This is a genomic window from Amycolatopsis orientalis DSM 40040 = KCTC 9412, from assembly GCF_000478275.1.
Lineage (GTDB): Bacteria > Actinomycetota > Actinomycetes > Mycobacteriales > Pseudonocardiaceae > Amycolatopsis > Amycolatopsis orientalis.
On sequence record NZ_ASJB01000085.1, the window covers coordinates 55149 to 110261 of the forward strand.

At 69.1% G+C, this 55113-nt stretch carries 57 protein-coding genes, 3 tRNA genes and 2 pseudogenes (1 of these 62 cut by a window edge); 30 read left to right on the plus strand and 32 right to left on the minus strand.

Features of this window, described 5'->3' with window-relative positions; genetic code table 11:
• On the minus strand, window positions 1-454 hold the 5' portion of the coding sequence (locus L324_RS35115; protein ID WP_152547098.1) for a response regulator. The gene continues 206 nt to the left of window position 1, outside the view; the window shows 454 of its 660 coding nt (coding positions 1-454); its start codon is at window positions 452-454; its stop codon lies off the left edge, out of view.
• Complete coding sequence (locus tag L324_RS35120; RefSeq protein WP_051174272.1) at window positions 451-1692, minus strand: sensor histidine kinase; 1242 nt, start codon at window positions 1690-1692, stop codon at window positions 451-453. The genes L324_RS35115 and L324_RS35120 overlap by 4 nt, the downstream gene beginning before the upstream one ends.
• Window positions 1693-1834: 142 nt before the next feature.
• Between L324_RS35120 and L324_RS35125 the strand changes: the two genes are divergently transcribed.
• The 8 genes from L324_RS35125 to L324_RS35155 all read left to right on the plus strand — a co-directional run bounded on the left by L324_RS35125 (window position 1835) and on the right by L324_RS35155 (window position 9258).
• Window positions 1835-2533, plus strand: coding sequence for a hypothetical protein (locus L324_RS35125; protein ID WP_051174274.1), 699 nt, complete (start codon window positions 1835-1837; stop codon window positions 2531-2533).
• A gap of 78 nt (window positions 2534-2611) precedes the next feature.
• A complete protein-coding gene (locus tag L324_RS35130) occupies window positions 2612-3493 on the plus strand; it encodes a diacylglycerol kinase family protein (protein WP_051174275.1) in 882 nt (293 codons plus the stop codon).
• A gap of 71 nt (window positions 3494-3564) precedes the next feature.
• On the plus strand, window positions 3565-4824 hold the full coding sequence (locus L324_RS35135; protein ID WP_037319154.1) for a GAF domain-containing protein: 1260 nt from the start codon (window positions 3565-3567) through the stop codon (window positions 4822-4824).
• 66 nt (window positions 4825-4890) lie between these two features.
• Window positions 4891-5013, plus strand: a complete 123-nt coding sequence (locus L324_RS43930; RefSeq protein ID WP_268871967.1) for a hypothetical protein — start codon at window positions 4891-4893, stop codon at window positions 5011-5013.
• Between the two features lie 8 nt (window positions 5014-5021).
• Window positions 5022-6149, plus strand: a complete 1128-nt coding sequence (locus tag L324_RS35140; RefSeq protein ID WP_037319156.1) for a sensor histidine kinase — start codon at window positions 5022-5024, stop codon at window positions 6147-6149.
• Window positions 6146-6784 carry a response regulator gene (locus L324_RS35145; protein WP_037319159.1) on the plus strand — a complete coding sequence of 213 codons (639 nt, stop codon included), beginning with the start codon at window positions 6146-6148 and terminating at the stop codon, window positions 6782-6784. The genes L324_RS35140 and L324_RS35145 overlap by 4 nt, the downstream gene beginning before the upstream one ends.
• A 105-nt stretch (window positions 6785-6889) precedes the next feature.
• Entirely contained in the window at window positions 6890-8293 is a 1404-nt protein-coding gene (locus tag L324_RS35150; RefSeq protein WP_037319161.1) for a GlnX family signal transduction membrane protein, read from the plus strand.
• Window positions 8293-9258 (plus strand): glutamate ABC transporter substrate-binding protein, encoded by a 966-nt coding sequence (locus L324_RS35155; RefSeq protein ID WP_037319164.1) that lies wholly within the window; start codon window positions 8293-8295, stop codon window positions 9256-9258. The genes L324_RS35150 and L324_RS35155 overlap by 1 nt, the downstream gene beginning before the upstream one ends.
• Window positions 9259-9301: 43 nt before the next feature.
• On the opposite strand, the gene L324_RS35160 is transcribed toward L324_RS35155, so the two are convergent.
• The 5 genes from L324_RS35160 to L324_RS35170 all read right to left on the minus strand — a co-directional run bounded on the left by L324_RS35160 (window position 9302) and on the right by L324_RS35170 (window position 13170).
• On the minus strand, window positions 9302-10789 hold the full coding sequence (locus tag L324_RS35160) for a PPE domain-containing protein (protein WP_037319166.1): 1488 nt from the start codon (window positions 10787-10789) through the stop codon (window positions 9302-9304).
• 17 nt (window positions 10790-10806) lie between these two features.
• Window positions 10807-11343 (minus strand): DUF3558 family protein, encoded by a 537-nt coding sequence (locus L324_RS41900; protein ID WP_081736568.1) that lies wholly within the window; start codon window positions 11341-11343, stop codon window positions 10807-10809.
• Complete coding sequence (locus L324_RS41905) at window positions 11343-11894, minus strand: DUF3558 family protein (protein ID WP_081736569.1); 552 nt, start codon at window positions 11892-11894, stop codon at window positions 11343-11345. The genes L324_RS41900 and L324_RS41905 overlap by 1 nt, the downstream gene beginning before the upstream one ends.
• A 12-nt stretch (window positions 11895-11906) precedes the next feature.
• Window positions 11907-12323 (minus strand): hypothetical protein, encoded by a 417-nt coding sequence (locus L324_RS35165; RefSeq protein ID WP_037319169.1) that lies wholly within the window; start codon window positions 12321-12323, stop codon window positions 11907-11909.
• A gap of 94 nt (window positions 12324-12417) precedes the next feature.
• A complete protein-coding gene (locus L324_RS35170; RefSeq protein WP_235783739.1) occupies window positions 12418-13170 on the minus strand; it encodes an ESX secretion-associated protein EspG in 753 nt (250 codons plus the stop codon).
• Window positions 13171-13306: 136 nt separating this feature from the next.
• Here L324_RS35170 and L324_RS35175 point away from each other — a divergent pair, with 136 nt between their 5' ends.
• On the plus strand, window positions 13307-15988 hold the full coding sequence (locus L324_RS35175) for a tetratricopeptide repeat protein (RefSeq protein WP_037319175.1): 2682 nt from the start codon (window positions 13307-13309) through the stop codon (window positions 15986-15988).
• An 81-nt stretch (window positions 15989-16069) separates the two neighbouring features.
• On the opposite strand, the gene L324_RS35180 is transcribed toward L324_RS35175, so the two are convergent.
• The 6 genes from L324_RS35180 to L324_RS35205 form a co-directional block, all read right to left on the minus strand.
• Window positions 16070-16654, minus strand: coding sequence for a PaaI family thioesterase (locus L324_RS35180; RefSeq protein ID WP_020633063.1), 585 nt, complete (start codon window positions 16652-16654; stop codon window positions 16070-16072).
• A gap of 9 nt (window positions 16655-16663) precedes the next feature.
• Window positions 16664-18079 (minus strand): MFS transporter, encoded by a 1416-nt coding sequence (locus L324_RS35185; RefSeq protein WP_037319178.1) that lies wholly within the window; start codon window positions 18077-18079, stop codon window positions 16664-16666.
• Between the two features lie 212 nt (window positions 18080-18291).
• The gene (locus L324_RS35190; RefSeq protein WP_235783740.1) at window positions 18292-18747 is read right to left on the minus strand and encodes a hypothetical protein; all 456 of its coding nucleotides are present in this window, start codon (window positions 18745-18747) and stop codon (window positions 18292-18294) included.
• A 4-nt stretch (window positions 18748-18751) separates the two neighbouring features.
• Window positions 18752-19309: a SigE family RNA polymerase sigma factor gene (locus tag L324_RS35195; RefSeq protein WP_037319182.1), complete on the minus strand. Its 558-nt coding sequence runs from the start codon at window positions 19307-19309 to the stop codon at window positions 18752-18754.
• The gene (locus tag L324_RS35200) at window positions 19310-19630 is read right to left on the minus strand and encodes a hypothetical protein (protein WP_438938474.1); all 321 of its coding nucleotides are present in this window, start codon (window positions 19628-19630) and stop codon (window positions 19310-19312) included.
• 160 nt (window positions 19631-19790) lie between these two features.
• The gene (locus L324_RS35205) at window positions 19791-21029 is read right to left on the minus strand and encodes a L,D-transpeptidase (RefSeq protein ID WP_037319376.1); all 1239 of its coding nucleotides are present in this window, start codon (window positions 21027-21029) and stop codon (window positions 19791-19793) included.
• A gap of 421 nt (window positions 21030-21450) precedes the next feature.
• Between L324_RS35205 and L324_RS35210 the strand changes: the two genes are divergently transcribed.
• Entirely contained in the window at window positions 21451-21654 is a 204-nt protein-coding gene (locus L324_RS35210) for a cold-shock protein (RefSeq protein ID WP_003097368.1), read from the plus strand.
• A 115-nt stretch (window positions 21655-21769) separates the two neighbouring features.
• Here the strand turns inward: L324_RS35210 and L324_RS35215 are convergent, their stop codons facing one another.
• The gene (locus tag L324_RS35215; RefSeq protein ID WP_037319189.1) at window positions 21770-22189 is read right to left on the minus strand and encodes a hypothetical protein; all 420 of its coding nucleotides are present in this window, start codon (window positions 22187-22189) and stop codon (window positions 21770-21772) included.
• A gap of 619 nt (window positions 22190-22808) precedes the next feature.
• Between L324_RS35215 and L324_RS35220 the strand changes: the two genes are divergently transcribed.
• From L324_RS35220 to L324_RS35265, 10 genes and pseudogenes are all read left to right on the plus strand, one after another.
• Entirely contained in the window at window positions 22809-23063 is a 255-nt protein-coding gene (locus tag L324_RS35220; protein ID WP_037319192.1) for a hypothetical protein, read from the plus strand.
• A 125-nt stretch (window positions 23064-23188) separates the two neighbouring features.
• Window positions 23189-23968 carry an SCO6745 family protein gene (locus L324_RS35225; RefSeq protein WP_037319195.1) on the plus strand — a complete coding sequence of 260 codons (780 nt, stop codon included), beginning with the start codon at window positions 23189-23191 and terminating at the stop codon, window positions 23966-23968.
• Window positions 23969-24113: 145 nt separating this feature from the next.
• Window positions 24114-24186, plus strand: a tRNA-Glu gene (locus L324_RS35230).
• Between the two features lie 28 nt (window positions 24187-24214).
• Window positions 24215-24288, plus strand: a tRNA-Asp gene (locus L324_RS35235).
• 31 nt (window positions 24289-24319) lie between these two features.
• Window positions 24320-24393: transfer RNA gene (locus L324_RS35240), tRNA-Phe, on the plus strand.
• 155 nt (window positions 24394-24548) lie between these two features.
• A pseudogene (locus L324_RS35245) lies at window positions 24549-25757 on the plus strand (efflux RND transporter periplasmic adaptor subunit).
• A complete protein-coding gene (locus L324_RS35250; protein ID WP_037319198.1) occupies window positions 25754-26458 on the plus strand; it encodes an ABC transporter ATP-binding protein in 705 nt (234 codons plus the stop codon). The pseudogene L324_RS35245 and the gene L324_RS35250 overlap by 4 nt, the downstream one beginning before the upstream one ends.
• A complete protein-coding gene (locus L324_RS35255; protein WP_037319201.1) occupies window positions 26455-27657 on the plus strand; it encodes an ABC transporter permease in 1203 nt (400 codons plus the stop codon). The genes L324_RS35250 and L324_RS35255 overlap by 4 nt, the downstream gene beginning before the upstream one ends.
• Window positions 27658-27665: 8 nt before the next feature.
• Window positions 27666-27899, plus strand: a complete 234-nt coding sequence (locus L324_RS35260; RefSeq protein WP_235783741.1) for a hypothetical protein — start codon at window positions 27666-27668, stop codon at window positions 27897-27899.
• Window positions 27900-27938: 39 nt separating this feature from the next.
• Complete coding sequence (locus L324_RS35265) at window positions 27939-28760, plus strand: arylamine N-acetyltransferase family protein (RefSeq protein WP_037319204.1); 822 nt, start codon at window positions 27939-27941, stop codon at window positions 28758-28760.
• Between the two features lie 4 nt (window positions 28761-28764).
• Here the strand turns inward: L324_RS35265 and L324_RS35270 are convergent, their stop codons facing one another.
• The 4 genes from L324_RS35270 to L324_RS35285 all read right to left on the minus strand — a co-directional run bounded on the left by L324_RS35270 (window position 28765) and on the right by L324_RS35285 (window position 33976).
• Window positions 28765-29064 carry a GNAT family N-acetyltransferase gene (locus tag L324_RS35270; RefSeq protein ID WP_037319207.1) on the minus strand — a complete coding sequence of 100 codons (300 nt, stop codon included), beginning with the start codon at window positions 29062-29064 and terminating at the stop codon, window positions 28765-28767.
• On the minus strand, window positions 29061-31838 hold the full coding sequence (locus tag L324_RS35275) for a sensor domain-containing protein (RefSeq protein WP_037319209.1): 2778 nt from the start codon (window positions 31836-31838) through the stop codon (window positions 29061-29063). The genes L324_RS35270 and L324_RS35275 overlap by 4 nt, the downstream gene beginning before the upstream one ends.
• Window positions 31839-32139: 301 nt before the next feature.
• The gene (locus tag L324_RS42930; RefSeq protein WP_037319210.1) at window positions 32140-32580 is read right to left on the minus strand and encodes a hypothetical protein; all 441 of its coding nucleotides are present in this window, start codon (window positions 32578-32580) and stop codon (window positions 32140-32142) included.
• 40 nt (window positions 32581-32620) lie between these two features.
• Window positions 32621-33976 (minus strand): nucleobase:cation symporter-2 family protein, encoded by a 1356-nt coding sequence (locus L324_RS35285; RefSeq protein WP_037319212.1) that lies wholly within the window; start codon window positions 33974-33976, stop codon window positions 32621-32623.
• 155 nt (window positions 33977-34131) lie between these two features.
• Between L324_RS35285 and L324_RS35290 the strand changes: the two genes are divergently transcribed.
• Window positions 34132-35346, plus strand: coding sequence for an NAD(P)/FAD-dependent oxidoreductase (locus tag L324_RS35290; RefSeq protein WP_037319214.1), 1215 nt, complete (start codon window positions 34132-34134; stop codon window positions 35344-35346).
• Window positions 35347-35378: 32 nt separating this feature from the next.
• Window positions 35379-36101 (plus strand): Clp protease N-terminal domain-containing protein, encoded by a 723-nt coding sequence (locus L324_RS35295; RefSeq protein ID WP_037319216.1) that lies wholly within the window; start codon window positions 35379-35381, stop codon window positions 36099-36101.
• 79 nt (window positions 36102-36180) lie between these two features.
• Here the strand turns inward: L324_RS35295 and gnd are convergent, their stop codons facing one another.
• Window positions 36181-37620, minus strand: a complete 1440-nt coding sequence (gene gnd, locus L324_RS35300; RefSeq protein WP_037319217.1) for an NADP-dependent phosphogluconate dehydrogenase — start codon at window positions 37618-37620, stop codon at window positions 36181-36183.
• Between the two features lie 291 nt (window positions 37621-37911).
• Window positions 37912-38820 carry an MBL fold metallo-hydrolase gene (locus tag L324_RS35305; RefSeq protein ID WP_037319220.1) on the minus strand — a complete coding sequence of 303 codons (909 nt, stop codon included), beginning with the start codon at window positions 38818-38820 and terminating at the stop codon, window positions 37912-37914.
• 219 nt (window positions 38821-39039) lie between these two features.
• On the opposite strand from L324_RS35305, the gene L324_RS35310 reads away from it, so the two are divergent.
• The 3 genes from L324_RS35310 to L324_RS35320 all read left to right on the plus strand — a co-directional run bounded on the left by L324_RS35310 (window position 39040) and on the right by L324_RS35320 (window position 41642).
• Window positions 39040-39897, plus strand: coding sequence for a helix-turn-helix domain-containing protein (locus tag L324_RS35310; RefSeq protein WP_005163455.1), 858 nt, complete (start codon window positions 39040-39042; stop codon window positions 39895-39897).
• Between the two features lie 66 nt (window positions 39898-39963).
• A complete protein-coding gene (locus L324_RS35315) occupies window positions 39964-40779 on the plus strand; it encodes an SAM-dependent methyltransferase (protein WP_037319222.1) in 816 nt (271 codons plus the stop codon).
• Between the two features lie 14 nt (window positions 40780-40793).
• Window positions 40794-41642 carry an SAM-dependent methyltransferase gene (locus L324_RS35320; RefSeq protein WP_037319225.1) on the plus strand — a complete coding sequence of 283 codons (849 nt, stop codon included), beginning with the start codon at window positions 40794-40796 and terminating at the stop codon, window positions 41640-41642.
• Window positions 41643-41661: 19 nt separating this feature from the next.
• On the opposite strand, the gene L324_RS35325 is transcribed toward L324_RS35320, so the two are convergent.
• Together L324_RS35325 and L324_RS35330 are read right to left on the minus strand one after the other, a co-directional pair.
• Window positions 41662-41928 (minus strand): hypothetical protein, encoded by a 267-nt coding sequence (locus L324_RS35325; RefSeq protein WP_037319229.1) that lies wholly within the window; start codon window positions 41926-41928, stop codon window positions 41662-41664.
• 4 nt (window positions 41929-41932) lie between these two features.
• Window positions 41933-42205 carry a hypothetical protein gene (locus tag L324_RS35330; protein ID WP_037319232.1) on the minus strand — a complete coding sequence of 91 codons (273 nt, stop codon included), beginning with the start codon at window positions 42203-42205 and terminating at the stop codon, window positions 41933-41935.
• 351 nt (window positions 42206-42556) lie between these two features.
• Here L324_RS35330 and L324_RS35335 point away from each other — a divergent pair, with 351 nt between their 5' ends.
• Window positions 42557-42811 carry a DUF397 domain-containing protein gene (locus L324_RS35335; protein WP_037319235.1) on the plus strand — a complete coding sequence of 85 codons (255 nt, stop codon included), beginning with the start codon at window positions 42557-42559 and terminating at the stop codon, window positions 42809-42811.
• Window positions 42812-42870: 59 nt separating this feature from the next.
• Here L324_RS35335 and L324_RS35340 read toward each other — a convergent pair whose 3' ends face one another.
• The 7 genes from L324_RS35340 to L324_RS35370 all read right to left on the minus strand — a co-directional run bounded on the left by L324_RS35340 (window position 42871) and on the right by L324_RS35370 (window position 49400).
• A complete protein-coding gene (locus tag L324_RS35340) occupies window positions 42871-43419 on the minus strand; it encodes a hypothetical protein (protein ID WP_037319237.1) in 549 nt (182 codons plus the stop codon).
• The gene (locus L324_RS35345; RefSeq protein ID WP_037319240.1) at window positions 43412-44542 is read right to left on the minus strand and encodes a hypothetical protein; all 1131 of its coding nucleotides are present in this window, start codon (window positions 44540-44542) and stop codon (window positions 43412-43414) included. The genes L324_RS35340 and L324_RS35345 overlap by 8 nt, the downstream gene beginning before the upstream one ends.
• 17 nt (window positions 44543-44559) lie before the next feature.
• The gene (locus L324_RS35350; RefSeq protein ID WP_037319243.1) at window positions 44560-44964 is read right to left on the minus strand and encodes a FixH family protein; all 405 of its coding nucleotides are present in this window, start codon (window positions 44962-44964) and stop codon (window positions 44560-44562) included.
• Window positions 44965-44993: 29 nt separating this feature from the next.
• Window positions 44994-46442, minus strand: a complete 1449-nt coding sequence (locus L324_RS35355; protein ID WP_051174277.1) for a DUF8832 domain-containing protein — start codon at window positions 46440-46442, stop codon at window positions 44994-44996.
• Window positions 46443-46594: 152 nt separating this feature from the next.
• Window positions 46595-47476 (minus strand): oxygenase MpaB family protein, encoded by an 882-nt coding sequence (locus tag L324_RS35360; protein ID WP_037319246.1) that lies wholly within the window; start codon window positions 47474-47476, stop codon window positions 46595-46597.
• The gene (locus tag L324_RS35365; RefSeq protein WP_161780904.1) at window positions 47473-48021 is read right to left on the minus strand and encodes a TetR/AcrR family transcriptional regulator; all 549 of its coding nucleotides are present in this window, start codon (window positions 48019-48021) and stop codon (window positions 47473-47475) included. Before L324_RS35365 ends, L324_RS35360 begins: the two co-directional genes overlap by 4 nt.
• A complete protein-coding gene (locus L324_RS35370) occupies window positions 48018-49400 on the minus strand; it encodes an amidase (RefSeq protein WP_037319251.1) in 1383 nt (460 codons plus the stop codon). The genes L324_RS35365 and L324_RS35370 overlap by 4 nt, the downstream gene beginning before the upstream one ends.
• Window positions 49401-49474: 74 nt before the next feature.
• Between L324_RS35370 and L324_RS35375 the strand changes: the two genes are divergently transcribed.
• Complete coding sequence (locus L324_RS35375; protein WP_037319384.1) at window positions 49475-50479, plus strand: D-cysteine desulfhydrase family protein; 1005 nt, start codon at window positions 49475-49477, stop codon at window positions 50477-50479.
• Window positions 50480-50557: 78 nt separating this feature from the next.
• Here the strand turns inward: L324_RS35375 and L324_RS41915 are convergent.
• Window positions 50558-51109 (minus strand): annotated as a pseudogene (locus tag L324_RS41915) (DUF998 domain-containing protein); the annotation flags it as partial.
• A 53-nt stretch (window positions 51110-51162) separates the two neighbouring features.
• Window positions 51163-51936 carry a protein phosphatase 2C domain-containing protein gene (locus L324_RS35385; protein WP_037319253.1) on the minus strand — a complete coding sequence of 258 codons (774 nt, stop codon included), beginning with the start codon at window positions 51934-51936 and terminating at the stop codon, window positions 51163-51165.
• A 61-nt stretch (window positions 51937-51997) separates the two neighbouring features.
• Here L324_RS35385 and L324_RS35390 point away from each other — a divergent pair, with 61 nt between their 5' ends.
• Window positions 51998-52207 carry a sigma factor-like helix-turn-helix DNA-binding protein gene (locus tag L324_RS35390; protein ID WP_004559389.1) on the plus strand — a complete coding sequence of 70 codons (210 nt, stop codon included), beginning with the start codon at window positions 51998-52000 and terminating at the stop codon, window positions 52205-52207.
• A complete protein-coding gene (locus tag L324_RS35395; RefSeq protein WP_037319255.1) occupies window positions 52207-52731 on the plus strand; it encodes a Clp protease N-terminal domain-containing protein in 525 nt (174 codons plus the stop codon). The genes L324_RS35390 and L324_RS35395 overlap by 1 nt, the downstream gene beginning before the upstream one ends.
• 9 nt (window positions 52732-52740) lie before the next feature.
• On the opposite strand, the gene yczE is transcribed toward L324_RS35395, so the two are convergent.
• Window positions 52741-53367, minus strand: coding sequence for a membrane protein YczE (gene yczE, locus L324_RS35400; RefSeq protein WP_037319258.1), 627 nt, complete (start codon window positions 53365-53367; stop codon window positions 52741-52743).
• A gap of 61 nt (window positions 53368-53428) precedes the next feature.
• Between yczE and yczR the strand changes: the two genes are divergently transcribed.
• Complete coding sequence (gene yczR, locus L324_RS35405; RefSeq protein WP_037319261.1) at window positions 53429-54883, plus strand: MocR-like transcription factor YczR; 1455 nt, start codon at window positions 53429-53431, stop codon at window positions 54881-54883.
• Window positions 54884-55113: the final 230 nt, after the last annotated feature.

Consider the following 55113-nt stretch of genomic DNA (forward strand, 5'->3'; position numbering starts at 1 on the left):
CGGGCGAGGGCCGCGGATTCGGTGCGACGGCGACGAAGTTCGCGATGAGCCGCTTCGTGACGGCGGGGGAGAGCAGCGCGTCCCCGGCGGCGACCACGCCGATGGCGCCGATCAGTTCGGCCGACGGCGCGTCCTTCAACAGGAACCCGCTCGCGCCCGCCCGCAGGGCCTCGTAGACGTAGTCGTCCAAATGGAACGTGGTCAGGACGATCACCTTCGGCTTCTCGCCGTCGCCTTCGAGCAGCCGCCGGGTCGCTTCGAGCCCGTCCATCACCGGCATCCGGATGTCCATCAGGACGACGTCGGGTGCGGTGGTCAGCGCGGCGATGCCGTCCAGTGCCGCCAGTCCGTCACCGGCCTGGCCGACGACGTCCAGTCCGGGCTGCGCGTCCAGCAGGCTCGCGAAACTCTCCCGCACCATGGCCTGGTCGTCGACGATGAAAACGGTGGTCACGCTTCCCCCGTGAGTTTCAGCGTGACGGCCACCCGGAATCCGCCGTCCGCCCGCGGCCCGGTCTCGCACGAGCCGCCGATCAGCGTAACGCGTTCGGCGATCCCCGCCAGGCCGGTGCCGTCCCCGGCCGAAGGGGCCGGAACCCGGTCGGGTGGCCCGTTCTCGACCAGGATCGTGAGCGCTTCCGGCTCCCGTCGCACCTCGACGTCCACCCCCGAACCCGGGCTGTGCCGTGCCGCGTTGCTCAACGCCTCCTGCAGGATCCGGTACGCGGCGAGGCCGATCGTGCCGGGGACGTCGTCGCCGCCGGTGATCCGGGAGCGCACCTCGACGCCGGACGCCCGGCAGCCGTCGAGCAGCCCGGGGACCTCGGCGAGGCCCGGCTGCGGCTCGTGTTCCGGTTCGGTGTCGTCGTCCCGCAGCACGCCGACCAGCCGCCTGGCCTCGTCCAGCGCTTCCCTCGCCGCGACGCCGAGTGCGCGGAACTCCTCCGCGATGCTCTCGTTGACGTCCGGGAGCCGGTAGCGCGCGCTGTCGGTGCGCAGGGCGATGAGCGAGAGGTGGTGGCCGATGATGTCGTGCAGTTCCCGCGCGACCAGCGCGCGCTTCTGCAACGCGGTCCGCTTCGCCCGCTCTTCGACCGCCGTGCGCTCGGCCGTGTCGGCCTGCGCCAGTGCCCGCCTGCGTTGCTGCATGCCGTAGCCGGCGACGACGGTCACGGCCACCACGAGCAGGGCCAACACCAGGGTTTTCGTGCCCGTGCGAGGGATCTGGGCGAGCCCGACCGCGACGGCGAGCAGCACCGCGATGATCGAGATCCCGGTGCCCTGCTTGGGTTTCGTCCGGGCGAGGGTCATCGCCAGCACCGGCAGGTACGGCAGGACGTGGGTCTGCAACGGCCATTCGCTCAGCCTCGCGTGGAACGGTGGTTCGGGTGCGGGGAAGAGGACGGCGATGGTCGCGGTGACCATCCCGACCGCCGCCACGCGGACCGCGGTCAGCGGGAAGCGCACGACCAGCAGCGGCGGCGCGACCTGCAGGAGCAGCAGGAACGAGACCAGCGGCAGGCTTTCGGGACCGAGGTAGTGCCCCCAGGCGCCGAAGGTCACGCTCGCCAGTACGGCGAGTATCGAGACTGCGAGGACCCCTTTGAGCCAGCCCGGCACGTGCCACCAGGCCGAAGCCGGTTCGAGATCGGCGTCGCGCCCGGTCAGGAGTGCCCACCCCAGCGAATCCATGGCCCGACGCTAACGACGCGGCGGTCCGGGCACATCCCCGCGTGGGGGACAGCCGGTGTCCCCCAGGGGTGACGAAAGTCGAGGTCTCCGCCTGACTTTCGAGCGCTGCCCAGGACCGCCGTGACCGGCGACGATCCACACCATGAACGGGAAGATCGGCGGAGTGGCCTTGGTCCTCGCACCGCTCGTGTGGTTCGCGGGCCTGTTGTCGCGGCATCTGGTGCTGAAGGACTTCACACCGGAGCAAGTGGCGTGGTTCGACCAACAGCCCTTCGCCGCGCCCGGGCAATTGGCCGCGTACGCCGCGAATCCCGGCTTCGTCACGGCCGCGTACTCGCTCTTCCTGCTCGGCATGGTCCTGTCCTTCGTGGCGTTCCTGGCGCTGGCGAAGCTCGTCGCGGCGAAAGCACCCGCCCTCGCCGCCTGGGGCCTGATCCTGCTCGTCTTCGGCCTGTTCGCGCGGCTCTACTTCGCGGGCATCGATCTGACGGCCTTCCGGCTCGTCGACACGCTCGGGGTGGACCAGGCGACCAAGATCGTGATGGACGGCTACGTGGACCTTTCCTACGGGTTCTGGCGGATCCCGGTCACCGCTTCCGTCGGCCAGTTCGCCGGGGGACTGGTGCTGGCCATCGGGACCTATCGGGCGGGGATCTTCGGCACCGGACGTGCCCTGATGTTCCTCTGGCCTTGCACCATGTGGGTGGGAGTTCTCAAGGAGAGCGACCTCTACGGGGTGCTCGGAGCGGGTGCCGCCTGCCTGGTCCTGGTGCCGCTCGGCGTGCGGATACTGCGGAATCGGCCGCCCTCGGACCGGGTGCCGCGACCCCTCTCCTGGTGATGCAACCTTCTGCAACTCTTTCTTTCGCGGCCCCGGCGTCGTTTCCTTGTAGGGACTTGGCGCGGCAGCGGAGGACATGTGGGCGAAGCGGTTGCGGGGATCGTGGCGAACCCCGCTTCGGAGCGTGACATCCAGAGCCTGCGTTCGGCACTCCGCGTGGCCGGCGTCGGCCGCGTGATGGTGTGGACCGAGGCCGGGAAGATCATCGGCACCGTCCGCCGGATGGTGGACGCCGGCGCGGGTGTGGTCATCTGCGCGGGCGGGGAGGGCATGATGCGGGCCGCCGCGGCCGCCTGCGGCGACGTACCGCTGCTCATGCTGCCGTCCGGGAGGGCCGCCGCGCTCCCCGAACCCACCGTCGCCGGGCTCGCCGCCGGACTGCTGGCCACCCATCAGGTGGACATCGACCTGGTCACGAACCGGGCGACCGTCCTCGAGGTCGTCACGAAGGCGCGCCGGGAGATCGCGCTGACCGACGTCAGCGTGTCGGCGGAGCAGCGGTGGGATCCCGCTTCGCTGACCGAGCTGTACTGCACCTTCGCGGTGCCGGACGGGATCGGCCTGTCCAGTATCCCCGGCAGGCTGTGCCCCAGTCCGAAGTCCACTGTGGACGGTGTCGCGGTCTCCCTCGGGCCGGTCGACGAGACGCCCTACGTCGTGCAGGCGCCGATCGCGCCCGGCGAGGTCCGGGCGGTCGGGGTGCGGGGCTGGAGCGTGCTGCACCCGGGGGTCCGGGTCGACCTCGCCGCCGCGGGCGGCTCCATCGCGCTCGACGGCGAGCCGCATTTCGTGCTGAAGCGGGGAGAGAGCGCTTTCGTCGAGCTGAAGCCCGAAGGCCCGTGGTGCGTCGACGTCCGCGCGGTGATGGCCGAGGCCACCAGGAAAGGCCTGCTCCTCGGCCGGAAACCGGTGGGCAGCTTCCCCGTGTCCCACCTGGTGGATGCGCCCTTCACCGGGTAAGCCCGCCCAGGTCACAGAGGCCTTCCGATCGCCGGTCCCGCCGGGCACACTGGTCGAAACGGACCAAAGGAGTGGGCCAGGTGCAGCTGGAGGCCGCGGTGCCGGTCGGCGCGGATCCTCGCCGTCACGCGCGCGTCCTCGCCCAAGTGCACGAAGCCGCCCTCTCCGGCGAAGCGCTTCCGAGTCACCCGCGTGCCGTCATCGGCGCGTCCTGGCAGCGCATGCGCCGTCTCGGCCTCGACCCGGACCGCGGCGCGCCGGTTCCCCTCCTCGTCCCGGAACAGCTGGAGGCGCGCCGTCGCGAGAGCGGGCTCGCCCCTGTCCTGCCCGCCCTGCGCGGTGCCCTGATCGGCCTCGCCGAACAGGCCGCGCACATCATGGTGGTCTCCGACGCCGAGGGCCGCGTCCTCTGGCGCGACGGGAGTGCCGCGGTCCGCCGCCGCGCCGACGGGCTCGGCTTCGTCGAGGGGGTCGACTGGCGGGAGGAGTCCGTCGGGACCAACGCCATCGGCACCGCGCTGGTCGCCGGGCATCCGGTCCAGGTCTACTCCGCCGAGCACTACGTCCGCAGCCAGCACGACTGGACCTGCGCCGCCGCGCCGCTGCGCGATCCGAGGGACGGCAGGCTGCTCGGCGCCGTCGACCTCTCCGGCCCCGCCTCGACCGTGCACCCGACGACGCTGGCCCTGGTCGACGCCGTCGCGAAGCTCGCCGAAGCGCAGCTGCGCACAACGCACCTCTCCGAACTCGAACGGCTGCGTGGCCTCGCTTCGCCGTTGCTCGCCAAGGTGCAGGGCCGGGCGGTGATCGCCGACCCGCACGGCTGGATCGCGGCGTCGGCAGGCATCGTCCCGATCGGGCGGATCGCCCTGCCGAGCGACGCGACCGCGGGCCGGACCTGGCTGCCCACCTTCGGCGACTGCCTGCTGGAGCCGCTGCCCGGCGGCTGGCTCGTCCGGCTGACCGACGAGGAGGACGCGCCGCCGACCCGGCTCGTGCTCGACCTGAGGTCGTCGCGGGAGAGCACGCTGCGCGTCTCGGGTGCGGCGGGGACCTGGTCACATCGGCTGAGCCCCCGGCACGCGGAGATGCTGTACGTCCTCGCGCGCCATCGGGAGGGCCGGTCGGCGTCGGAACTCTCGCTCGACCTCTTCGGCGACGCCGGCCGCACCGTCACCGTCCGCGCGGAGATGTCCAGGATGCGGCGGCATTTCGGCGGGATCCTGCTGGCCAGGCCGTACCGGTTCGCCGACGACGTCGAGGTCGTCGTCGAGCGGCCCGCCGACGGCGAAGTCCTCCCGCACTCCCTCGCGCCCGCCGTCCGCGCCTGATCTCCACCCCCGGTTCAACCCGGCGATGGTCCCGGTCCACCCACCGGGGTGCCTACCGTCCGGCGCATGGGAAACATGAACGGAAAGGCCCTGCTGGGCATCGTCGCGATCGGTATCGTCGTGCTCCTCGGATTCCTGGCCTACCGGCTGATCCTGGTGGAGCTGATCACGCGCCTGAGCGATCACTGAGGAGTGAAATGGGGAAGCGCGAACGACCGCTGCTCCCCGACACGATCGCGCCGAGCTGGCTGGTCGTCCAGCTGCTCGGCACGGCCGCGGTCGTGGTGGTGCTGCTGACCGTGCGCGAGTCCCAGGGGTGGATCTGGGTGGCGTACGGCGTTTGCGGCGTCTGCTGGCTGGGTTTCGTGGTGGCGGCACCGTTGTCGCCACGGCTGGCGACGCTGTTGCTCGCGGTGGCGACCGTCCCGCCGTCGCTCACCCTCGGCTGGGCGGAGGATTCCTCCGCCATCGTGCTCGCCGTGGTCACGGTCAGCCGGTTCGCCACCCTGACCGGACCGTCGGTGGCCGCCATTGTCGGGGTGGTGGGCCTCGACGTCGCCCTCGCGGCGTTCCCCGGTCTGCTCGTGGGTTCCTCGTTGGTGGTGGTGTTCGGCAACGTCGGCGTGCTGCTCGTCCTGATGCTGCTGGGGCTGAACCGGCGGCAGTACGAGGTGCAGGCGGATCAGGCGGCCGCCCTGCTGGAGCAGACCAAGCTGGCGCAGAGCGAACACGCGCGGGCCGCCGCGCTCGACGAACGGACGCGGATCGCCAGGGAGATCCACGACGTCCTCGCGCATTCCTTGGGGGCGCTGGGGGTTCATCTGGAGGTCGCCGAGGCGCTGCTGGCCGAGAAGTCCGATGTGGACGGTGCGCTCGGCAGGGTCCGGCTGTCCCGGCGGTTGGCCGCCGACGGCCTGGCCGAGGCGCGTGACGCCGTCGCGGCTCTGCGCAGCGACGTCCCGTCGCTCGCCGAAGCCCTGCGGCTGCTGGTGGAAGCGCATCACGACGGAGTGACCTTCGAGGTCTCGGGGGAGCAGCGGCCGCTGCCGTCCGCCGTGGTGGTCTCGCTCGTGGCCGTCGCGCGGGAGGCGTTGACCAACGCGGCCAGGCACGCCCCCGGCCGTCCGGTGTCGCTCCGGCTGCGGTTCACCCCGGCGGAGGTCCGCTTGCGGGTGCGCAACGAACTCGGCGACCCCGCCCGATCGGAGGACACCGGCGGCTTCGGTCTCACCGGGATGCGGGAGCGGCTCGCGCTCGCGGGTGGCACGCTGACCGCGGGCCCGGACGACGGGCACTGGACGGTGGAGGCGGTGGTGGGCGCGTGATCCGGGTGGTCGTCGTCGATGACCAGCAGGTGATGCGCGAAGGGCTCGTCGCGCTGCTCGGGCTGATCGACGGCGTCGACGTCGTCGGCTCCGCGGGGGACGGACGGCAGGCACTCGACCTGCTCCGCGGGACCGCGGCCGACGTCGTGCTGATGGACCTGCGCATGCCCGTCCTGGACGGGGTGGCGACGACCAGACTGCTCAAACGCGATCACCCGGAGGTCGCGGTCGTGGTCCTGACGACCTACGCCGACGACGCTTCGATCGCCGACGCGCTGCGCGCCGGAGCCCGCGGCTACCTGACCAAGGACGCCGGCCGCGCCGAGATCGGGGCGGCCGTCCGCTCCGCCGCGAACGGGCAGGCGATCTTCGCCGCCGAGGTCTCCGACAGACTCGTCGCCGCGCTGGAGGCCAGAACGGTCACCCGGGCCAAGTCCGAGTTCCCGGACGGCCTCACCGCACGCGAAGCCGAAGTGCTCGGCCTCATCGCGCGGGGGCTGTCCAATCCGGAAATCGCCGCCGAGCTGTACATCGGCGAGGCCACCGTGAAAAGTCACATCAACCACGTCTTCGCCAAGATCGGTGTGCGCAATCGTGCGGAGGCCGTGCGCTACGCCCTGGAAAAGGGCCTCTGACGCGGTCGGCAGATCACGTGCCGATGACACACGCCGGTGTCACTGGCTGCGCTGATCCCGACTCGGATACCTTCTTGCGGGTAGAGCCAATGGGGAGGATCGGCGATGACGAGCACTGTGACCCGGCCGGGGCCGCCGGGGAGCCCCGCCGCACCGGCGCCGCCCCCTGCGCCCGAAGGCCGCAGCGGGATCGCCGGACTGCTCGAGCTGCCGGGGAACGGGATCCGCGCGATCGTCCGGTCCGCGGCGACCACCCCGGGCAGGCTGTCGGTGATCGCGATCGGGCTCGTCCTGCTGTCGCTGGTCGCGGGCCTGTTCGGCACGCTGGCCGCGCAGGACAAGAAGGACACGATCAACGGCCTGATCGACCACCGCGAACCGCTGGCCGCCGCCGCGCAACAGGTCTACCGCGCGCTTTCCGACGCCGACGCGACCGCCGCCAGTTCGTTCCTCTCGATCGGCACCGAGCCGCTCCCGATGCGTCAGCGGTACGAACGCGACATCGCGGAAGCCGGTGCGGCGCTGGCGAAGGCGGCGTCGGACTCGTCGGGCGTCGACGAGGCGGCCGAGCAGATCAACACCCTCGGCCGCGAGCTTCCCGTCTACACAGGACTGATCGAGACCGCGCGTACCTACAACCGGCAGGGTTATCCCGTCGGCGCGTCCTATCTGCGTGAGGCGTCCGAGCTGATGCGGGCGAAAATCCTTCCCGCGGCCCAGGATCTGTACCGCATCGACACCGACCGGCTCGCCGCCGAACAGGACGACGCGACCGGATTCCCTTGGCTGGCAACGGCTTTGGTGCTCGCCCTGCTCGCCGCGCTGATCGTCACCCAGGTGCACCTGACCCGGAAGACCAACCGGCTGCTGAACGTCGGGCTCGTCGTCGCGACCGTGTCGGTGGTGGTCGCCCTGCTGTGGGGCGCGGTCGCGCTGATCGTGCAGAGCACCCTCGTCGGCAGCGGTGAAGAAGACGGCTCGCACCAGGTGGACGTCCTCGTCCGGGCTCGGATCGCGGCGCTGCAGGCGCGAGCCGACGAAACGCTGACCCTCGTCGCCCGCGGCGACGGCGCGGCGTACGAAAAGGACTTCCGCGATCTCGCCGGGCAACTCGGCGGGTCGGACGGCCAAGGCGGCCTGCTGGGCGAGGCCCGCGGCCTCGCGGCGGGCGGCGCGGCCGCGGACAAGGTGGACGCGGCCATCCAGGCGGCGTCGGCGTGGTTCAAGGCGCACGCCGAGGTGCGGCGCCAGGACGACGACGGCTTCTATCAGGACGCCGTCGCCACGGCCATCCGCGACGACAAGAAGGACGGCGCGGCCGGGGCGTTCCTGCGGCTCGACGAGAACCTGGTGGCCGCGATCAACGTGGGACGGCAGGAGTTCCTCGACGACACCCGCGGCGCCGAACGCGCGCTGACCGTGCTCGCGCCGGGAATCGCGGTGCTGGCGCTGATCGCGGCGGCGGGGTCGGCGCTGGGAATCCGTGAACGGCTGAGGGAGTACCGGTGATGCGGAACGGTCTGCGAGGGGCCGTGCTCGGCGCGGTCCTGGTGCTGGCGACGGCTTGTGGCAGCGCGGGGGCGCCGGTCGACCCGGCTCCGGTCGGCGACGTCGCCCCGCCGTTGCCCGCGAACGTCGGCGGGGCGGACAACGCCGGTGGCGGCGGGACGGCCGACACGAGCTGCAATCCGCTGGCGAGCCTGCGGCCGATCAACGGCACGCAGATCAGCAGCGGCTCGACGATGGCGAAGATCAAGGAGAACGGCAAACTGATCGCCGGCGTCGACCAGACGACGTTCCTGTTCGGTTTCCGGAATCCGACTTCTGGTCAGCTCGAAGGCTTCGACATCGACATGGTCAACGAGATCGCCAAGGCGATCTTCGGCAGCGCGGAAGGGCGTGTGCAGTTCCGGGCCATTCCGTCGAAACTGCGGGAAGAAGTGCTCGAGAAGAAGCAGGTCGACATCGTGGTGCGGACCTACAGCATCACCTGCAGCAGGCTGAAGAAGGTCAACTTCTCGACGGCGTACTACCAGGCGGGACAACGGATCCTGGTCGAGTCGGGCTCGAAGGTCACCCAGCTCTCGGACCTCGCCGGGCGGCGGGTGTGCGCGACCAAGACGTCGACCTCGCTGACGAAGATCGCGTCGGACCCCTCGAAGCCGGTGCCGGTCTCGGTGGACAACTGGTCGGACTGCCTGGTGATGTTGCAGCAGAAACAGGTCGAGGCCGTGTCGACGGACGACGTCATCCTCGCCGGGATGCTCGCTCAGGACCCGACGCTGAAGATCGTCGGGGACCGGTTCACCGAGGAGAACTACGGCATCGGTGTGCCGAAGGAGAACGAGGACATGGTGCGGTATGTGAACGCCGTGCTGGAGAACGTGCGAGGCGGGGCGTGGCAAGCGATCTACGCGAAGTGGATCGGGAACAAACTCGAAGGCGGGACGCCGCCCTCACCCCAGTACAAGTGAGAACGGGCCGTTCGGGATCGCTCCCGAACGGCCCGTTTCGCGCCTAGGGGGACTTCTCGCCGATCACCGGCGGTACCGGCTTCGTTTCGCCGTCGTAGCCGCCGAACAAGACGTCGGCGTCCTCTTCCTGCAGGTAGTTCGGGGCCTTCTTTTCCTTGTCCTCTTCCTTCTGCCCCTTGCCACCGGGACCGCCGGCGCCCATCGCGCCCGGACCGCCGCTCTTGCCCGCCGCGGCCGCGCCGCCCCGGGTGACCCGCTCCTCGGGCAGCTTGCCCGACCCGGACCCGCCGCCCTTGCCTGCCAGCCTCTCGGCCTCCCCGGCCGAAACCTTCCCGCCCGAAAGCCGCTCCGCGACGTTGCCCGATCCGCCGTTCCGCCCGAACCCGCCGCCGCTCTTGCCGCCGCCACCGGTCAACCGGCTCGCCGCACTGCCACCCGGCCCGCTCGGCGTCCGGCCGGGCTTGCCGCGGTACTGCTCGCTGCCCAGCCGCCCGAGCCCGGTGGGCCCAGGACTGTTGAGCGCGGCCAGCCCCGGCGCCGGCCCAGGCCGGAACGACCCCGGCGGCCCGCCGAACGTCTGGCCCGGCCCCGGCGTCCCGGTGTGCCCGCCGCCCGTGGTGATCCCCGGCCCCGGCGTCGGCCCGCTCGGCCCACCCGGCCCGGGCGTTCCAGGCCCAGGACCGCTACTCGGCCCCGGCCCGCCACTGAACCCCTTGACGTCACTGCCCCCGGAGAACCCGGACGCCGTCGTCGAATCGCCCATTTCCGGCGGCGGGGCGAAGGTGGGCTGTTTGGAATTGACGTCGAAGAGCGACTGGTCGTAGGTGTGCATCACCTGCGCGGCCTGCTGATGCGCCTGGAACGACTGCTCCTGCTTGGCCGAGATGTTGCCGACCGTGTCCACCGCGCCCGCGAAGTTCCCCGACGCGAACTGCTGTATGGCGGTCTTGTATTCGGCGTTGCGATCGAAGGGGATCTCTTCGGGCATGGAGTTCTTCGCGGTGGTCGCCGCGGCGGCCGACTGGGAGAAGCGGTTGGAAGCGAGGTACGCGCCGTCGCCCGCAGTGTCGGCCCACTTGCTGATGTTGGAAAAGAAGCTGGTGACCGCCTGCGCGCCATCTCCCTGCCAGTGCTCGCCCTCTTTGCTGATCGCGGCGCGGACGGCGTTGCTGAAGGTATTCAGTGAGTTGCCCTGGTTGTTCCAGAGTTCCCCTTTTTCGTCGATGTCACGAGGGTCGAGGTCCTGCGTGACCATGTTCTTCAACTCGCCGTGCGGGACGGCTTCGTAACGCTGTTCCGAAGGGTTGAGGCCGGTCCGGAACTGTTGACCTTGGGACAGCGCCGCGGCCTGCTCGCCGGAGTACTGCCCCGCTTTCGCCTCAGCCGTCAGCTTCGCGGTCAGGGAGTTTCCGCCGGGACCGGCATTGGTCTCGTTGTACGTGTCCGAGTAGCGCTTGGCCTCGTAATCGCGATTGGCCTTGCCGGTCACGGAGAACGTGCTGTTGAAGTCGTCTTGCCCGACGTTGACCATGGTCCCTCCCCGTTCCGTCAGTTCCCTCTTGGCAGTTTCGGCTCAGCGGCTGTCGCGATTTCCCTGGACAGGGCGCAGGCTTCCTCGTTGGTTCCCTTGTTCAAGGATGTCGATGCCGTGAGCCGGGAACCCGCTGTCACGGCGATCGCGACCGTGCATGCCTGTTTCCCCGCATCACCGGGAATTTCGACGGCCTCCCGGCTGCCGACTTTCGTGGGAATCTTGGTTCCCTGCCCTGGTGACAGCTGGTCGATGCCGGCCTCCGGAACGATATAAATGCTTACGGAGCCGTATCCTTGCTTTCTTGCCGCACAGCCGTTGTCACTTTCGTAGGTCTCTTCTTTGGGAGACTCGAATCCCTTGGCCGTGGTTGTCGGCTCTAGCAAGTCGCAGGCATTGAGGTTCCTGAATACATCGGCCGACCGAGTGCTGGACTTGATCGCCGCGGCCTGAGGCACGGCGCTACCCGGAAGCTCGGACGAACAAGCACTGGCCGCAACCGCGAGTACCGCGACAGGAGCGACCGGAGAACCGGGACCTGAGTGAAGGGCCATCAGCCCACCCTGGGAAGTTTGGGCTCAGCGGCGACGGCCAGTTCCCTGGCAAGGGCACACGCTTCTTCGTTCGTGCCCTCGTTGAGGGACGTAGATGCCGTCATTCGGGCGTTGGGCGTGACGGCGATCGCCACCGTGCAGGCTTCCGTACCGGAGTCCCCCGGAATTTCCACTGCCTCGCGGCCACCGACCTTTGTCGGGATCTTGGTTCCTTGCCCGGCCGACAGTTGGTCTATCCCGGCCTCGGGTACGAGATAGATACTGACGGAGGCGTATCGACGTTTCTGTGCGGCGCATCCGTTGTCGCTCTCCGCTGTCTCGACGACTGGCGGATCGAAGCCCTTTGGCGTCGTGATCGGCTCAAGAAGGTCGCAAGCCTTCAGATCACCGAATACGTTCGCAGTCCCATTTCCCTGGGTGGACGGCGGCGGCGTTGGGTTCGTCGCTGTCATGGCGTTGCCGGGTTTTTCGGACGAACAGGCGGAGAGCGTGAGCGCAAGGGCGGCAGGTACCAGCGCGGCGAGAACCCAAAGCTTTGATTTGGTGGTCATATCAGTAATCTGTCAGTCCTGTCGCAGGGAGTTCAGCTGGTCAGCGTTGCCTGAGTCTCGCTGGTGATATCGAACCTTGGCCAGATCGATCGCTTCTTTGGCACGGTTGAGCACGTTCTGCAGCGCGTCCAACTGCCTCTTGGCGGACAGTTCGTCGCCGTCTGCCACCAACGAGGCGTGATGGCCAACTTGCTGAGCGAACGGGCCAGTGCCTAGTTTCGGTTTCTCGGCAAGGCGGTGGAAGTGCCGTTGGTTGTTCGTCCAGTCATCGACGTAGTCGTCGATCGCCGTCTTCAACGCCTCGCCGGCCTCTTCGCTGACCGCGAACTTTCCTTCCTTCGCCGCCTTGACCATCGCGTCGGCCTGCGCCGAGAAATCGCCCAGCATCGCCGAGAAGTCGCCCGGCGGTCCGCCGGTGCCGTCCGTCATGGTCTCTCCCCTGTACCAAGTCCCGGTTACTCGTAGCGCTCGTCAGATCACGATATCAGCGGAAACGACCCCGAAGGCCGCCTTCCGGCGAGGATCACGCGCTGCCGACGCGGGCGGCTTCGACCAGGTCGTGGATCCATCGTGCCAGGTGAGAGCCGTTGGTCGGGGTGAAAGTGCGCCGGACCTCGCCGTCGGGGAAGCGGTCGGTGGTGAGCATGAAGCGGCCCTGGACGCTGTCGAACCACTGGACGCTCTTCTGCTGCGGTTTACCCCGGTCGTCGCGCAGGGTGATGCCGATCGTGCCGAGCCGCGCGAGGGGGTACTCGAAGAACCGGCCCGCGGCGCCCAGGCGGAGATTGTCGGGATCTTCGTCGAACGGGTCGTCCGGTCGTTTGGACGGGGGAAGGGTGCTGGACGTCGTCACTCGTCCGGGGAAGGGCTGCAGTGACGGAAGGTTGTCGAGGAGGACGGCGACGACCTGTTCGGGGTAAACCGGTTCGAAGAGGATGTCGAATCCGCGTTGTTGGCTCACGACGCCCAGACGCCGGTCCCAGGTCCCCCGATAGAGGTATTCGGCGTCCTGTTCGACTTCGTGCGCTTCCAGGGTGACGACGAAGTCCGCTGTGGCCCAGAGCCGGAGCGTCGCTTCGTAGTCCGGCAGGAGTTCGCGGCCGCGCGCGAAGCCGCGGTCGGCCAGTTCGGCCCAGACCTCGTCGCAGTGTCGCTCGCGTTCGGTGTTGGTGGTGCCGACGGTCGGCATTTCGAAGGGCAGCACGAATCTGCCGAGCCCGAGTTCTTCGAGTACGACGTCGAGCTGGGCCATCGACATCGAAAATGACGCAGGCACTCCGGTCCTCCCCCTCATCACCTGCTGAATCGGTTCTCTCCCGCACCGTAGCGGGTTCGACCCGGCACGGGCACGACCTGCCTGGCCACGACTAGGATCAGGGACGACGTCGTCGCGGGGATTTCGGGAGGTACCAGTGTCGGAGGAGCCGCGCCGTCCTCGGCACGCAGCGCCGGATGGCCCCACGCCGGACAACGAGGCGGAGCCCGCCTCTTGGACGCCGCCCGCCCCGGTCCGCTGGGAGACGCCGGAACCCTCCATTTCCGGCAGGCTCGATCTCTCCGAACCGCCGAAGCCGAACCCCGCTCCGCAGCCGGAGAACGACGCCGAGCGCACGATCTATCACGCGCCGGTCCAGCGCCCGCAGACTCCGCCGCGCGGTCAGCAGCGGCCGATCCCCGGCGCCGACGACCCGACGCGTCCGCCGGGCGACATGGCGCCGGTGACACCGCAGACCCAGGTGGTCCGCCCCGAGTGGCAGGTTCCCGCCGACGCGCCGCAGCCGACCAGTGTGCTCTCCTCGCCGACCCCCGAGACGCAGAGCATCATGCCGCCGTCGCCGCGGGTCGACCACGGACCAGGACCGCTGCCGGACCCGGGCACGGAAAGCGTGCTCCCCGAGCGGTCCAGCGAAAGCCGGGGGACGGGCACCGGCACGGGAACGGGCACCGGATCGGGCAGCCGGGGGACAGGCACCGGAACCGGTTCGTTCCCCGGAACCGCCCGCCGGACGTCGTCGCGCACCTCTCGCCGCGGCCGTCTCGGCGCCGGGCTCGTCGACGTCCCGCAGGTGCCGTATCGCGACCCGGCCTCCGCTGTCCTCGAGAACCCGATGGTGTCGGAGGAGAAACGCTTCTGCGGCAGCTGCGGCGCCAAGGTCGGCCGGGGCAAGAACGGTGAACCCGGTGCCCCGGAAGGCGAATGCGAGAAGTGCGGGAACCCGTTCTCCTTCGTCCCGAAGCTGCGGCCGAACGAGATCCTCGGCGGCCAGTACGAGGTGCTCGGCGCGCTCGCGTACGGCGGGCTCGGCTGGATCTACCTCGCGCAGGACCACAACGTCAGCGACCGCTGGGTGGTGCTCAAGGGCCTGATCGACACCGGTGACGCCACCGCGATGGCGGCCGCGGCCAACGAGCAGCGGTTCCTCGCCGAGGTCGAGCATCCGAACATCGTCAAGATCCACAACTTCGTGCAGCATCCCGACGGCGACACCGGCAACTCCGTCGGCTACATCGTCATGGAGTACGTCGGCGGCCAGTCGCTGCGCCAGCTCGCGCTCGCGCACCATCGCGAGACGAAGCGCCCGGAGCCACTGCCGATCGGCCAGGTGATCGCCTACGGGCTCGAGATCCTGCCCGCCATGGGCTACCTGCACAGCCAGAACCTGCTGTACTGCGACCTCAAGCCCGACAACGTCATCCAGACGCACGAACAGCTCAAGCTGATCGACCTCGGCGCCGTCCGCCGCATCGACGACTACGAGAGCCCGCTGTTCTTCACGACCGGTTACAGCGCACCCGAACTGGCGACCCACGGCGCTTCGGTGGCGTCGGACCTGTACACGGTCGGCCGCACGCTCGCCGTCCTCAGCTTCGAATTCTCCGGTTACACCAGCAAGTACAAGACGACCTTGCCCGGACCGGACGTCGTCCCGCTGTTCGCGCTTTTCGGTTCGTACTACCGCTTCCTGAAGCGCGCGACGCACACCGACCCGGACCGCCGGTTCATCGCGGCCGAGGAGATGGCCGACCAGCTGACCGGTGTACTGCGCGAGATCATGGCGCTGGGCACCGGAAAACCGCGTCCGGGCGCTTCGACCGTCTTCGGTCCCGAGACCCGCACCTTCGGCGTCGACCTGGTCGTCCCGGAGCACGGCGGGAGCGTGCCGCTGCCGGATCCGGGCGAGGTGGTCTCCGGCCTGCCCATCCCGCAGGTCGACACGGACGACCCGGCGGCGGGCATGCTGGCCTCGACGGTCGCCCTCGATCCGAGCGGCGCGATCGAGTCGCTGGCCGGCGCACCGCGTGAGTCGATCGAGGTCCGGTTGCGCATCGTCCGGGCCCGGATCGAACTCGGTGAGCTGGTCGAGGCGCAGCGGCAGCTGCAGGCCGCGCAGTACCTCGCCATCAAGGCCGGTTTCCCGCACGACTGGCGGATCGACTGGTACCGCGGCCTCATCGAACTCGCGGGTGGCCGCTCCCGCGTCGCGCACGTCGCGTTCGAAGCGGTGTACGACGACCTGCCCGGCGAGATCGCGCCGAAGCTCGCTTTGGCGGTCAGCGCGGAAGGCGTCGGGGACTACTTCGGCGCCGCGCGCTACTACGAGCTGGTGTGGCGAACGGACCGGTCGTACGTCAGCGCCGCCTTCGGCCTCGCTCGGGTGTATCTCGCGCAGGGCGCCCGTGCCAGCGCGATCGAAGTGCTGGAAGCCGTCCCGGCGTCGTCCACGCACTACGTCGCCGCGCAGGTGGCCGCGATCAAGATCAAGACCAGGATCAACGGCGGCGGCAAGGATCCGGTGCCGGTGTCCGAACGCGACCTCGTCGACGCTTCGACGCGGCTGGAGCGGCTGCAGCTCGACGCCGAACGTCGCACGCGGCTGTCCGCGGAGGTCCTCGAAGCGGCGTACGGCTGGCTTAACGCGCAGAACCGGCCGACACCGGGCGCGAAGGTGCTGGGCTGCGACCTGGCCGAGCGGGATCTGAGGTTCGGGCTCGAGCGCTGCTACCGCACCCTGGCGCGGCTGGCGGGCACGGTCGACCAGCGCGTCGAACTCGTCGACAAGGCGAACGCGATCAGGCCGAGGACCCTCACCTAACCCAGCATTTCGTCCTCTGGATGCGGTAGTTCGTAGGGCGAACCACCGCATCCAGAGGACGAAATGCTCAGGGGTTGACGCTCAGGGGTTGATGTCCCACTCGCGTTCGCGCTTGGCCTTTTCGTGTGCGGCGGCGAGCTTCTGCAGTGCCTCGGGGTCCCCGTGGGTACTGAAGTGCTCGAACTCGACCCGCACGAACAACGCCCGCGCGCGCACGGCCACAGGACCGTCTTCGGCGTCGAGACGCCCGTCGGCGCTCACGTAGATCTTGCGACCCGCGACACCGTCCAGCTTCGTCGCGATGTAGAGCGTCGAACCGACCGGCACCGGCCGCAGGAAGTCGGTCTCCAGTTTCCCGGTGACGGCGGGACGACGCAGCAGGTTGCCGACGGTCGCGCCGAGCGCCTCGTCGAAGGCGCAGGCCAGCAGGCCGCCATGGGCGAGGCCGGGCGCACCCTGGTGGGCGGAGGTGACGGTGAACTTCGAGTACACCGTCGTCCCTTCGCCCACCGTGGAATGCAGGTGGAGCCCGGCCTCGATCTCGTCGCCGCACCCGAAACACTCACCGAAGTGGATGCCCAGGTGGCTGCCCGGCTGCGGGGCCTTCGGGTGGACGGTCGCCGGTTCGACTTCGACCGGCGGCCACGGCTGCGAGATACGGCTCATGGAGAAACGTTAACCCGCCGGTAGCTCCGAGGGGTCGCCGGGCGCGACCACCTCCGGCTTCCGCCGCCGCGCGATCCGCGAGTTCACGATGCCGCGCAACGACACCCCGGCCGTCTCCGGCAGCAGCAGGATCGGGATGGCCGCGATCGCCGCCGCGCCCATCAGGTAGTACGCGGGCCACAGGTTGTCGCCGGTCGAGGTCACCAGGCTGCCGATGATGTACGACGCCGTGCCACCGAACGCCGCGGTGGAAACGCTGTACCCGATGGAGAAACCGCCGTAGCGCTCCTGCGTCGGGAACATCGCCGGCAGCGTCGCCGCCAGCACCGCCAGGATCAGCACCAGCGGCACCGCGATCATCACCAGGCCGAGCATGAGCTGCCAGGCGTTCCGGTCGTCCGCGGCCGCGCCCATCAAGGAGAACGCCGGGATCGGCAACACCAGGAAGCTCGCGCAACTCGCGATCAGGATGGGTTTTCGCCCGATGCGGTCGGACAGGATGCCGACCGGCACGATCAAGACGAGCATCAACGCGATGGTCGCCAGGATGATCAGCAACGGCGTGTGCCCGCTGAAGCCGACCACGTCCTTGAGGTAGGTCTCCAGATACGTGATCACGATGTAGTCGGCCACGTTCAGCATCACCACGATGCCGATCAGGTGCAGGATCGACGTCCAGTGCTTCTTCAGCAACGCCTTCAGCGGCGACTTCTCGACCTGGTTCTTCTTCTCGATCTCCTGGAACAGCGGAGTGTCCTCCAGCTTGTTCCGCAGGTAGAGACCGACGATGCCGAGCGGTCCGGCGATCAGGAACGGCAGGCGCCAGCCCCATTCGCGCATGGCGTCGTCGCCGAGGATCACGGTGAAGATCGTGACGAAGCCCGCGCCCATCGCGAAGCCGACGAGCGTCCCGAACTCCAGCCAGCTGCCCCAGAAACCCCGGCGCCGGGCGGGGGCGTACTCGGCGATGAACGTCGCCGCGCCGCCGTATTCACCGCCCGCCGAGAAGCCCTGGATGGTGCGCAACAGGATCAGGAGGACCGCCGCGGCCGGACCGATCGTCGCGTAGGACGGCAGCAGGCCGATGATGAACGTCGACCCCGACATCAGGATGATCGTCAGCGCGAGCACCTTCTGGCGCCCGATCTTGTCCCCCAGCGGGCCGAACACGAAGCTGCCGAACGGCCGCACGATGAACGTGATCGCCAAGACCGCGAAGGTCGCCAGAGCGCCTTCGGAAGTACTGGAGGCGTTGAAGAAGACCTGTCCCAGGATGGCGGGCATGAAGCCGAAGACACCGAAGTCGTACCACTCGATGCAGTTACCCATCGCCGCTCCGGCGACGGCCTTTCTGATCTGCTCCGGCGGGGCCTCCGCTGGTTCCCCTTTTTCCTGATGCGCGGTACTCAGCGCCTCTTCGGCCATGGGTTTGACCTCCCGACCCACCCGTTTACTTACCCATCGTCGACGGTTTGTTCCCTCGACCGTAGGTGTTCAAACGTGCGGGTTCAGCGCTTTGCGTCGATCGCGCGAGCCCTGTTCCCCCAAGCAGGTGACGAAGCACCAGGTGAAGCCGATGTCGGAGAATTTCCGATTACTTTGGGTTATCCCTCGCGATCCGGACTTACCGGACGCCGTCAGCGGGTCGGAGCCGCTGTCGGCGGCACCACGGTCGACGGTTTCGTTCCGGAAGGTGCCCGCGGCGGGGTGGTCGTCGTCCGGGCGGGTTGCGTGGTCTTGGGGAGCGAGCGCGTCTGGCCCGGCTTGGCGACCGTACCGGGCGCGGGCGGCTGTTCCACGGGAGTGATCTCCGGCAGGGGCGACTCCTCGGGGGGCGTGACCGGCGCGGGGGAGACGGTGGACAGTCCCGGTCCGGCAGGCTGCACCGGCGCGGGACCCTCGCCGGCGCGGCCACCCACGGCGACCGCCCCGAGCACGATCACCGCGGCCGTGGCCAGCGAACTGCCCGCCACGGCGAGCCGCTTGCGCCGTCGCCGGATCCGGCCACCCCGCTCGATGATGTCCGCCGCCCGGATGCCCAGCGGGGGACCGTCGACCCCGTGCGAAAGCACGCTCTTGATGTCCTCGTCCATCTCCTCACCTCCCATCGCCGTGCACTCCGCTCAAACTCAGTTCACCGAAATGCGGACCCAGCCGCTTACGCAGGGTCGCCAGGCCCCTGGCGCTCTGACTCTTCACGTTGCCGGTGCTGCACCCCAGCGCCGCGGCCGTCTCCTCGACGCTGAGATCTTCGAAGTAGCGCAGCACCAGCACGGCCCGCTGCTTCGGCGCGATGCCGGACAGGGCATGCCTGACCAGCATCTCTTGTTCGTTCCCGCCACTCTCCGCCGGGAGTTCAGGTAGCTCGCCGGTGAGCTTCTCCCGTTTCCGCCAGACCCGCCGGTGTTCGGAGAGGAACGTCCGCAGCACGATCTTGCGCGCATAGCCGTCGAGCGCGTCGTGGCGGGCGAGCCTCGGCCAGGCCAGATAGAGCTTGAGCAGCGCGGCCTGGGTGATGTCCTCGGCCTGATGCCAGTCGCCGCACAGGAGGTACGCGGTGGCACGCAGGTTGTGCGCGCGCTCGCCGAAGTACCGGGCGAACTCGCCGTCCCACGGCGAGCCCGTCCCGGTCTTCGACGAGCGGCTGGACGACACCTAGTTACCGGCTCCTTCGACGACGGCGGGGAGGTTCAGGTCACCGGTCGGTCCGGCCGGGACCGCCTTCGGCACCCGGTGCTCGCCCGGCTTTTCGACGGCGGGGCGGGTCTTCTGCCCCGGAGTGGGCTCCGCGCGCGGGGGAGCGGTGGTCGGCATGGGCGCCGCCGTCGGGTTCCCGGTCGGCTTCGCGGTGGGGGGAGCCGGGGCGGGCTGGGTCGTGGTGGGCGCCTGGTCCGCCGCCGCGAGCGAGGTGCCCGTCAGTGCGGCGCCGGCCGCCAGCAGCAGCGCTCCGACGGAAAGTGCGATACGAGTGCGCAAGGGTGTCTCCTCGATCCGGGCGCCGCTCATTGGCCGCGGCGCCTTACGCCGTTAGACATGCGCCTCGCTCGCCCTGGGGTTGCATCGAGTTTCGGCCGATCTTGAAACACGAACGGCCGGGAGACCACGCAGGTCTCCCGGCCGCCCGGTTCCAGAGAAATCACTTCAGCGCCGACAGCGCCTTCCACTCGTCCCAGGTGTAGGCCCAGTTCGTGTAGTTGCGCTGCTTGTTCATCTGCACGCTGCTGCCTTCGATCACCACGGGGTCGCCGACGAGCGCGCCGTCCATGTACTCCTTGGCGTTGGCCGGGGACAGGTTCGCGCAGCCGTGCGAGATGTTCTTCTTGCCCTGCGCCCACATCGATTTCGCGTAGCCGTGGATGAACTCGCCGTTCGTGGAGAACCGGACCGCGGACGGCACGACGACGTTCTCGTAGTCGTAGCGCTGGTTGGTCATCGAGTACGTGTCGTGCTTCGACATCACCACGTGCGTGCCGCTCGGCGTGACGCGACCGGGATCGGCGTCGAGACCGTAGCTGGCCGGGTAGTCGGCGATCTGCTGGCCGTCGCGGACCACGACCAGCCGGTGGGTCTGGGTGTTGCCGGTGACGATCTGCGAACGGCCGATGGTGAAGCTCGCCGAGCGATCTTCCTTGCCGTACACGCCTTCGCCGATCTTCACGCCGTAGATCTTGGCGTTGAACTTCACCGTGGTGCCGGGCTTCCAGTACTCCTTCGGCCGCCACTGGACCTCGGTGTCGTCGTGGACCCAGCCCCAGGAACCCTCGGTCTTCGGGTTGGTCTCGACGGAAAGCGCGCGCTCGACCGACGCCTTGTCGGTGACGCCGCCGGGGAAGGTCAGCGAGATCGGCATGGCGATCCCGTAGGTCTGCCCGTCGAAGACGTTGATGTTCGCGCCCACCTGCTTGCGCGGTTTGACCGTGGTGAAGGCCCCGCCGATCTCGACGGGCTTGCCGTCGGTACCGGTGGCCTTGCCGGACCACGTGTAGGACTTGCCGTAGCCGAGCTGTTCGGTGGTGGACCAGCTCTTCTTGTCTTCGGACGGCTGGCCCGCGACCTGTTTGCCCTCCGGATTGGTCAGCACGACCTGATCGAGCGTGCCGTCGGCGACACTGACCCGGATCGGCTGGCCGGGCGCGACGTCCTGCGCGCCCGCGGCCGGCTCGTAGGTCAATTTGGCGGGCGCGGCGGCCTTCCCGCCGGTCTCGCTGTTGAGCGGGCCGCCGCCGTCCGGCCCGCTGGCCGACACGGTCGGCTCGCTGCTGCACGCCCCCAGCGTCAGAACCGCCACCAGCCCCAGTGCCGCGATCGCCGCTCGGCGGCGGGCGGTTTCAGTGAACCTCAAAGCTTCCCCTTTGCTCCCCTGTACACCGACCATGACGTTCGGACCGCCCCGGAAGTTGATCGGACCGAGAGTGATGCGAGTCACAATCGGGTGGATCATAGTTCACGATCGGGGCATGACCGACTTCGGTCCGTGTCCGACGCTGACCTGAGGTCGGCGTGCGGCGACAGGGTAGCGAGGGGGTCCGACAGAAGGCCGCGCGGTATACGACGTTCCGGTGACCTTGGCTCCGGGGGGTGCCCAGAGTCCGATCACGGGCTTCAAATATGGCCAGATCCCGGTACTCTGCCATCAGGCCGTCGTTTTGCGTGTTCGTGGCTTCACACTCGCGGAACTTCTGACGCGAGCCATGAGCCGGTGACGCGCTCTTCGCTCGACTCGTTGGAACCGCCCGGGACGGTCTGGGTGTCGCTTCGGCGGCACTCGAAGCGGATGTGCAACGAGGAGTACAGCGGTGGCGCAAGGCACTGTGAAGTGGTTCAACGCGGAGAAGGGCTTCGGCTTCATCGCGCAGGATGGCGGCGAGGGCGACGTCTTCGTTCACTACTCGGAGATCGAGGGCCGCGGTTTCCGCACCCTCGAGGAGAACCAGCGAGTGGAGTTCGAGGTCGGTCAGGGCCAGAAGGGCCCGCAGGCCCAGAAGGTCCGCGCGATCTGAGTCCGCCCTTTCGGCGTTGCTCAGACTGATCAAAAAGCCCCCGGCGTTCTCGCCGGGGGCTTTTTCTGTGCGGTGAAAGCTTCTTCGTTCGTGCTGTTCCGTTCCGGGTGCCGCGTCAGCGGGCGACGGGCTGATCGAACGCGTTGGCGTCGAAGCGGAATTCGTCGGTGTGGGCTTCTTCGTGGCGGCGCTGCTGGGCCGAGTTGGCCTGCGACTCCCACGAGAGGCGCTCGAGGATCCATTCCTGCGCCAGGGCCTGCGGCGACAGGTCACGCTCAGCGGCGGCGTCCTTGAGCTGTTCCATGGCGATGAGGTTCATCCGCAGCTGGAACACCTGCGCTTCACCGAAGCGCTTGCCGGTGCCGGTGCTTTCCGGGTCGTTCTCGGGAGCGAGGGCACGAAGGTAGCTGGTGAGCTCCGTGTCTTCGACGACCGCTTCGGCCTCCTTGGAGGCGGAGTTGCGGTGACGACCGGGGTTGACCGGCTTCAGGTTCGTGCGGCTGCCGTTACGACGGCTCAGGGAAGGAAGGGGCACCGGGCCACGATAACGGTTCGGTCTCGGCAAACCAACCACAGTGAGCCACGACACACCCCTTTTATTTCCCCATTCGGCCCAACCCACCCAAGAAACCGATTTCCCGTGATCACAAACCGCAACACCCAAGCATCACGAAAGCAATTCGCGCGAGCACAAGATGAGTTGCCAGCCGTCACCGGTGGTGGGCTGCCAACCGCCACCGCACGGCCCTGGGGGGTCCGGGGGGGGTGGCCCCCCGGGATAGCACTACGACCCACGGCGAAGTCGCGAAGCGACGAGCAAGTGGGTCGAGACGCGACAAGCAAGTGGAATGAGACGACCCCCGCGCCAGGGGGAGGAACGCGGGGGTCGGAGGGGATCTCCACAGGCGCTGACCGGGGGTGTGTCAGCAAATCGATTGTTGCACGGTTTGCTGAGAAGGGCGAGTGGGCGCGGGCAGAATTCCGGTCGGCGCGTCACCTCTGGTTCGTCTGTGGTTCATGTGGCGCCGGTGTCCGCGTGATTGCTCTGCGTTGTGCGGAGCGTGTCGACAGGTTCACTCTCCGGGGGGCTGTGTGGCGTGGCCGGCTGTGGCTAGCCTCGCGGCCAAGCTGTTCGTTGGCCGTTTGGAGGAACCATGGGTGGGTCTGTGGAAGTTCGACAGTTCCTCCTTCGGTACGAAGGTGCCGATGGGGGTAGTTCAACGGTGGCCGGTGGTCTGCCGGCGCAGCGCACGGGTCAGGGGGATGCCCAGCGGGTGTCCGACGACCAGGTGCGCCGTGCCCGGCTGGCGGTGGCCAACGGGGCGCTGGGTGTCGATGACTGTGTCCAGTTGCTGGACATGCTGGGGTTGACGCTGGATGAGGACGGGCAGGCGCCCGTCCAGCGCTGAGGTTTTCCCGAAGCCCGGTCGCGTGGTGTGTTCACCGCGCGACCGGGCTTTTTTCGCGCTTGACGCCAGGGTCCCCAGTTGTGTAACACTGTTATTATTCAACTGGCGGGAAGGTGGCAAGCAGCATGGGTGACGAAGCGACGATCGAACTCGCACACGAGATCCGGGGCACGGTGCAGGACCTGGGCGGGCGTTTCATGACGTCTCCGGAACTCGCCGAAGTCGAGGCCGAAGTGGGTCTGCCGCCGCGGACGCTGTACCTGCGAGGGCGTTCCGCGGTCCTGGGCGACCCGCCGCCGAAGGTCGTCGCGGAGCTGTTCGGGATCTTCCCGCACTGGCTCTTCGAGTTCGCCTTGCCGCCCGCGATGGCCGCTCTCGACGCGGCTTCCGCGGTCCGTGCCTACTCGCGGTCATCGGCGAAGTGGGGGCGAGTCAATCTTTCGGACGCCGACGACCCGGGTCGGCTGGCCGATCTGCTCTTCCGTCTCGTGGACTCCGCGGACGCTAGTGGTCTCGCGTTGTTCGCCGGCTGGCAACTCGCCGAACGTCCGGCGGACGACGTGGAGCGCCTGGCGTTCGCGCTCATGGTCTTCCGCGAGTTCCGCGGTGGCGTCCACTTCGCCGCCCTCCGCGCCGCGGGCCTGACGGTGCCCGAGGCCGTCGTCGCGGACCCTGAGGGCGGCCGTGGCCGTCTTCTGCGCACCGCGTGGTCCGAGGAGGCCGCCGACGCGCTGATCGCCGCGGCGGAGGCCAAGGGTGATCTGCGGGCGCGGTGGCGGCACGCCGAGCGGCTGACCGACGAGCGCGTGGCCGAACTTCTCGCCGTCACCCTCACGGACGCCGAGCGGGACGAACTCCGGCGGCGTCTCGGCGCCTTGCGGGCCGGTTCGGCGCTGGTATCCTGACCTCGTCGCGTTCTCGCAGGTCCCAGCCCTGCGCAGGGCTTAGTGGACCCCCTTGCGGGAGCCAAAACGGGGGTGTCCTATAGTTATGTTCGCTCCCGGGGGGACCTGAGAGCGCGGGTCGGTCGGTTCGCCGAAACCGAACCGGGCTCCCATCGTCCAGCGGCCTAGGACTCCGCCCTTTCAAGGCGGCAACGCGGGTTCGAATCCCGTTGGGAGTACGCAGTACAGTTACAATGCAGTATGCAAGGCCCTGTGGCGCAGTTGGTTAGCGCGTCGCCCTGTCACGGCGAAGGTCGCGGGTTCGAGTCCCGTCAGGGTCGCAAGATCGTTCGGCTCCTTGCCGGCGTTCCCGGCCAGGTAGCTCAGTTGGTACGAGCGTCCGCCTGAAAAGCGGAAGGTCGCCGGTTCGACCCCGGCCCTGGCCACCGCTCTCAGAACCGCCTCGACTCGGTCGAGGCGGTTTTTTCATGCCCGGGGCCGCCTCGGCCGAAGCCGGGACGGCTTCGCGGCCGATCGGATCCACAGCCGGCACACAGCCGATCAACAGCCTCCTGCCAAGGAGCGGCGGCAGGGTCGCCGCATGACGCGAGCGCGCCCCTCCAAGGCCTGGGTGATCAACGGTGTGTTGATCGTGCTGCTGGCCGGAGCAGGTTTCGGGATATACCAGGCATTCAGCCCCACGCGGAACACTGCGGAGGCCCAGACGCGCAGTACACCGGTCCGCCGGGCGACGGTCACCGAGAACGTCACCGCCGCGGGGACCCTCGCCAGTGGCTACACCGGCACGGCGAACTTCGCCACGGCGGGCAAGGTCGCGTCGATCGACGTGAAGGTCGGCGATGTCGTTTCAGCAGGCCAAAAACTGGCGACCGTCGACAGTGCTCAGGCGGCGAAGGAACTCGAGGTCGCGAAGGCGAATCTCTCGGTCGCGCGGGGCAATCTGGACACCGCCGAGACGGCTGAGGACACCCCCGCCGGAGGTCAGAACAGCGTCGCCTCGGCGCAGGCCAAACTGGACCAGGCCGAGCTGGACGTCCAGAGCGCGCAGACCGCGCTCGACAACACCACGCTCCACGCGCCCGGCGCGGGAACGGTCACCGCGATCAACGGCACCGTCGGGCAACCGTCCTCCAGCGGCACCTCCGGAAGCTCGCAGTCATCCACCCAGAGCGGGAATTCCCCTGCCGCGACGTCGTCCTCGTCGTCCACCGGCAGCGGGTTCATCACCATCACGAACCTGGCCGACCTGGTCGTCGACACCTCGATCGCCGAGATCGACGTCAGCAAGGTGAAGGCGGGGCAGAAGGCGACGGTGACGCTGAACTCCTTGCCGGACAAGCCGGTTCAGGCGACCGTGTCCAGTGTCGACCTGACGCCGACGACCAGTGGCAGTGTCGTGTCCTACCGCGCGAAGCTGGCGCTGACCGATCCTCCCGAGGGATTGCGGCCCGGCCAGTAGGCGAGTGTCGTGGTCACCGTCGCCGAGGCCCAGAACGCGCTGAGCGTCCCCGCCGCCGCGGTGCGGACCGCCGGGGGCGGGAACGTCGTCACCGTGCGGGAGAACGGCCAGGACGTCCCCCGCCAGGTGCAGGTGGGGCTTCGCGGCGCGTCGACGGTGCAGATCACCTCGGGACTGACCGAGGGGGAGAGCGTCGTGCTGACCGCGACGGCCGCCACCGGCACCGGGGGTACCGGACGGACGGGTGGCCTCGGGGGACTTCCCGGTGGCGGGACCGGTGGCGTCCAGCGTGGCCCCGGTACCGGGGGCGGCTTCGGCGGTCGGGGATGAACCCGGTGATCGCGGTCTCCGGGCTGCGCAAGACCTACGGGGACGGGGAGACCGCGGTGCACGCGTTGCGCGGCGTCGATCTCACCGTCCTGCCCGGCGAGTACGTCGCGATCATGGGCGCCTCCGGCTCGGGCAAATCGACGCTACTGAACGTGCTGGGCTGTCTGGACGTGCCGACCTCGGGGGAATACCTGCTCGACGGAGTCGGCGTCGGCGATCTCAATGAGCGCCAGCTCGCGTTGCTCCGCAATCGCAAGATCGGTTTCGTCTTCCAGTCCTTCAATCTGGTACCGCGCACCTCCGCTCTGTCCAATGTGGAGCTTCCGTTGATCTACAGTGGACTCCGCCGGTCGGCCCGGCGGGCACGCGCGCTCGCCGCGCTGGAACTGGTCGGCCTGTCCGATCGTGCCCGGCACCTGCCGAGTGAGCTTTCGGGCGGGCAGATCCAGCGGGTCGCGGTGGCGCGGGCGCTGGTCACCGGGCCCGCGATGCTGCTGGCCGACGAACCGACCGGCAACCTCGACCGGCGCAGCACCGAGGACGTCCTCGGTGTCTTCGACCGGTTGAACCGGCTCGGCCGCACTATCGTGGTGATCACGCACGAGGACGAGGTCGCCGCGCACGCGCGCCGGATCATCCGTGTCGACGACGGGCTCATCGTCTCGGACGAGGCGATCCGCGCCGTGGGGGTGGCGTCGTGAACCTCCTGGAGATCCTGCGGTTCGCGATCCGCGGGCTCACCGCGAACAAGCCGCGTTCGGCGCTCACCACACTCGGCATCACCATCGGCGTCGCCGCGGTGATCCTGCTCGTCGCGGTGGGCAACGGTGCCTCCGCGGCCGTCGCGGCGAGCATCCAGGGGCTGGGCACCAACGTCGTCACCGTGTCCCCGGTGCGCGGCGGCGGCCAGAGCGCGACGGCGCGTCCGCTGACGGTGCAGGACGCGCACGCGCTCATCGACCCGATCGGCGCCCCGGACGTCAAGGCGGCGTCCCCGGTGGTCACCACGACGGCCACCGCTGCCCAGGGCCAGACGTCGTACGACGTACCGAGCGTCGTGGGCACCGAACCCGCGTACTTCACGACGACCAACCGGGAGATCGCCGACGGAGCCCTGTTCACCGCGGAGGACGTCGCGGCGGCACGGAAGGTCGTCGTCCTCGGCCCGACGACGGCCCAGTCGCTCTTCGGCACGGCCGAACCGGTCGGCCGGAACGTGCTGCTCAACGGGATCCAGTTCACCGTCGCGGGGGTGCTCCGCGCGCAGGGGAGCACCGGACCGCAGAACGCCGACGACGTCGCGATCGCGCCGATCTCGGCGGTGCAGAACTCGTTGGCGGGCTACGGAAGTCTGAGCCAGATCGTCGCGCAGGCGACGAGCGCGGACGCGGTTTCCCTTGCCCAGACGGAGATCACCGCGATCCTCGACGCGCGGCACGGTATCCGCGCCGGTGGCACGGCCGACTACCAGATCCAGAATTCCGCACAACTGCTCGCGACCCGCACTTCGGCCACCGAGACGTTCACCGTGCTGCTCGCCGCCGTCGCGGCCATTTCCCTGCTGGTCGGGGGCATCGGTGTCACCAACATCATGCTGGTCACGGTGACCGAGCGGATCCGGGAGATCGGCATCCGCAAGGCCGTCGGCGCCCCGAGGGCGGCCATTCTCGGCCAGTTCCTCGCCGAGGCGACCATGCTCAGCCTGTTCGGCGGGCTGCTCGGCGTCGCGATCGGGCTGATCGGCAGCCGGTTCACGATTTCCGGGATCCAGCCGGTCGTGGTGCCGTCCTCGATCTTTCTCGCGTTCGCCGTTTCGGCCCTGATCGGGCTGTTCTTCGGGGTCTTCCCGGCGAACCGGGCCGCGAAGCTGCGGCCGATCGACGCCCTGCGTCACGAATAGGAGTTCCGATGTCCTCATCGACCGAAGCCACCGAACCGACCGCGGAGGAGATCGTCGCCGGTCCGGCGGTGACCGGTGACCTCCACGGCGAGCTGAGCCGCGCGGCCCGGCCGTTCTCCCGGACTACGCGGGTGCTCGCCGGGCTGGTGGTGCTCGCGGCCGTGTTCGCCGCCGGCGCCTGGACGCACGCGGCGTTCGCCCCGGCGTCGGCGCCGGTGCCCGTCCGCCAGGCCGTCCGCTGATCTTGACCTCGAGTCAGGTGGAGGTGTCACGCTTTCGGCATGACACTCGCACCTGAACAGGTCGACGAATGGACCGTCGACACCCTCGACCTCGACGCGTACCTCCGCCGGATCGGCCAAGAGCGCGCGAAGCCTTCCGCCGCCGCGTTGCGTGAACTGGCGAAGGCCCACGTCCTGGCCGTTCCGTTCGAGAACGTGGACGTCGTTTTGGGGCAGCACAAGGGAATCGCGCTCGAAAACGTGATCGGCAAACTCGTCCGCCGTCATCGTGGCGGTTACTGCTACGAACACGGCAGCCTGTTCGCCGCGGCCGCCGAACAACTCGGCTACCGCGTGCGGCGGCTCGTGGCGCGGGTGCAGCCGCAGAAGAACGGGCCGTACACGCATATGACGCTCGTGGTCGAGGCCGACGGTGTCCGGCACCTGGTCGACGTCGGTTTCGGCGCCGGGATGCTGGTGCCGATGCCGCTGGTCGACGGCGCCGTGGTGGATCAGGCCGGCTGGCCGCACCGGCTCGTCGCCGACGGCGACTGGTGGCGCCTGCAGAAACTGGAGGACGGCGACTGGACCGACCTGCACGCCTTCACGCTCACGCCGATGCACCGGATCGACTACGAGGTCTACCACCACTACACGTCGACGCATCCGCGGTCGCCGTTCACCGGGCAGCTGGTGGTCATGCGCCTGGAGGAGGGGCTCAGCCGGAAACTCGTCGGCGAGGAGTTCATCGTCGAACGCCCGGACGGGACCAAGGAGACCACGAAGATCCCGGCCGCACGGCTCGACGCGACGCTGCGCGAGCTGGACGTCGTGCTGACCGAGGAAGAACTCGCGAAACTGCTGGAGATCTACCCCGGCTGAGGACTCAGAGTTCGAATTCGGCGCGCTTGTCCTCGGGGACGAGGTCCTCGTACTCGCGGTGCTTCGCGATGAACGAGCGCACGTACGGGCAGTAGGGCAGGACCGACCTGCCCTTCGCCCGGACGTCGTCGAGCGCGGCGGTCACGAGCTTGCCCGCCAGGCCCTGGCCGGCGAAGTCGTCCGAGATCTCGGTGTGCAGGAACAGAATCGCGTCCGGCCGCGTACGGGTATCCAGGTGCCCGGCGGGTTTCCCGTCCACGACGATGTCGTAGCGGTCTTCTCCGGATGTGATCTCGACACTCATTCAGCCGCTCCGAAAAGTTCGTCCGGGGGCACGGGGCGGCCGAGATGGAAGCCCTGTGCCTGGTCACAACGCAGCTCGCGCAGGACGGCGAGCTGCTCTTCGTCCTCGACACCTTCGGCGACGACGATCAGGTCGACGGCGTGCGCCATCGCGATGATGCTCTTGACGATCGCGGCCGCGTCGCGGGATTCCGCGATGCCGGTGACGAAGGTGCGGTCGATCTTGAGCGTGTCCAGCGGGAGCCGTTGCAACTGCGCGAGCGACGAATAGCCGGTGCCGAAGTCGTCGATCGCCAGCGAGACACCGAGATCGCGCAACGACGTCAGCACTTCGGCGGCCGCGGCCTGGTCCCGCATCAGCGCGCTCTCGGTGACCTCCAGGGTCAGCGCGTGCGCCGGCAGGCCGGTGGTCTTCAGCGCGTCCTGCACCGTGGGCACCAGATGCGGGTCGTCCAGCTGCCGTGCCGAAAGGTTGACCTTGAGGTTCAGGTCGACGTCGAGCCGTTCGCGCCGCTTCGCGATCTCGCGGGTGGTCGTGCGCAGGACGTGCTTGCCGATCAGGTTGATCAGGTCGCTTTCCTCGGCCAGCGGGATGAATTCGGCGGGCGAGATCGTCCCGTGCGCCGGATGTTTCCAGCGCAGCAACGCTTCCACGGCGACCATCTCGCCGGATTCGATGTCCACGACCGGCTGGTACGCCGTCCAGAGTTCCCCGTTCTGCAGGGCGTCGCGCAGGTCCTGCTCCATGCGGAGCCGCCTTTGCATCCGTTCCCGCAGCTCGACGTCGAAGAACTCGTAGCGCGCGCGGCCTAGCGTTTTCGCCTGGTACATAGCCACATCCGCGTCGCGCAACAGGTCTTCGGCGGTCCGGGTGTCGTCGTTGGCCGCGGTGACGATGCCGATACTGGCGTCGATGTGCAGCTGCCTGCCGTTGACCGTGATGGGTTCGGTCAGCGCCTCGCGCAGATGTTCGGCCAGCGCCTTGATCTCGTCCGGTTCGGTGATCTCCGCGGTGACGACGACGAATTCGTCGCCGCCGAGCCTGCCGACCAGGTCGTTTTCGCCGATTCCCCGGCGCAGCCGTTCACCGACGATGCGGAGCACCTTGTCGCCGACGGAATGCCCGAGGGAATCGTTGATCACCTTGAACTTGTCGAGGTCGATGAACAGCACCGTGGTCAGCTCGGCGCGGCCGGCACCGGACAGCGCTTCGGCGAGGCTGTCCAGCACCAGCGTCCGGTTCGCGAGTTCGGTGAGCGGATCGTGCGTCGCCTCGTGGGCGAGCCGTTCCCCGATCGCGCGACGTTCGGTGATGTCGGTGAACGACGCGACCACGGACTTCGCCGACGGGTCCTCCGGGGTCAGCAGCCTCGACGTCAGCGAGATCCAGACGTCGCCGCCATCGCTCCTTCGCAGTCGCAGCACGACACCGTTCTGCGCGACCCGGGTGCGCCGGGTGATCACCGACGGCATCCTGGCCGGAGGAATGCGCCCCTGCTCGTCGTAGAGCTCCAGCATCACGCAGGGGATGCCGATGAGGTCGTCGTGGTCGACGCCGATGATCCGGCACGCGGCCGGGTTCGCCGATTCGATGAGACCGCCCGGGCCGATCACGACCACGCCTTCGTCGAGCGACGCGACCACCGTGCTGTAGTGCTGCTCGGCGCGCCGCCGGGCCGTTTCGTCCGCGCAGACCAGCACGAAACCGTCGTTCATCTCCGCGGCCGAGATGCGGATGGCCAGTGTCGAGCCGTTGCGGTGGCGGTGGGTCGTCCGCAGGACGCCGCCCTTGCGCAGCACCGTTTCCGGGTCGAGCGCGGCACCGACGAGTTCGCTCACCGTGCCGCCGATCGCCTCCTCCGCCGTCCAGCCGTAGACGTTCTCCGCGGCCGGGTTCCAGCTGGTCACCACCCCGGCGCCGCTGGTGGCGATGATCGCGTCGCTGACGTGGCTGATCAGCGCGGCCTGGTAGCGCAGTGTCGCTTCGGCGGCCTTCTGCGCGCTGATGTCGCGCATGATGACCTGGAAAGCGGGCCTGCCTTCCCAGGTGGTCCGCACCGAAATGCTCTGGACCAGGTACTTCGTGCCGTCGAGGCGGAGCATGACGGTGTCCGCGGGCTCGGTCGACGCGCCCTGGCGATGGAGCGACGCGATCCTGTCCAGCAGGGCGGGGAGCGATTCGTCGGCGACGAAGTCCATGATCGGCCGCCCGATCAGCTCGGCCGTCGAGGACGCTCCGAGCGCGCTGACGGCGGCTCTGTTCACGTACGTGACAACGCCGGCCTCGTGGACACAGACCGCGTCCGGGCTGAGTTCCACCAAGAGCCGGTAACGGTCAGTGAGATCTTCGAGGGCTTGCCGGTTCTCGCGGACGTCGGTCACGTCGGTCGCGATCCCGAGCAATCCGGAAGAACCGTTCTCGTCGCCGAAGGTGCGGGCGCGCAGGCGGATCCAGCGGATCTCCCCGGCCGGGTTCCGGAACGACTGCTCGAGTTCGAACTCGCGCCAGGGTGGCGAGGTGCGGGTGCCGGAGGTCAGCGGGGCCACCAGATCGGCGAGCCGCGACTCGATCTCGGCTTCGCTGAGGCCGGATCCGCCCAGTAGGTTCTCCAGTCCGGGCAGCCAGGACAGGGTCTCGCCCTCGAAGTCGTACGACCAGATGGCGGCGTGGTCGCCCGCGAGGCCGAGATCGCCGACCGGCTCGTTTCCGAGCGGTGCGCCTGTCGGACGACCGGAATTCCCGGCTCCCGGCACGGCGAGGGCGTCAGCCTCCATGATCCGTCCGAACCCCCTCTACCGGTGCTGGCACCGTCGATTACACCACCCGTGAAGGGCGCTGTATACGCGAACCGAAGGGCGACCGCCGCAGATATGCGCGAGCGCACATGAATACACGCTGTGTGACTGGGGGCCGTCAGCTTCTTCGATCGGGTGAATAATTTTTGGTTAACCTCACCCATTCGGGGGTGACGTCCGGTAAAACTACTGCTTGGCCGTTCCCGGTGCGAAAGGTTCAGCTGGTGGATGACGACGACGTTTCGGTCGCCGACCTGCTCATTCGCGAGGGCTGGGATGATCACGAGGAGTCACGGGCAAAGTCACGCTGGAGAGTTATCGCGGTGGTGATCGCCGTGGTCGTCGCCTGTGGCGCGGCCGGTGTTCTCGTCGGATTCGACGGGGATCCCGAGCAGAACGCGGCGCCGAACCAGATCAGCGTCATCGAGATGCCGAAGCGACCGTCCGAGAACAGGGGAGCCGACGCGACGTCGGCCGTCCCGACCACGGAGACGGTCGGCACCGGCGAGCGCTCCGAAGGCGCTCCCTCGTCGCATGCCAGCAAGACGACCTCCAGCCGCCGTACGTCGAGTTCGGCGGCGGCGTCGTCCTCCGGCTCCCCGGACACCACGACCACCCCGACCTCGTCGAACGGACCGGCCGACCCGCCGAGGCCGACCGGCTCCTCGGGCGTGCCGCAGCCGCCCAACCCGACCCCGCCGCCGCCCAGCACGACGCCCACCGAGGAATGCAACCTGTGGCCGAAATGGCTTTGGTGCTGATCAGGGCGCTTTGAGCAGGTCCGGCTCCCGGCGTTTGCCGAGGTGGTTGAACAGCAGGTTGAGGGTGAAGGCGACGATCGCGGCGACCGTGATCGGGCTGCCGCAGATGGTCTGCAGCCACAGCGGGAAGTGCTGGAAGAAGATCGAGTTGCCGAACCGGTTCGTGGCGAACGCGGGCAGCAGCCCGACACCGAACGACACCGCGACGATGAAGGTGTTGTGGTTGCCGGAGAACTCCACCCTCTTCAGGTTCTGCACGCCGACCACGGCGACCATCGCGAACATGACCACCGCGACCGCGCCGATCACCGGTTCCGGCACGGCCGCGACGAACGCGCCGACCTTCGGCACCAGGCCCATCAGCACGAGCAGGCCGCCCGCCATCGCCACCACCCAGCGGCTGCGGACCCCGGTCATCTGCACCAGGCCGACGTTCTGCGCGAAAGCGGTGTCCGGGAACGAGTTCATCGTGCCGCCGAGGATGGCCGAGAGGCCGTCGGTGGCGAGGCCGCGCGCGAGGTCGGAATCGGTCGGCGGCCGCCCGGTGATCTCCCCGACGGCGACCAGGTCGGCGGTGGATTCGGTGTAGGTCACCAGCATCACGACGCACATCGAGAGCACCGCCGCGATCGGGAAGGTCGGCGGGCCGAAGTGGAACGGCGACGCGAGGCCGAACCAGTCGGCGTCGGCGATGCCCTTGAAGCTCACCAGGCCCATCGGGATCGCGGCGACCAGGCCGATCAGCAGCGCCAGCAGCGGGCCGATCTGGTTGGCGAAACCGCGCAGGACCCGGGTGAACAGGATGATCACCGCGATCACGCCGAACGCGAGCGCGAGGTTGGCGGGTTTCGCGTAGTCCGGCGATCCGGTGTCGTGGCCGGCGATCAGCCCGACGCCGGGGGCGATCAGCGAGATGCCGATGACGACGAGCAGCGTGCCCGAGACCAGCGGCGGGAAGAACCGGATCATCTTCGCGAACGGTTTGGCGATGAGCAGGCCGAACACGCCCGACGCGAGCATCGCGCCGTAGACGGCCTGCATGCCGTACTGGGAGGCGATCATGATCATCGGGTTGACCACGGTGAAGGTCGCGCCCGCCACCACCGGCAGCCGGATGCCGAAGAGGCGCCCGATCCCGACCGCCTGAATCAGCGTCGCGATGCCCGCGACCAGCAGATCCGCGTTGACCAGCAACGCGATCGTCGCCGCGTCCAGTTTCAGCGCGCTGCCCACGACGAGCGGGACGGCCACCGAACCCGCGTACATGATCGACATGTGCTGAAGGCCGAGCAAAGTCAGCTTCGGCAGCGGCGGGCGCTGGTCGACCGGGTGGACCTCTGGCGGGCTGGAGCTCATGTAACCCCCTGTGACGCGCGGGAACAACGGCGATCAAGCTAAGTCGCCCGGGATGACCGTAGCGCGTCGGCCGCATGAGGATCACGTTTCGAAGGGGCGGTCGAACGGGCCGGACCTGTGTTGAATGGACATCGGGCACAACGGAAGGAGCGCCGATGGAGACCGTCCTCGTCGTAGGAGCCGGGCAGAGCGGGTTCGGGGTGGCGACCTCGCTGCGGGACAAGGGGTTCGACGGGCGGGTGGTCCTGATCGGCGACGAACCCGGTCTGCCGTATCAGCGGCCTCCGCTGTCGAAGGGCTATCTGGCCGGGACGGCGGGCGACGCCCAGTTGCGTCTGCGGGCCGAGGACTTCTTCGCGGAGAAGGGCATCGAGCTGATCGGCGGCCGCGTCGCGTCGGTGGATCGCGACGGCGCGAAGGTGGTACTGGAGGACGGGACCGTTCACGAGTACGACCATCTCGTGCTGGCGACGGGCTCGCGCAACCGCGTACTCCCGGTACCGGGATCCACTTTGGACGGTGTGTTCACCTTGCGCACCAAGGACGACGCCGATGTGCTGCGTGCGGCTCTGGAAAGCGCGGAGAACGTCGTGGTGGTCGGGGGCGGCTTCATCGGCCTCGAATTCGCCGCGCACGCCGGGCGGCCCGTGACGATCGTGGAGGCGCAGGACAGGCTGATGGCGCGTGTCGCGACTCCGGAGGTCTCGGCGTACTTCGCGGCTCTGCACGAAGAGGCCGGGCATACGGTCCTGCTCGGCCAAGGGGTCGCCGCGGTGCGCGGTGAGAACCGGGTGGCCGAGGTCGAACTGAGCGACGGGAGCGTCCTGCTCGCCGATCTGGTGCTGGTCGGCGTCGGCGTGGAGCCGAGGACGCGGCTCGCCGAGGAGGCCGGGCTCGCCGTGGCGAACGGTGTCGTCGTCGACGAGCATCTGCGCACGAGCGACCCGAAGATCTCGGCGGTCGGGGACTGCGCGAACTTCCCGTGCGTCCAGGCCGGGACCGCGACGCGGCTGGAGTCGGTGCAGAACGCCGTCGACCAGGCGCGGGCGGCGGCCGCGGCCATCGTCGGCGAACCGGCCCCGTACGACAGCCTGCCGTGGTTCTGGACCGATCAGCTCGGCGCGAAACTGCAGATCGCGGGGATCTTGACCGGGGCGGAGCGGACCGTCGTGACCGGCGACCGGGAGGGCGGGAAGTTCTCGGTGCTGTCGTTCCGGGACGGTGTCCTCGCCGGTGTCGAGTCGGTGAACCGGCCACCGGACCACATCGCCGCGCGCCGCCTGTTCGCGGCGGATCCGGCGCCGCGGTTCGAGACGCTGGAAGCCAACGGGTTCGATCTCAAGGCCACCGTCGCGTCAACCCGAGGTTGACGATTGAAGATCGTCAACCTAAAGTTGACGGTATGACCACTCCAGTCCGTCTCGACGACCTCATCTCCCATATCAAGCAGCAGCATCCCGACGGCGACGTGCTCGGCCAGCTGTCCGACGCGGTCTTCCTCGGCGAGCACCTCGGCGAAGTGGCCGACCATCTGATCGGCCACTTCGTCGACCAGGCGCGGCGTTCCGGCGCGTCCTGGACCGAGATCGGCAAGAACATGGGGGTGTCCAAGCAGGCCGCCCAGAAGCGCTTTGTCGACTCCGGTGGCTCGTCGCTCGAAGACCTGGTGAAGGTGTTCGGCCGCTACACCGACCGCGCGAGGCACGTCGTCGTCGCGTCGCGGGACGAGGCCGTGGCGGCCAAGAGCCCGCAGATCGAGCCCGTGCACCTGGTCCTCGGCCTGCTGGCCGAACCGGCCGCGCTCGCCGCCGGGGCGATCGTGGCGCAGAACGTGACCCTCGACGCCGTCCGCGAGGCCGCGGTGGCACGGCTGCCGGAACCTACCGCCGAACCGGTGGAGGCGGCGAAGATGGCGTTCGGCGCGCAGGCGAAGAAGGCGCTGGAACTGACCATGCGGGAAGCGCTGCGGCTCGGGCACAACTACATCGGCACCGAGCACATCCTGCTGGCCCTTTTCGAAATCGACGCCCCTTTGCTCACGGAGCTGGGAATCACGAAGGCGAAGACCGAAGCGACGATCCTGCAGGCGCTGGCGGAGATCGTCGCCGCGCGCGGGAAGGGCTGAAGGGGCCCTTCACCGCATGTGACGCGGTGAAGGACGCTTTCGTCGCATGAGATGCGGGGAAGGTTCCCTTCAGCTCTTGTCAGGCGGAGGACTCGGGACGGCCGTCGGCCGCCCAGGCGGTGTGGAACGAGCCTTCGCGGTCGACCCGGCGGTAGGTGTGGGCACCGAAGTAGTCCCGCTGCCCCTGCACCAGCGCGGCGGGGAGCCGCTCGGCGCGCAGACCGTCGTAGTAGGCGAGCGCGGTGGAGAAGCCCGGCGTCGGGATGCCGAGCCGTACCGCCGTGGAGATCACCGAACGCCAAGAGTCCTGGGCGTCCTCGACGGCCTTCCGGAAGCCACCAGAGGTCAGGAGCGTCGGCAGCGCGGGCTCCTCGGCGTACGCGGCGGTGATGTCGTTCAGGAACTTCGCGCGGATGATGCAACCGCCGCGCCAGATGGACGCGACCTTGCCGAGGTCGATGTCCCAGCCGTACTCGGCGCCGCCTGCCTGGATCTGGTTGAAGCCCTGGGCGTACGCCACCACCTTCGACGCGTACAGCGCCTGTTCGACGTCGTCCGCGAAGGTGTCCAAAGCGGACCCTGTCAGCGGAGCACGCGAAGGGCCGCCGAGACCGCGAGAGGCCTCACGCAGGTTCGACGAACCCGACAGCGACCGCGCGAAAACGGCTTCGGCGATCCCGCTGATCGGCACGCCCAGGTCCAGTCCGATTTGGACGGTCCAGCGGCCGGTGCCCTTCTGCTCGGCCTGATCCGCCACGATGTCGACGAAGGGCTTGCCCGAGGCGGAGTCGGTGTGGGCCAGGACCTGCGAGGTGATCTCGATCAGGTACGAGTCCAGCCGTCCGGAGTTCCAGGTCTGGAAGACTTCGGCGATCTCGGCGGGGGAGTAGCCGCCGGCGCCGCGCAGCAGATCGAAGGATTCGGCGATCAACTGCATGTCGGCGTACTCGATGCCGTTGTGCACCATCTTCACGAAGTGCCCGGCGCCGTCCGCGCCCACGTGCGTGCAGCAGGGTTCGCCGTCGACCTTCGCCGAGATGTCCTCGAACAGCGGCCCCAGCGACCGGTACGACTCCTTGGACCCGCCCGGCATGATGCTCGGCCCGTGCAGCGCGCCCTCCTCGCCGCCGGACACGCCGGTGCCGACGAAGTGGATGCCCTTCTCGCGCAGCGCGGCCTCGCGGCGGCGGGTGTCCGCGAAATGCGCGTTGCCCGCGTCGACGATCACGTCGCCCTTTTCCAGGAGCGGGACGAACTCGTCGATCACGGCGTCCGTCGGCGCCCCGGCCTTGACCATGATCACGACCTGGCGCGGTCGTTCCAGCGCGTCGACGAACGCCTGCGCCGAATACGCCGGGATGAAGTCGCCTTCGTCCCCGAACTGTTCGACCAGTTCCTTCGTCCGCTTCTCGGAACGGTTGTGCAGGGCCACCGTGTGCCCGTGCCTCGCCAGGTTCCTGGCCAGGTTGCGGCCCATGACCGCCAGTCCGGTGACCCCGATGCTCGCCTTCTTGCTCATCCGCACCCTTCCGCGTCGATTCCCCTGCCGAGCCTATCCCCGGTGAGGGATACGGCGCCGGGACGAGAAGGGATCAAACGAGAGTTGTCCACAACCGGGTCGACCTGTGGACAACTCGGCTCGGTTGGCCAGGGTGGTCGGGGGGTGCCGGTACGCTGGGCTCGGGGTCGCCCCCCAGGGACGGGTGGGGGGCTGGGGTTCGGGCGCGCGAGGGGGGCGGGCGTTGCGAAGGCCACATTCACCACCGTGAACGCGGGCTCCGCGACGTCGGGTGCGGGCTGGGTGGAGCCGTCAGGAGAAGCACCGGATCGGGGCACCGTTGTAGGTGACCATGTCCGCCAGCGCCGCCTGAAGATCGATCGGCGCACCCCAGTCGAGGCCGTCGAGTTCGGCGTAGGCGCGATGCAGGTTCGCGGGCAGCCGTTCCTGTTCGGACAGTGCGTCGTAGGGCCGGAGGTCGGCTCCGCGAGCGGCCTGGAGCGGCGTCAGACCGGCGGCCTTCCCCCAGGCGGCGAGCTTCTGCAGGAAGCCGAGATAGCCGTCCACGACATCGATCGCCTCCGGCCCGCAGATCGGGCCGTGCCCCGGCACGATCGTCTCCGGCTCCAGCTCGCGGACCACGTCCAGCGCCTTCCGCCAGCCGGCGGGCGAGCCCATCAGCGCGAACGGGCTGCCGCCGTTGAAGATCAGGTCGCCGACGAACAGCACCCGCCGTTCCGGCAGCCAGACCAGCACGTCGTTCGTGGTGTGCGCGGCGTGCCCCGGATGGATCAGCTCCAGCCGGACATCGCCGGCGTGCACGGTCAGCCGGTCGTCGAACAGGACTTCGGGCGGCCGCAGCTCCAGATGGCCCCAGTCGTTCCCGGTGAACGCGTTCCCGTAGGTGTTGATCCCGGTCGCGACCATCACCTCACGCGTCTTCCGGTGCCCGACGATCGTCGCGCCGGTCGCCAGGTAGTTGCCGTTCGTGTGATCGCCGTGGTGATGGGTGTTGATCACGGTCGTCACCGGCGCCCCGGCGGTGGACGCCGCCGTCTCCAGGAGTGCGCGTGTGCGCCGTTCGGTGGAACAGGTGTCGATGATCACGGTGTGGTCGCCGCCGTCGACGAAACCGCAGTTGTTGATCCACCATGAGCCGTCGGGCTGGACGTACCCGAAGACACCATCGGTGACCTGCCGGGCGAAGGGTGATTGGGCCACTCGGTCACTATGCCCGACCAAGGTGTCCGAAATGTGATGAGTCGCTCCGCCACCAGGGTGACGCACCAGGTGACTGGTGTTTTCAGCCGTTTCCTGGAACGCTGCGCAATGTCATCATCGAACCCCGCAAGGTGGTCTACCCTGGGTGGGTTCGAATGTTCGCGCGCAGGACGGCGGGGAACCGTGGTCCTGGCTATGTGGTCCGGGAGAGCAAGGCTGATGGCCAGCACCGTCACCTCGCGCCGGAAGCAACTCGGAAACGAGCTCCGGCATGCCCGCAACGCCGCGCGGATGACACAGCAGCAGGTCGCCGAGGTTCTCGGCTGCACCCAGGGCAAGGTCAACAAGATCGAGTCCGGTGCCGTCGGGGTCAAGCTCGGGGATGTGCGATCGATGCTGAACGCGTTCGGGATCAACGGCGACGAGGCCGACACGCTGATGAACCTGGCCCGCGCCGCGGCCGGGCAGCGCGGCCATTGGTCCGGGTACCGATCCGTGGTGCCGCATTGGTTTCGCACCTTCACCGACCTCGAACCCGCCGCCGCGGAGATCCTCACCTGGCACGGCGAGCGCATCCCCGGCCCGCTGCAGTCCGAGCACTACATGCTCAAGCAGTTCACCGAAGCGGGCGCCACCGACGTCACCTCGCTGGTGCGCAACAGGCTGGACCGCAAAGCCGTTTTCGAGCAACAGCAGCCGCCCTACTACCGGTTCATCATCAGCGAAGGCGCCTTGCGCCGCGCTCCCGGTGGTTCCGCGCCCGCGGTGATGCTGGACCAGGTCGAGCATCTGCTGGCGCTGGACAAGCATCCGCGCGTGTATGTGCACGTGTTGCCGTTCGGCGCCCGGCTCGCCGCCGTGCCCAACGATTTCACCATCATGCGTTTTCCCGACCGCACCAGGGATTTCGTCTACATCGAGCATTCCGCCGGCGGGTTGTACCTCGACGACGTCAAGGACTTCAACATCTTCGTCGACTCCTGGGACAGGTTGCGCGGAGCCGCGCTGGAACGCCAGGAGACCCGGCAGTTCCTCAAGGAACTCGCCGAGCTGTACCGCAATCAGATGCAATCCTGAAAGCGCGGGATATCCCTTCGGTAGGGTTACGGCACATCACTGCGGCCGAGTGGACAGGGGCAGGACGTGGACCCGGAGTTCGTACCCGAGGGCGTCGATCTCGAGCGGCCCAACGCCGCCCGGATCTACGACTGGGCACTCGGGGGAACCGCGAACTGGGCGGTGGACCGGGAATTCGGCGAGCAGCTGGTCAAGGCCTTCCCGCTCATCCGCACCGGCGCCAGGGCGAACCGCGCCTTCCTCGGCCGCGCAGTGCGTTATTGCGTCGAAAACGGCGTGACCCAGTTCCTCGACCTCGGTTCCGGCGTGCCGACCGTCGGCAACGTCCACGAGATCGCCGACGACGTCGACGCGGACAGCCGCTGCGTCTATGTCGACAATGAACCGGTCGCCGTCGCGCACGCCAAGATCCTGCTGGAGAGGGGCGGCGACCCCGCCCGGCACGCGGTGATCGGCGGCGACCTGCGCGACGCGGACGACGTCTGGGAGCGCGCCTTCGACACCGGCGTGCTCGACCCGGCGAAACCGGTCGCCCTGCTCACCGTCGCGGTCCTGCATTTCGTGCCGGGCCCCGAACTCGGCGGGATCATCGCGCGCTACCGCAGGCTGCTGCCCGCCGGTTCCTTCTACGTTCTTTCCCACGTCACGATGTCCGGCGTGGAAGGTGACGAGCTGGAACAGATCCAGCGCGTCGTCAAACAGTACGACCAGTCGAGCACGCCCGCCTCCTTCCGGGACCGGGAAGAGCTCCTGGGCTTCTTCGGGGATTTCGAACTCGCGGAGCCAGGTCTGGTCCCGGTCGGCGCATGGAGGCTGGACGACCCCGGCTCGCCTACGCTTAACTGCGTCATCGGCGGGGTCGCCCGCAAACCCGCTTTCTGACGAGGTGTGACGGCATGACCACGCAGCAGGATCCCGTAGCCCCCGAAGGTGTCGACCTCGAACGACCCAACGTGGCCAGGGTGTACGACTGGTTCCTCGGCGGCTCGGCCAACTGGGCCATCGACCGCGAGTTCGGCGCGCAGGTGCTCAAGCAGTTCCCTGAAGTCAAGACGTTCGCCCGCGTCGGGCGCGACTTCCTCGGCCGCGGCGTGGGATACCTGGCGCGCCAAGGGATCACACAGTTCCTCGACATCGGCTCCGGGGTCCCCACCGTCGGCAACGTCCACCAGATCGCGAGCGCGATCAACCCGGACTCCCGCGTCGTCTACATCGACATCGAGCCGGTCGCCGTCGCGCATTCCCAGCTGCTGCTGGAACGTGAGGGACTGCTGGGGCGGCACGCGGTCCTGCAGGGCGACGTGCGCGACCCCGACGACATCTGGAAACGCGCCCTCGAAACCGGGGTGCTCGACCCTCGCCAGCCGATCGGGCTGGTCATGGTGGGCCTGCTGTACTTCCTCGGCCCGGACGAACCGGTGCACGAGATGGTCAAACGCTACCTCGACCTGCTGCCGTCGGGTTCGTACTTCCTGTCCTCGCATCTGACCGAGGACGGCGTCACCCGTAAGGCCGGCGACAACCGCGAGAACGTCCAGGAGCTGTACAAGAAGACGAGCGCGCCGTTCCACCTGCGCTCGCGCGCGGAGTTCGCGGCGTTCTTCGACGGCCTGGAGATGGTGGAGCCGGGGATCGACTGGATGGCCGCCTGGCACCTCGACGAAGCGGCTTCACGGGCGAGCGCCAGGTTCGCCGACGACCCGACCTTCACCGGCGGATTGGGCGGGCTGGGCCGCAAGCCCTGAGACCAGGACTCCGGAGCGATCAGGCCCGGCCGGTCAGATGCCCGATCAAGGGCGACAGCTCGAAGTGACCTTCGAGTGGACGGCCGGTCCTGATCAGGTCCCGGTGCCCGCAGCGCCGTCCGGGGAAATCGACTTCGGAGTTCCACGGCGGCTGCTTGCGCAGCGGCGCCTGGATGAGGCTGAACCCGAACCGCTGACGCAGTTCGAGGCCGATGTTGCGGCGCTTCGCGGACGCCAGGCGTTCGTCCTCACGGCGGAACAACAGCGTGGTGAGGCGGACGGCCATCCGGTCACACCCCCCGGCTCGGACGCGGCAACCGCGTCTGGTCCGCCGAACCGGCCAGGCCGAGACAACGTTCACAGGGCATCCCCGCGCCGACAGGGATCCATTCCAGGTGGTCGTAGGGCATCGCCGCGCCGCAGCGGGCGTGCAGGAATTCGGGGTGCGAACCCCCGGAGTGCAGGTCGAACAGATGCGCGGAGCGGCGGCTTTCCCCCGCCGTCCCGGCCATGAGCCTGCCGACGGCCAGTACCGTCGCAGGCATGGTGTCCTGAATGATCACGCTGATCCTCCCCCACGAGGTCGGCGATGGGTGGTCATGCGCCGCGGGGTGATGCTCCGGCCGGTCACCTGCCGTCGGTGGCCTGCTGGAACGGCGAAACCCCTGCTGAACGCCCACCCGGTGGCGCGTGCCGCCGAGGTTTCTGCAGACTGCGAGCGATTCACCAACAACCGAGCCCCGGCCGCTGCGATTAATCCTACTCCTGGAATAATCTTCATGTCGAGGGTGGGCGGAGTTGATCACCCACTTGGCCGTGCGGGATAGTCCCGTTGAGGCAAGGAGAAGCTGGGGCAGTGACGGTTCGCGCTGGTGGCGGCCCGCACCCCCGACCGACGTTCGGAGGTACGACCAATGGCCGATTATCCATCGGCGGCGGATTACGATCCGACCACGGCCGTGTCGCTGTTCGACGACGCCGCGTGGGAGAAGTCCTTCGCGAGCGAGCCCAACGGGGGGAACTGTGTCGAGGTCAACCTCGGCCGGGAAGGCCTGGTCGGGGTGCGCGACACCAAGCTGGCCACCAGTCCCGTCTTCGTCTTCGATTCCGGTGAGTGGAACGCGTTCCTCAAGGCGGTCAAGGCAGGACAGTTCGATCTGAGCCCATGACGAACGGCTCGCGTGCCCATCCGGGACACGCGAGCCATCCGATCTTCGGTCACACCGAGTCACACCGGGGCCGGGAGCCCGTTTCCGCGCAACCTGGACTTCGTGCGCCGCCAGGCGACGACGATCAGGACGGCGAGGACGATCAGCGGGATCAGGCTGATCGACCAGCTCACCGCCATCGGCGGCCCCGGCTGTTCGAGCACCGTCAGATCGCGGAGTTCCCCCGTCCCCCGGCCGGCGGGCCCGTCGATCTCGAACCGGAACGTCCACGCCCCCTCGGTCTTCAGCGCCCGGATGTCCAGCCCCCACACCTCCAGCTTCCGCGGATGCTTCGCCAGCGGCTGCGGCCGGCCCAGCCGCCCGGTCTCCGGATTGACGAACGCGAGCGTCCCCGACTTCCCGGCGATCCCGTCGTCCGGGATGAACGTGAAGTCCAGCGACTGCATGGCCCGCAACGGCCAGGTGCTGAACCCGACCGTCATCCCGTACGGGCCGACCTGCACCCGTTCGGTATGGACGATGTTCACCGGTTCGTAGGCGTTCGCCGCGGGTGTGGTCGCGAACAGCAACCCGATCGCCGCCGCCAGCGCCAGCAAGGCCTTACGCATGCGTGTTCTCCCCTTTCGCCGGGGCCAGCAGCCTCAGCATCCCGCCGAACCGCCACCCGGCGAACCCGCCGAGCAACCCGAACACCGCGCCCACCGCGGCCGTCCCGAACACGACCGGCCAGTCGAGCGAGCCCCCGTAGACGATCACGTTCTGGATCGGCATGGTCGCGCCGATCAGCAGACCGCCGATCCCGCCCGCCAGCACCGAAACACGGCCAGCGGACCAGCCTCGCCGCGAAAGCAGGTAGACCGCTTCGAGTACCGCGGCGATCGGCAGCAACGCCATCGGCATCATCGCGGGCATCGCGGGCACGCCGTCGATGTAGTCGCGCATCGGCAGGCCGACGGCGCTCGCGTACGCCTCCGCGGCCCACGGCGAGAACCACCAGGTGATCGCCTGGATGACCGCGAGCGCAACGGCGACCCGCACGGCTCCGCCCGGCCTGCCCCAGAAACCCGCGCCCGCCGAGACCAGCAGTACCGAAAGGAACGCGATACCCACGGAGACGACGTCGATCGGGTCGGCGTCGATCTGCTGCAGCCCCAGCACGGTGACCGTGCTGAACGCGATCAGCACACCGAGGCTGCCGACCACCCCGGCCGTCCCCCAGCGGTGTTCCCGCGCGGCCGCGAACACCATGACGGTGCCGATGATGCTCAGCGTGATCGACAGCAGCAGCCCGATGTGCGGCGGCGAGTCGATCACCGCGTCGAAGCCGTACAGGCCGTGCCACCACTGGTCCCACAGGCCGTACAGCAGGAACATCGCCGCGCCCGCCCCGGTCACCAGATAGCCGGCCGGTGCGGCGAAGACCTTGCCGAAGACGTTGATCGCGCGGCCGCCCACGCGTGCGTCGACCGGACGGCCAGCCCGGCGCGCCGCCGTGGTCATCAGCACGACCACGAGGCTCGCGAGCCCGGAGATCGCGCTGCCCGAATACAGGAACAGATGCGGCAACGTGAAGAACGTGTCCGGGCCGACGTCGCCGTGCCACTGGATGTCCCAGGTCAGCCCGATCAGCGAGATCACCGATCCGGCCAGCACCGTGCCCGCCGGCACGAGTCCGGTGCGCTCGGTTCGTGTCACCGAGGCGACCCTCGCCCCTCCCGCGGTGAGATCCATACCCCGACCTCCCTCTCTTACTTGACCAGCAAAGGAAAAACGTGCTGCGTGGCGCCGGACGGCCCGCGCAGTGAAACGGTGATCTCCCATTGGCCCGACATCGGCAGCAGGACGTCGCCGGTGCGATACCGGCCCGGTGCCTCCGCGATCGCGGGAGACGGCGCGAGGGCGTGTCCCATCTGCGGCATGACGGGTTCGAGGGTGACGACTTCCGGAGTCGCGCCCGTGACGCTCACGGCGAAGACATTGCCGCCCTGGTGCGGATCTTCGACCGACAACTGCACGGTGTACGGGCCCTGAGTAGACGACTGCACCTGCGCCCCGCCGCCGGAAGGCCACAGCAGCCAGGCCACGATCGCCACCACGAGCACGGCGACCACGGAGATGAGCAGGGCGGGCCTTCGTCTGTCCACTGTGTTCATTGGGGAGTCCACTGTGTTCATTGAGGAATTCACTGGGGCGCCCCTCCCGGCGGTATTTCGAGCTGCATGGGCACGGTCAGCACCGTGTAGTCGCGTTCGGCCTGCAGCCAGATCCGGTACTTGCCGGGGGCGGCGAAGGTGTAGGTGAACGGGACGGCGGGGCCGTACGCGGCGACGGTTTCGTCGGGTTTCCCTGGCATGCCAGGGGATTGCGGGATCATCGAGTGCACGTGGGCCCAGGTCGGCGCGGCAGCGGCATCCGCGCCGACCCGGCCGTCGCCGGTTATCGGGCCGACGACGATCAGGTGGCCGAGCATGCCCAGCCAGGGTTGGAGATCCGCGCGGGCGAACCGGGCGGTGATCGTCGTCGGCGTGCCCGGTTCGATGTCGATGTCGACCGGGTTGCCGCCGACGACCCGCGGACCAGCCCCCGCGGGCACCGGCTCGGCGGGGGATTCCGCCCCAGCCGCGACAGGCATCGTGGTGCGGACCAGTTGGACGCCACCGCCCCGCCGCGCGAGTTCGGCGGCGACCGCGTAGGTCCCGGACTCGGGCGGGGTGAACTTCACCCGGTAGTCGCCGGGGCCGACCCGCACCGGATGCAGATGCCAGAGCCTGCCCGTCGGCGAGATGACGACAAGATGGATCAAAGCGTTGTCGTGCACCAGAAGATCGTCGACCGGGCGGCCGGTCGCCCCGTCGGCCAGCGCGATCCGAACCTCGGCGAGCCCGCCCGCCCTGGCGCCGGGGGAGTGCACGGCGAGATTCACCGGCGGCCGCGAGAAGTCCACTGTGGACAACTGCGCGTTCGCGTACGGGTCCTGGATGTTGTCGATCGTCGGGTCCAGTGCCGCTCCTGGCGCGGGCGGCGGCGGGGTCGACGCGGAAAGCATCGCGCCGGTGATCGCGACCGCGAGCGCGGCGACCATCCCGCCCGCCGGGATCAGCGCGAGTTGTGGCCGTTTGACGCGCATCGCGATGACGAGACCGATCACGAGGAACACCCCCGCGGCGACGAAACCGCCGAAAGTGGCCTTTTCCCACGGAGGGATGACCCTGGCCGGGACGATGAACGGGATCGACCCGGTGTCCGTCCCGTCGTCGAGGCCGAGTTCCCATGGCCCCGGTCGGTCGACCCGCAGCAGCGCCGAATAGGCGCCGGGCCGTTCGCCCAACTGGACCGTGGTTTCGGAAAAAGTCGTCCCCGCGGTGGACGCGCGCAGTTTCAGCGTGCCCGGCGCGCTCCCGGCGTGCGTGACGACGTCGACGTGCAGTGGACCGGGTGCGATGTCCATCCGCCGCAGCACGATCGTGAGATCCCGGGTGCCGAGCGTCTGCGCGACCTGCACGTCCGCCCCGCTCGACACGCCGTCCGCCTGGGCCGTGCCGCCCGACAGCAAGAACGCCAGCGCACAGAGCACGAGTACGCGGACGATGACCAACGGCGCCGTGCGCCGCCCCCTCGGTGAATTCCCCATCCCGGCTGAAGTTAGCGACGGCGCCAAGGGAAAGCGTCACGGCGCGGGGTGAACCGGGGTCCCCCGTAAAGGGGACTGCGTCCCTTACTCCGGTGGGGTTTTCACCCGAGTGAAAACGGTTTCAGGTTTTCCAGCAGGGCGCGTTCAGAGGACTAAACGCGGGCGCTTCCGGGGCCGGTGGTGCCGCCCAGGAAACGGTACGCGCGGGGGTGGGCCCGGAACCAGACGTTCAGCCTGCCGATCCGGCGCACGAGCGAGGAGCGCAACGGCACCGGCACCAGCCCGCCGAAGACCCGGACCGCCGTGCGGAAGCGGTCGAACCGGCGCTGGTCCCGTTCTGTCCACTGTAGACCGAGGCGATCCCGGAGCGCGGGCGGCAGCGTGCCCCGGATGACGAACATCTGCCCGCGGTACTGCCACCGTTGAAGCCGTGTCCAACGTTGGTCGGGTAGCCATCGCCACGGCTTCTTCACCGTCCGGATCGTCTCGAACAACGTCGAGATCGTCTCGTTCGGACCGAATCCGTCGAGCATTTCCGCGTAGTACCGCTCGAATTCCGGCCAGGTCGGGGGCAGATCCTGTTCGCGCAGACCGAGGAGGCGCCCGACATCGCACATCTGCGCGTAGTATTCGTCCAGTTCGGACCTGGTCATCGGTGTGCCGTAGAACCGTTGTGTGTCAACGGGAACCATGACGAGGGTGGCGTGAACCCAGGCGTACGCGTGCGGATTGAGCGCGCTGTAGCGGTGACCGTCGGCGTCGACCCCGGTGAACGAGCGGTGCAGGGCGCGCAGCCGGTCCGCCTCGTACCGGGCTCCCGCCGGTCCGCCGTAGATGTAGATGGACAGCGACGCGGCCGTGCGCATCAGCCGGGTCCACGGATCCTCGATGTAGTCGGAATGATCCCGCACCCCGGCCGCCACGACCGGATGCGCGACCTGCAGCACCAGCACCTGACCGGCCAGCAGCCCGGCCCGGAAGTCCCCGAAGTACCTCCACGCCGCCGTCCCCTTGACGATCGGCGGACCGCTCATGACGCGCCGCGGACGAGCATCATCAACGGCAGCGCCACCTCCACGCCGTCGTCGCCGGTGGCGAGCCTGCGCAGCTGCAGCCCGGCGATCAGTGCCACGACCGGTCCGGTCAGGCGTTCCGGCGACGCGACACCGAGCGTCCGCAGGATCACCAGCGCGAGTTCGTCGTAGGCGGCGAAACAGCGCGCGGCCGCGTCCTGGAGTCCCGGATCGCGCGCGGCCTGCAGGTACAGCTCGTGCGCGCCGAGTTCGTCGGTGCCGAACGGGAGCTGCGCGATGACCTGTTCGACCACCGACGCGGCCTGTTCGACGCTCAGCCCCTGTTCGCGGTAGGCGTCGACGAACCCGGTCAGCTTCGCGGTCTCTTCCTCGACGAACAGCAGCATCGCCTCGCGCAGCAACGCGGTCTGGCTCGGGAAGTGGTAGGTCAGCGTGCCGAGTGAGACCTCGGCTTGCCGCGCGATGCGGCGGTTGGTCAGCCCGCCGACCCCCTGTTCCCCGACCACCTTGAGGGCGGCGTGGAGGATGGTCTCGCGGGTGTTCACCAAGCGGTCTCGGGTTTGCGGTCCTGCCACCGTTCGACCTCTTCCAGTTGCGCCGCCAACGAGATCAGCCGTTCCTCGGAATGCGAGGGGCCGAGCAGCTGCCCGCCGAGCGGAAGCCCCGCCGGGCTAGGTCCGGCAGGTACGTTGACGCCCGGCCAGCCCAGCACGTTCCACGGCCAAGCGTAGGGGCACGCGGCGATCATGGCCTGGTCGGTCTGCCAGCCGCTGAGCCGGTCGAAACTGCCGATCCGCGGCGGCGGGGTCGCGGTGGTCGGGGTGAGCAGCACGTCCACCCGGCCGAACACCGAGCCGATCTGCCGCTGCAGCACCGGTTCCGCGGCCCTGGCGAGCCGCAGCGCCGGACCGGCGAGCGCCGAACCCTGCCGGGCGTTGGCCCGGGTACGCGGATCGAGCCGCGCCTGGTCCGGGACGCGACGGGACCAGTCACGGACGCCGACGAGCGACCGCGGCAGGAAGGTGAGGCCGATCAGCCGGTAGTCCGGTTCGACCTCGACGATCTCGTGGCCGAGTTCGGCGAACCGCTCGGCGAGCCGGACGACGGCCGCGTGCGCGTCCGGGTCGAGCCGGGTTTTCGTGGCGGTGAAAGGGATCCTCGTGGACAACCCGATGCGCATCCGGCCCGGTTCACGGCGGGCGGCCGACTGGAACGCGGTGCCGGTCCCGGCGGCGACGTCGAGCAGCAGGGCCGCGTCGGCGACGGTGCGCGCGAGCGGGCCGACCACGGTCAGGCCGTGGAACAGTTCCCGTTCGGTCGGGACGCGGCCGCGTTGCGGTTTGATCCCGACCAGATCGGTCCACGCGGCCGGGATCCGGATCGACCCGGCCCCGTCGGAACCCAGCGCGGCGGCGATCACCCCCGACGCGATGGCCGCCGCCGCGCCGCCGGAGGAACCGCCCGGAGTGCGCTCGGGGTCCCACGGATTGCGGGTCGCGCCGAACGCCGGGCCTTCGGTGAAGGGCCATTGGCCGAGTTCAGGGGTGTTGGTCTTGCCGATGAGCACCGCGCCCGCCGCGCGAAGGGCGGCGACGGGCGGGGAGTCCGCCGTCGCGGGGGAGAAGTCGCCTTCGCAGCCGAACGCCGTCGGCAGCCCGGCGACGTCGAGGTCGTCCTTGATCGCGGTGGGGACGCCGAGCAGGGGAGCGGTCTCGCCGCGGGCCAGCCGCCGGTCCGCCTCTTCGGCCTCGCGAAGGGCGTCCTCGTGGCGAAGGCACTTGAAGGCGTTGAGGGTCGGCTGGCTCGCTTCGGCGCGTTCGAGCGCCAGGCGCGTCAGCTCGACGGAGGACGTCGCCCCACTGGCGAGCAGTGCGGCCTGTTCCGCCAGGCCGGTGAACGCGAGGCTCGGTTTCGAGGTGGTCATGGCTCCCCCTGCACGTCTCGTTCGTTCAAACGAACGATACCACCGAGTAGTGTCGGTGTGGTTACGTGACTTTCATGAACCTCGATCGCTTCCCCCGCGTCGACCTCGGCGGCTGTCCGACGCCGCTGCATCCGGCACCCCGTTTGGGCGAGGCCCTCGGCCTGAAGAACCTGCTGCTCAAACGGGACGACGTGCATCCGCTGGGGGTGGGCGGCAACAAACTGCGCAAACTCGAATTCCTGCTCGGCGCGGCGATCGAGTCGGGCGCCGACACGGTGATCACCTTCGGCGCGCTGCAGACCAACCACGGCCGTCAGACCGCCGCGGCCTGCGCGAAGCTCGGACTGCGATGCGAACTCGTGCTCACCGCCAAGGTGCCGCGTGACGGCGACGCCTACGAACGGTCCGGCAACGTCGCCCTCGATCACCTCTTCGGCGCGAACGTGCACATCTGCCGGGACGGCGAGGAGACCGGCAGGACCTACGACCGGCTGATCACCGAGGCCGCGGCCGAGGGCCGTCAGGTGGCCACCTTCCCGGTCGGCGGCTCCGACGCCGTCGGGGCGCTCGGCTACGTCGCCGCCGCGCAGGAGATCGCCGGGCAACTCGCCGAGCGTGGCATCACCAAGGCGCGGCTGATCGCCCCGCACGCCAGCGGTGGCACCGCGGCCGGGCTGATCGTGGGGACGGCGGACCTCGACCGGCTGACGCTCGACATCGCCTGCGTCAGCCACCCGGTGGACGAGGCTCTGGACAACCTGTCCGACCTCACGACCGCGGCATCCGCCCTGCTGGGCAGGACGCCGCCGTCACTCGAAGGACTGCGCATCGACGACCGCGCGATCGGCCCCGGCTATGGCATCCCGACCGACGGGACCTGGGACGCGGTGCGGCTTTTCGGTCGTATGGAAGGGATCGCGCTCGATCCCGTGTACACCGGCAAAGTGGGTGCCGCGCTGATCGCGTGGGCCGCTGAAGGCCATTTCGCGGCCGACGAGCACGTTGTTTTCCTGCACACGGGCGGACTGCCCGGCCTCTACGGGTACGCCCCGGAATTCGCCGACGCGGTGAGCCGCTGACGCGACCTTCAGCATCCCGGCGATCAGGATCACGTGGGCTACCAGCGAAAGCCGTTGCGCGACACCGACCGGGACGATGTCGGTCAGTGTCATGAAGAACGGGATGTCGGACAGGCGCACGAAGATGAAGCTGAGCCCGAAGACGATCAGGCCGGTCGCGCTGCCCCAGGCCAGGCGGCCGACCTGCCTGGCCGCGGGGGTGCCGCGCAGGTTGTCGCGCAGGGTGAAACCGGCGGCGGGCAGGCTGAGGAACGCGATGAGGCAGGCGTAGAGGTGGATCTCGCCGCTGACCGGATCCGGGAATTCGGGGTAGCTCGCCGGGAAGATCGCGGCCGCCGCCAAGCCGAGCGACCACAGCACGAAGAGCAGTTTCGTGGTGCGGCTGAGCGGGACCCCGGCCGCGGCCAGCGCGCCGAGCGCGGTGAGCGAGCCGATGGACAGCGAGAGCACGCTGGCCCCGAGCATGCCCGTGCCGCGGTCGACGTAGGCGTAGCTGGACAGCGTGTCGAACACCGGATCGCGCGAACTGATCAGATGCAGCACCACCATGGTGAGCAGTGCCCAGCCGATGGCCGCCGCCGACGCGATCAGCCAAGGTCTGACACGCGATCTCTCCCCGGGGAACGTCATGGGTCCAGGGTGCTCGCGCGGACGCGGCTTTCCGATCCGGGAAGCCCCCGGTTTTACCCTGGGGCTACCCGGAAGTCGACCAGTACCAGTAGCTGGTCATCGTGCCTTTTCGCACGGGGCCAGCGTTCGCCGTCGGGGTCCTGTTTCTCCGCCGTGCGCACCGCGTCGAGGACCGCGTCCGGACCGCGTTCCCGGCTGATGGCGAGCACTTCCGGCCAGTCGAACAGGTCGTATTCGTCGACCCCGATCGCGACGCCGTCCGTCGCCAGCAGCAGGGCGTCGACCTCCGAGCGCGGCCAGCTGCGGCGGACGGCCTCGGCGGCCGCCTTCGGTTCCGCCTCGGCGACCCAGAAGCCGTCCGGCGCGTTGCGTTTGGCGCGGACGTCGGAGCCGGTGCGGAGCTGACCGCCGCCGCGCAGCGAGACCAGCCTGTCGTCGGTGAGCGGGTCGGCGCCGTCGGGCCCGAACGCGACGATCGGGCTGTCGGCGAGCACGAGTCCGTCGACGGTGTCGTCCGTCCAGCGCGCGATCGCGACCGTGCTCGACGGCGAGCGGCCCGGTTCGAGGCCTTCGCGCCGGGCGACGTCGGCGATCGACTCGGCCAGCAGGATCGCGAGATCCGCTCCTGGTTCCGCGTCCAGTGCCTGCGAGAGGCTGTGCACCAGCAGACTCGCGTACCAGCCGCCGGACGGGAGATCCGGCTGCGGCGAGGTCGCCCCGTCCAGCACCACCACGGCGTTTCCGAGCACGGCGACGTGGTCTTCGGTCGGGCGCGGTGATCCGTCCGGGCCGACTCCGTCCCTTTCCGCCACTGAGATTTCGGCCATGCCCCGACCCTAACTGTCAACTCTGGTTGACACAGGACGCATGTCAACGTAGGTTGACGTCATGACCGAAGCGACAGATCTGGCCGCGCGAGCCGGTGACCGTGATCCCCGCGTGGGATTGCGCGCCGTCGCCGCCTTGCGCCGGCTGTTGGAACAACTCGAGGCCGTGCAGGTCCGCAGCGCGCGGGTGCATGGTTGGTCCTGGCAGGAGATCGCCGCCGAGCTGGGGGTCAGCAGGCAAGCGGTGCACAAGAAATACGGGAGGCACTGATGTTCGAACGCTTCAGTCACGAAGCCCGCGAAGTCGTCGTCGGGTCACAGCGGGTCGCGTCGGACGAAGCGGCCGCGACCGTCGACCCGCTGCACCTGCTGACATCCCTCGCCCGGAACACGGGCGTGCTGACCACGCTGGGCTGCCCGGCCGACGAACTGGCCGACGATCTCCGGCGCGTACGTCGCCGGGGCGGGATGAGCGACGCCGATGTCGAAGCGCTGAGCGGATTCGGCATCGACGTCGAGCACATCGTCGAACGGGTCGAGCAGACCCACGGCCCCGGCGCGCTGACCGGTGGGCAGCGGAGCGGGCGCGGCCATCGGACCTTCACCGCGGACGCGAAGAAGGTGCTGGAGAAGGGCCTTCACGAAGCCATCGATGCCGGTGACAAGCGCATAGAGGCCGAGCACCTCCTGCTCGCGCTGACGGCCCTTCCCGGCGTCGCGGCCGACGTCCTCGCTCAGCGGGGGATCGACTACCTCGCCGTCCGGCGGCTGCTGGAGCGCCGCCAGGCCAGCTGAGGAGATCACTCACGAGCGTTCACGCCAGACGGTCAGCGGCAGGAAGGCCTGCGTGAGCGGCCCGATGGCGAGCGCGTAGAGGATCGTGCCGATCCCGACGGTGCCGCCGAGCAGCCAGCCGGCGGCCAGGACGGTGATCTCGATGAGGGTCCGGACGAGGCGGATCGACCTGCCCGTCCGGGCCGCGAAGCCGGTCATCAGCCCGTCGCGGGGGCCCGGGCCGAGGCGCGCGCCGACGTAGATCGCGGCGGCGAGGCCGTTGAGCACCACCCCGGCGACCAGGTTGAGGAGCTGCCAGCCGAGGACGTGCTGGTCGGGCAGGAAGACCCGCACCAGGTCGACGGTGAGCGAGATGACCACGATGTTGGCGACGGTGCCGATCCCGGGCCGCTGCCGCAGGGGGATCCACAGCAGGAGCACCGCGACCGAAGCGAAGGCGGTGACCGTGCCGAACGTGAGGCCGGTGATCTTCATCAGGCCTTCGTGGAGGACGTCCCACGGATCGAGGCCGAGGCCGGACCTGGTCAGCATGGCCATGCTGCCGCCGTAGAGGGCGAGCCCGCCGACGAGCTGGATCGAGCGGCGGGTGGTGTCGTGCGAGATGCCGACAGGTCTGAGGTCGAGTTTTAGTGCCACGTGTGCACCATCAGGGGTAAGTGGCTACCTTGACCATGGCCAATCCGCAATAATTGGTCTTATGGAACCGCTGATTCCGCTGACTGGACGCGTTTCGGGCCTGAAATTGGCCACTTTGCTGGGAAGTTGGCGGCAAAGTGGTTCTCGTCACGGCGCCGCCGATCTCGCGGCGGCGGTCGAGCTGCTCGTCCTCGACGGCAGGCTCCCGCTCGGCACGAAGCTCCCGGCCGAACGGGAACTCGCCGACGCGCTGGAGGTCAGCCGCACGCTGATCGGCGCCGCGCTGGACAAACTGCGGGCCGACGGGCTGGTCGCCAGCCGTCGCGGGGCCGGATCCTGGATCGCGTCGCCCGGCGGCCGGGGCCGGGAGACGCTCCTGCCGTCCGGCGAGGACCTCATCGACCTAGCCCAGGCCTGCCCGCCCGCCATCGCCGGCCTCGTCCCCGCCGTGGACGCCGCCCGGAAGGCGCTGGGGGACCACCTCGGCGAGAACGGCTACCACGTGCGCGGACTGCGGGTCCTGCGCGAGCGGATCGCCCGCCGCTACACCGAACGCGGGCTGCCGACCAACGCCGATCAGGTGATGGTCACCAACGGCGCGCATCACGCGTTCGTGCAGGTCCTGCGGATGCTGGCCGGTCCCGGCGACCGGGTGCTGGTCGAGCAGCCGACGTACCCGAACGCGCTGGAGGCCATCGGCGCCGCGCACGCCATCCCGGTCCCGGTGCCGCTGGATCCGGCCACCGGCTGGGACGTCGTCGGCATCGAGGCCGCCCTCCGGCAGTCCGCGCCGCGGCTCGCGTACTTCGTGGTGGACTTCCAGAACCCGACCGGACTGCGTCTGGACGCCGACGGCCGTCAACGGCTCGCCGCCGCGCTGAGCCGCGCGCGGACGCCGTCGATCATCGACGAGACGATGGTCGAACTCGATCTCGAAGGCGATCCGGTCGACGGGCCACCGCCGCTGGGCGTGTTCGCGGGCGATCTCGGCATCACCATCGGCTCGGCGTCGAAGTCGCATTGGGCCGGGCTGCGGCTGGGCTGGATCCGCGCTTCGGAGGACGTCATCGGCAGGCTGATCGCGGCCCGCTTCGCCGTCGACCTGGGCTCCCCGGTCTTCGAACAGCTCGTCCTCGCCGAACTGCTCGACGACGGCGGGGCCGCGCTGGCGCACCGCCGCGAGGAGACGCGGGCCTTGCGTGACGCGTTGACCGGGGCGCTGAACTGGTATTGCCCCGATTGGACGTTCACCGTGCCGCCGGGCGGGCTCGCGCTGTGGTGCCGTCTGCCGGAGCCGATGAGCACGCGGCTGGCCGTCGCGGCGGCGGGGCACGGGGTGCAGGTGGCGCCGGGCTCGCGGTTCGGCGTCCACGGTGGACTGGAGCGCTGGTTGCGGCTGCCGTACGCGCTGCCTGCCGACCGCCTCTTCGAGTCCGTACGGCGACTGGGCGCGGCCGCCGCTTCGGTGTCCGCCACCCCCGTCACGGCCACCCCTGCTTCCGTCCAGGTCACCTGACGCCCTCCTGACCTCGCATTTCGTCCTCTGGATGCGGTACTTGCGTGTGCAACTACCGCATCCAGAGGACGAAATGCGAGGAGTACGGGGCCGAAAACGGAAATAGCCGGTGCGCCGGCGGGGCGGCCGATGCTCCAGGGAGGGCATCGGCGCCGCACGACCAGCGCACCGGCTATCCGGCCCGCCCCGGGGTCGAAACCCCGGGACGGGCACCGCGGCGGTTACCCGGC

What these genes read in the sequence shown, in the direction of transcription:
- L324_RS35120 (WP_051174272.1), bottom strand. Translation starts at nt 1,692, where the DNA reads ATGGATTCGCTGGGGTGGGCACTCCTGACCGGGCGCGACGCCGATCTC.
- L324_RS35125 (WP_051174274.1), top strand. Translation starts at nt 1,835, where the DNA reads ATGAACGGGAAGATCGGCGGAGTGGCCTTGGTCCTCGCACCGCTCGTG.
- L324_RS43930 (WP_268871967.1), top strand. Translation starts at nt 4,891, where the DNA reads ATGGGAAACATGAACGGAAAGGCCCTGCTGGGCATCGTCGCGATCGGT.
- L324_RS35140 (WP_037319156.1), top strand. Translation starts at nt 5,022, where the DNA reads ATGGGGAAGCGCGAACGACCGCTGCTCCCCGACACGATCGCGCCGAGC.
- L324_RS35150 (WP_037319161.1), top strand. Translation starts at nt 6,890, where the DNA reads ATGACGAGCACTGTGACCCGGCCGGGGCCGCCGGGGAGCCCCGCCGCA.
- L324_RS35155 (WP_037319164.1), top strand. Translation starts at nt 8,293, where the DNA reads ATGCGGAACGGTCTGCGAGGGGCCGTGCTCGGCGCGGTCCTGGTGCTG.
- L324_RS35160 (WP_037319166.1), bottom strand. Translation starts at nt 10,789, where the DNA reads ATGGTCAACGTCGGGCAAGACGACTTCAACAGCACGTTCTCCGTGACC.
- L324_RS41900 (WP_081736568.1), bottom strand. Translation starts at nt 11,343, where the DNA reads ATGGCCCTTCACTCAGGTCCCGGTTCTCCGGTCGCTCCTGTCGCGGTA.
- L324_RS41905 (WP_081736569.1), bottom strand. Translation starts at nt 11,894, where the DNA reads ATGACCACCAAATCAAAGCTTTGGGTTCTCGCCGCGCTGGTACCTGCC.
- L324_RS35165 (WP_037319169.1), bottom strand. Translation starts at nt 12,323, where the DNA reads ATGACGGACGGCACCGGCGGACCGCCGGGCGACTTCTCGGCGATGCTG.
- L324_RS35180 (WP_020633063.1), bottom strand. Translation starts at nt 16,654, where the DNA reads ATGAGCCGTATCTCGCAGCCGTGGCCGCCGGTCGAAGTCGAACCGGCG.
- L324_RS35185 (WP_037319178.1), bottom strand. Translation starts at nt 18,079, where the DNA reads ATGGCCGAAGAGGCGCTGAGTACCGCGCATCAGGAAAAAGGGGAACCA.
- L324_RS35190 (WP_235783740.1), bottom strand. Translation starts at nt 18,747, where the DNA reads ATGGACGAGGACATCAAGAGCGTGCTTTCGCACGGGGTCGACGGTCCC.
- L324_RS35205 (WP_037319376.1), bottom strand. Translation starts at nt 21,029, where the DNA reads ATGGTCGGTGTACAGGGGAGCAAAGGGGAAGCTTTGAGGTTCACTGAA.
- L324_RS35220 (WP_037319192.1), top strand. Translation starts at nt 22,809, where the DNA reads ATGGGTGGGTCTGTGGAAGTTCGACAGTTCCTCCTTCGGTACGAAGGT.
- L324_RS35225 (WP_037319195.1), top strand. Translation starts at nt 23,189, where the DNA reads ATGGGTGACGAAGCGACGATCGAACTCGCACACGAGATCCGGGGCACG.
- L324_RS35250 (WP_037319198.1), top strand. Translation starts at nt 25,754, where the DNA reads ATGAACCCGGTGATCGCGGTCTCCGGGCTGCGCAAGACCTACGGGGAC.
- L324_RS35260 (WP_235783741.1), top strand. Translation starts at nt 27,666, where the DNA reads ATGTCCTCATCGACCGAAGCCACCGAACCGACCGCGGAGGAGATCGTC.
- L324_RS35265 (WP_037319204.1), top strand. Translation starts at nt 27,939, where the DNA reads ATGACACTCGCACCTGAACAGGTCGACGAATGGACCGTCGACACCCTC.
- L324_RS35270 (WP_037319207.1), bottom strand. Translation starts at nt 29,064, where the DNA reads ATGAGTGTCGAGATCACATCCGGAGAAGACCGCTACGACATCGTCGTG.
- L324_RS35275 (WP_037319209.1), bottom strand. Translation starts at nt 31,838, where the DNA reads ATGGAGGCTGACGCCCTCGCCGTGCCGGGAGCCGGGAATTCCGGTCGT.
- L324_RS35285 (WP_037319212.1), bottom strand. Translation starts at nt 33,976, where the DNA reads ATGAGCTCCAGCCCGCCAGAGGTCCACCCGGTCGACCAGCGCCCGCCG.
- L324_RS35290 (WP_037319214.1), top strand. Translation starts at nt 34,132, where the DNA reads ATGGAGACCGTCCTCGTCGTAGGAGCCGGGCAGAGCGGGTTCGGGGTG.
- L324_RS35295 (WP_037319216.1), top strand. Translation starts at nt 35,379, where the DNA reads ATGACCACTCCAGTCCGTCTCGACGACCTCATCTCCCATATCAAGCAG.
- gnd (WP_037319217.1), bottom strand. Translation starts at nt 37,620, where the DNA reads ATGAGCAAGAAGGCGAGCATCGGGGTCACCGGACTGGCGGTCATGGGC.
- L324_RS35310 (WP_005163455.1), top strand. Translation starts at nt 39,040, where the DNA reads ATGGCCAGCACCGTCACCTCGCGCCGGAAGCAACTCGGAAACGAGCTC.
- L324_RS35320 (WP_037319225.1), top strand. Translation starts at nt 40,794, where the DNA reads ATGACCACGCAGCAGGATCCCGTAGCCCCCGAAGGTGTCGACCTCGAA.
- L324_RS35325 (WP_037319229.1), bottom strand. Translation starts at nt 41,928, where the DNA reads ATGGCCGTCCGCCTCACCACGCTGTTGTTCCGCCGTGAGGACGAACGC.
- L324_RS35335 (WP_037319235.1), top strand. Translation starts at nt 42,557, where the DNA reads ATGGCCGATTATCCATCGGCGGCGGATTACGATCCGACCACGGCCGTG.
- L324_RS35340 (WP_037319237.1), bottom strand. Translation starts at nt 43,419, where the DNA reads ATGCGTAAGGCCTTGCTGGCGCTGGCGGCGGCGATCGGGTTGCTGTTC.
- L324_RS35345 (WP_037319240.1), bottom strand. Translation starts at nt 44,542, where the DNA reads ATGGATCTCACCGCGGGAGGGGCGAGGGTCGCCTCGGTGACACGAACC.
- L324_RS35350 (WP_037319243.1), bottom strand. Translation starts at nt 44,964, where the DNA reads ATGAACACAGTGGACAGACGAAGGCCCGCCCTGCTCATCTCCGTGGTC.
- L324_RS35355 (WP_051174277.1), bottom strand. Translation starts at nt 46,442, where the DNA reads ATGGGGAATTCACCGAGGGGGCGGCGCACGGCGCCGTTGGTCATCGTC.
- L324_RS35360 (WP_037319246.1), bottom strand. Translation starts at nt 47,476, where the DNA reads ATGAGCGGTCCGCCGATCGTCAAGGGGACGGCGGCGTGGAGGTACTTC.
- L324_RS35370 (WP_037319251.1), bottom strand. Translation starts at nt 49,400, where the DNA reads ATGACCACCTCGAAACCGAGCCTCGCGTTCACCGGCCTGGCGGAACAG.
- L324_RS35375 (WP_037319384.1), top strand. Translation starts at nt 49,475, where the DNA reads ATGAACCTCGATCGCTTCCCCCGCGTCGACCTCGGCGGCTGTCCGACG.
- L324_RS35385 (WP_037319253.1), bottom strand. Translation starts at nt 51,936, where the DNA reads ATGGCCGAAATCTCAGTGGCGGAAAGGGACGGAGTCGGCCCGGACGGA.
- L324_RS35390 (WP_004559389.1), top strand. Translation starts at nt 51,998, where the DNA reads ATGACCGAAGCGACAGATCTGGCCGCGCGAGCCGGTGACCGTGATCCC.
- L324_RS35395 (WP_037319255.1), top strand. Translation starts at nt 52,207, where the DNA reads ATGTTCGAACGCTTCAGTCACGAAGCCCGCGAAGTCGTCGTCGGGTCA.
- yczR (WP_037319261.1), top strand. Translation starts at nt 53,429, where the DNA reads ATGGAACCGCTGATTCCGCTGACTGGACGCGTTTCGGGCCTGAAATTG.